We start from the raw sequence: 57,671 nt of genomic DNA, 5'->3' as shown, positions 1-57,671 counted from the left end.
GGACTCGGGAAATAATTCTCCTGAGAATTGATGCTTTCCTGATATTTAAAATCGGTGTCGAGGCTTGAGGATTTGTTGGCAAAAACCAATGCGGTTTTGCTTTGGTCATCGTTTTTCAGAATCATTTCGGATGCCAGAAAAGCGAGTTTGCTGAGATTATCCATCTTGTGAAATTTTGGATAATTCAGTTCTAGAGTTTTGTATGCTTCTTTAGCGAAATCTGAGAAATTTTCGGTTTGGGTTTCAAAAATAATTTGTTCGTTGAGGATTATTTTTGAGCTTTCTATGGTGCAGATATGTGTTTTCTTCATTGAGGATTTTCAAAATTTCAAGGCTTTTTTGTTGGATTTTGATGAGTGTTGAAAATGGCGAAAACCACAATTTCATTTTCTACAATTTCATAGATAATAACAAAAGGGAATTTTTGAATATATGCCTCACGCAAATTTCCCTTCTTCAGAGGAAAGTGCAATGGGTTATTTTGAATTCTAAAGAGATAACCTTCAACCTTTTTTGTGAATTTTTCTCCCAGTCCAATTTGTCGGCTCTCGTACCATAATGCTGATTCAAGCAAATCAGCTTCAGCATTTGGTGATAGGGAAAGGTGATAAGTCATAATTTTTTCATCAATCTTTCTTTAACTTCTTCCCAAGAAGAAGTTTTTAGCTCACCATTTAAATACTTTTTGCGTTCTTCCTCAATTCTGTCATATACATATTCAGGAACTTCGGGATACTCGGTAGCTTCTAATTCGTAATCTTCTTCTTCCTCTTCTTCTGCATCAATGATTGCATTGAAAATACGGAGAATACGCTCATCTGCATCGTCAATATATTCGTGAATTCTTTTTCTGATTTCTAAAGTAGATTCCATTTCCTAAAACTTTAATTCTATCAAAATTACAAAATTATTTTATGCTTTTTGCAAGTTTTTTTTTCAGTAAAATCTAAAAAAGATCTTTGATAAACATTTGTTAAATGAATATTTTATCCATATCCGCTTGTAATTCAGGGAAGATATGGGAGGTTAAGATTTGTCCTTCAGAAACAGGTTTTAGACCTATGTATCTGTTGTCTTTCAGAATAAATATATTAATGGATTTTTCTTCAGGATATACTAACCAATATTCTAAAACACCTGCTTCCTGATAGAGGTCAAATTTTGAATCCATTTCTTTTTTAGAGTTGCCGGGCGATAGAATTTCAATAACTAAATCTGGTGCACCAACGCATTTTTTGCCGTCAGCAATTTTTTGCAAATCACAAATCACACATAGATCTGGCTGCACCACGGTGTAGATTTCGTTTTCTTCAGACGATTTTTTCTTATCAGTAAGTAAAACATCAAGAGGAGCATAAAATACTTTGCAGGATTTATCAAAAAAATAATGGTCGAGAACGCGGTTGATATTTCGTGAAATTTCCTGATGAGATACATTGGGCGCAGGACTCATTTTGAAAATTTTTCCTTTAATCAATTCCACTCTTTCTTTAAATTTCCATAAAATATAATCACTATAAGTGTAAGTTTTTTTTAAATCTAAATCATTAATATCTGTTACAAAATTTTCCATAGAATCAGAATTAGTCAAAACAAATTTAATGATATTTTCTCAATCCTATTCTTAAGGTAATTTCTCCAAAACCACCGCTGCATTACAACCTCCAAAACCCGAGGCGGTTTTCAAAATATATTTAATTTCTGCAGGTTGATTTTCTTTAATAATATTCAAATCCTGCGAAACGCCCATTTCTTCAAAGTTTTTAGATGGAATTAAAGTGTTTCTCAAAGCCGATTCCATAGAAATAATGCTTTCCAATAAACCTGATGCGCCTAGACAATGTCCGTAATAGCCTTTCATACTGTTCAGAGGAACATTTTGCAAATCCATTCGGTTGAAAGCGATGGCTTCCATTTCGTCGTTGTAAAGCGTTGCCGTTCCGTGAGCGGAAATAAAATTGATTCGGTCTGAAGAAACTTTGGCTTCTTTCATTGCATTTTGAATGCTGGCAAACAATCCGTCGCCGGTTCTTGATGGTCCGGAAATGTGGTTGGCATCATTAATTGCTGAGTCGCCCAGAATTTTAAACTTAAATTCTTCGTTCTCATTTAGTTCTGAAGTTATATAAACACTTGCAGTTGCTTCGCCCAGATTAATTCCATTACGGTTTTTGTCGTAAGGTTTGCAAGGTTCACTTCCAATAGCCTGAAAAGAATTGAAACCCGAAATTACAAATTCAGAAATCTCGTCTCCGGCAACGACGAAAGCGTCTTTGTATTTTCCTGCCTGAATCATATTTTTCGCCACAGAAATCACCATCACTCCGGAAACACAAGCGTTTGAAACAACAATCGGTTTGGTTTTAAATCCAAAAAAATCAGCCAGTTTCTGAGCTAATTTTGAAAGATAAACGCCTTCCGGTAAAGTAGTTTCGTTTTTTAATAAACTGATATTTCCTTTAGTCGTTGAAAGAATAAAAGCACTGTCATCTGAAATCGAATGTCTCTCAACTAAAGGTTTCAGACTCAACAAAAACATTTTTTCAAGTCTTGTGAAATCCTGATTGTCGAAGTGCTTATTGAATTCCTCTTCCAATTTCTCGAAATCAATTTTAGAAACAAAGAAAGCTTCGTGATTTTCTATGACCTTATGTAAAGCCACGCCGGATTTTCCTTCCAAAAGTGCGTTCCAGTTTGATTCCAAATCAAAACCCAAAGGCGTGACGCAGCTATAATCTGTAATGTAAATTTCTCTGTTCATTTATGAAATTTTCGATTCATATTTTAAAAAGCCTAAAGCTAATAGCCAATCGCCAACTATAATCCCATTTTATCTTTCCAGATCTGAAAAAACTCGGGATTGTACAGGCATAAATTATTTTCAGAATCCAGAAAAACCTGAATGGTTTCTCCACTGCAAACCAATAGATTTTGCTGATTAAAAATCTCGTATTTATAAATTAGTTTTGCCGAAACAGAATTGATGAAAGTCGTTACAATGTTGAATGTTTCGCCATATTTCAGGGGAAGAAAATGCTCGCACGTACTTTTCACAATCGGTGTTACAAATCCGGCGTTCTGAATATCGAGATAGGTCAAACCGTGCTGTCTTCCGAAAGCTTCTCTTCCGTCTTCAAAATACACGATGTAATGCCCGTGCCAGACGATTCCAAGCGGGTCTGTCTCGTTGAACCGGACGCGTACTTCTTCGGTACAAGTTAAATTTTTAGACTGCATTTTGTTTTGTTTTTAACCACAATGGGCACAAAGGTTTTCACAAAGGTCACCAATTATAATCAAATATATTCTGTTATAAATTCATTTTATTCGACTTTGCCAAAGTTCCAAACTTTGACAAATTTTTAATTCGTGATAGACTTGATATAACGTGAATTTCCCACGGAATCCCTAGCCCTGATGGGAACGGCATCCTTTTTTGTCATTGCGATTGCTGATAAGTTCAATTTTTTGGTTAACGTTGTTCGCAATGACAAAAAAGATATAGTGGACAGCAGGTTCCCGGCTCCTAAAAATCTTTACAGTGTTGAATCAAACACTATTTTGTTTCCTCTCATACAATAAAGAAATGCTGACCATCGCAATATAAAATAAAAATAAGAAAATCAGTTCTTTGGCAATTTCGCCAATGCCGCTGTTTCTCAAAATAATATCGTAGTACGCATTCAGTCCCCAGTTCATCGGGGAAAACTGCGCAATTTTCTGCATAAATTCAGGCATCAGGAAAACCGGAACCCAGATTCCGCCAATCGCCGCCAAAACCACAACCGAAGTCGCTCCAAACGGTGCCGACTGTTCCTGTGTGTCGGAAACGGTTCCAATCAAAACTCCAAATCCAATCGCTGCCAATCCTGCAAAAAGAGTGACAATGAGAAGGTGAAACATTTTTCCTGAAACATCAAACTGAGGTAAATTCATCAAAGGGAAAAGCCAAATTCCCACTGCAACCATCAGCAAAAACTGGATGACGCAAATGATGAGATAGGTGAATGTTTTTCCTAAAATATGAATGTAATACGGCGTCGGGCTCACGCGAACTCTAACGCTCGTTCCCTGACTTTTTTCTTTGACTAAATTAATCGACAACGGCACCACAATAAAGAAAATCGCAAACAGCGCCCACGCAGGAACGTTGTGTTGCACGGAATTCGGCATTACTTCTTCGTTGCCTTTGTTCGGCGTGATTTCTTTAAAGGTAATCAGACTTTTATTTTCAAGGTCTTCTGTTGTTCCGAGTTGGTCCTGGAAGGCTTTGTAGATTTTTTTATTTTCGATTTCAAAAACCATTTTGTTGATGGCATTCATCACAGAATTTTTGAAACCTGCGTTGGTGGCGGGGTCGAAATAGAGATGAATGTCTTTTGCCTTTGAAGCAACGGTTTTTGTCGAAGTTGAATCGGTTTCCAGGCCAAACGAGCTTACGATAGTCTGAACTTTAGAATCGATATTTGAATTTAAATCTTTCGTCAGATTTTTTGGAATGACGATGGCCATCTGATAATCACCCGTAAACACAACTTTCTCAGCCAATTTTTCGTTGTAATCCGTAACGAGTTCAAATGTTTTGCTTGTTTCCAGTTCTTTTTTGATGACTTTAGAAACTTCAGATTTATCATTGTCAATGAAAATAATCGGTATTTTCGAACCTTCCAGATTTTTGAATGTCGAATCCTGAATTAGAGTAATCGTAATAATCAACAGCAACGGCATCAGGAAAATAATGACAATTCCGCCGGAATCTCTCTTCAGTAACTGAATTTCCTTGATGAAACTTCTCCACAATTTATACAACATCTCTCAATTCTTTTCCGGTTAATGAAATGAAAACATCCTCCAGGTTTTCCGCATTGGCAACTCTTTCCACCAATTCTTCAGGAGTCCCTGTCGCGTGGATTTTCCCGTGGTCGATGATGGCGATTTTTGTACAGAATTCCTCAGCCTCAGAAAGGTGATGTGACGTGTAAATGATGCACGTTCCTTTTTTATTTAAATCTAAAAGATAATCAATAATCGCTTTTTTCGACTGAACATCAACGCCAACGGTCGGCTCGTCCAGAAACAAAACTTTCGGGTTGTGAAGTGTTCCGGCAATCAGATTGCAACGGCGTTTCATTCCGCCTGAAAACTGGTCGACTTTTTTGTTGGCAAATTTCGTTAAGCCCATCAATTCCAAAGCTTCATCGATGGCTTTGTGAAGATAACCGTTCTTCAAACCATACAGACTTCCGAAAAACAAAAGGTTTTCTTTCGCTGTCAAAGTCGGGTAGAGCGCATATTCCTGAGGAACAACGCCGATGATTTGTTTGATTTTCGAATTATCTTTTCTAGGCGACAAACCGTTGATGGTAAAACTTCCTGAGGTTGGTTTAATCAAACCTGAAAGCATAGAAATCAAAGTGGTTTTCCCCGCTCCGTTGGGACCGAGAATTCCATAGATTTCGTTTTTATCGATGTTCAAAGAGATATCATTAACCGAAAAATCTTCCGAGTTTTTGTATTTCTTGTAGAGGTTTTTTATTTCGATGATATTCTCCAAACTATATCGCTTTTCTCAATTTCTTGTAAAACGCCTCCTCCAAATCGGCAATATGCAACATCGATTTTGAAAGCTGATTGTAAATATCGCTTTTCGAATTTCTGTTTTTGTAAACTCTTGCAATATCCACAGCAAAGTCTCTCCAAAGGTCACCAATTGCGGTAATTTCTTTAGATAATTCTTTTAATTCTTCATTTTTTAGAATCACTGCCGCTTCCTGTAAAAAAGCGCCGTAAATAAACCTGAATCCGCCACCGCCGGTTCCGATTTCTTCCTGCATTCTAATGAGTTGTCCGAGGTAATGGTTGGTCACTTTTGTTCCTTTTTTTTCCGCCCATTTCGGGATGCTTTTCGCCACCCAACGCATTGCTTTGACTCCGATAATCGGAACTGGAGCCAACATATTTTTGCAGGTGTCCTTTATCCCTCTTTTGATAGCTTCTTCCAGATGAACATTCTCAGGGATGTGTGTCGGGAAATACATATGACCTTTTGGAGCGAGTGCACCTTTGGCATAACGGACTTTTTCAAGTTCGGCTTCGGTCAGAGTGGTTGCGAAATCCATCACAGGGTCGCTGATGAGGAATTTTCCGTCCTCTTTTCCGTAAACCACTAAGTTGTGGGCGTTGAAATGGAATTTATATTCTTCAGGAAAATAAGTCAAGTTAAAAACGCCAACCTGCAAACCTGTCGGGATATTTTGTTCTAAATTTTTCTCCAAAGCAGCTTGCGCTTCCTTCGGATTTGAAAATTTAATTCTTTTGATTTTAATTCCTAACCTTTTTGCGGCTTTACTGAAAATAGCTCCCGGCATTGGTCGGTAACTGAAACCCGGCGCAAAATTCACTTTTAGAAAAGGCAAATACACGAAAAACAATCCCGAACCGATTCCGAAAATCATTGGTTCGCTGAGTTTTAAACCTCTGTTTAGAAGTAAATTGGAGGCAACACCGTTTTCGCAGTGGGCTGTCTGATGGTGTTCGAAATTTATTTTCATTCGTTGTTTCTTTAAAACCCCTTCAGAGTTCAAAACTCTGAAGGGGTTATTTATTTCATTATTTCCCGTCAAAATTTTTCAATTCATCTACCGAAATTCCGAACGTGTCGGCGTATTTTTTCAAAGTAGAATCGCTGAGTTTTTTAAATATAGTCGGTTTTGCGTGTCGTTTGACTGTCCATTGCCACTTTCCGACGTATGCTGCAAGAACCTGCAAATCCATTTTGTTGAGTTCCATAAAATAGATGATTGGGCTCACGACATTATTCGCCACATTTTGTTTGGCTTCTTCAATTCTTTCGTTAATGAGCGCCATAGATTCATCTAAGGCTGCTTTTTTGGCTTCCCAACCGATGCTTTGCGCGGTGGTGTAATTGTTATTTTCATCAGTCACATATAACATTTCGGTCATATTTGCTGACTGCAAATTACTTTCGTCTTGTGGAATGTCTTGTTTTTTCACCCAAAAAATATTGATGTTTATGATAAGTAGATGAAGTTTTTTCTTCTACTTTCTAATTGTTTTTCCAATGCGCTAAAATAATAAAAATGCAGGACATAGGATACTGGAATGTATTGATGATAATTGCCAGTATTTAAGACAAATTTTTAGTAATTCATCTTGATTTGATATTTAATTACATCATAAATACATTGAACTTGTGTCCATCAGGATCTGAGAAAGTAAATCCGTAATAATTGTCACCAAATTCTTTCGGTTCAGATTCTATTTTTCCGCCGGCGTTTTTCACAGAGTCTGCCCAATCATCAACTTCTTCTTTTGTTTCCGCAGATAAAGTGAAAATAATTTCATTGGAATTCGGATTGTTAAAAAATTTGAGATCTGTATTTTTCTCCAAAATATCTTTTAGGAAAAAATGAATCACAAAATTGTTGTCACTAAAGAAAAAGCTGGTCAAATCATTGGAGCGACCATTAGATTTAAATCCTAATGCATTGTAAAACTCTGTGGTACGGTCAAGATTTTCTACAGCAAAGTTTGCCCAAATCATTTTACTTTTCATAAGATATTTTTATTGGATTATTAAGTAACCGAGTGCAAAATCTATTCCCAGCGAGTGTATATTTCATTAAAACATATTACAATATTAAGATTACTGATGATTTAAAGCTGAGAAAAAATTTAATTAAAATAATAACTGCTCCATTGGAGCAAAACGTTTGTAGGAAAAATTAAATGTAATTAAAGGAGAGCTGCGTAGAAGTGGAAGTCTAGACCGGTTATTACAAATGTTCTTCAACTGTAACAAAACTAACCTTTTTCTACACTAATCATTTAATTAAAATGATTTAATCAATTCTACTATGAAGAAAGTTTTTATTTCTCTTTCATTCTTTTTCATGATCAGTGCAATGGCGCAGAAATTTGATACACAAACCGTGACCGACAGTCAGGGTTATACATATGAAACTGTAAAAAATGATCTTGCAGGAGTGAGAGTCTATACTTTAAAAAACGGACTGAAAGTCTATCTCGCAAAGAATGACGATGCTCCCAGAATTCAGACGTATGTGCCTGTAAGAACGGGTTCAAACAATGATCCAGGCGATAATACCGGATTGGCGCATTACCTTGAACACATGGTTTTCAAAGGAACTTCTCATTTGGGAACTCAGGATTGGGCAAAAGAAAAGGTGCTGTTGCAGCAGATTTCTGATCTTTACGAACTGCACAAAGCAGAAAAAGATCCTGAAAAGAAAAAAGTACTTTACAAAAAGATCGATGAAGTTTCTCAGGAAGCTTCAAAGTATGCGATTGCTAATGAATATGATAAAGCAATTTCATCTTTGGGAGCAACAGGAACCAATGCTCATACCTGGTTAGACGAAACAGTTTACAAAAATAATATTCCAGCAAACGAGCTTGAAAAATGGCTGAAAGTTGAAAAAGAACGTTTTTCTGAATTGGTTTTAAGACTTTTCCATACAGAATTGGAAGCGGTTTATGAAGAATTCAACAGAGCTCAGGATAATGACAGTCGATTGGTAAATTATGCTTTAATGGAAGCACTTTTCCCAAAACATCCAAACGGTCAGCAGACTACAATCGGGACTTCGGAACATTTGAAGAGTCCATCAATGGTCGCGATTCACAAGTATTTTGACACATATTATGTGCCTAATAATATGGCGGTAGTTTTAGTAGGAGATTTAGATTTCGACAAAACGATAAAATTAGTTGATCAATATTTCGGGTCGTTCAAATACAAAGAACTTCCGATGAAGAAAATGGTTTCTGAGCAGCCGATGACTCAGGTGGTGACAAGAACTGTAAAAAGTCCTTCTGCACCGAGAATGACGATGGCTTGGAGATCTGATTCTTACGGAACCAAAGATGCGAGATTGGCAAGTATGGTTGGTGAAATTTTAAGCAATAGCGGTGATGCTGGTTTAATTGATTTAAATATTAGCCAAAAGCAAAAAGTATTAAGCGCAGGAGCTTACGAATCTCCTTATAAAACATACGGAGCATTTACATTATATGTGGTTCCTAAAGAAGGACAAAGTTTTGATGAGGCTAAAAAATTATTGTTGGATCAGTTAGATTTAATTAAAAAAGGTCAGTTTCCGGATTGGATGATGAAAGCAATCATCAACGATATGAAAGTACAGCGTATGAAAGGTTGGGAAACTGCAGACGGTCTGGCTACAACGCTGTATAAAGCTTACATCAACGAAAGAACTTGGCAGCAGGAATTGGATGAGATCAATGATTATGAGAAAATCACCAAAGCTGATATTGTAAAATTTGCGAATGAGTTTTTCAAAGACAATTACGTAGTTGTTTATAAAGAAAAAGGAGTCAATGATAAATTGGTACGTGTACAGAATCCGGCGATCACACCAATTAAATTGAACAGAGAAGCGCAGTCGCCTTTCCTTAAAGATATTTTAGGAACAAAAGCAGGAGACATCAAACCTCAGTTTATTGATTACAAAACAGCAATCGCTACTTCTGAAATTAAGGATAAAAGGGTAAGTTTCGTTAAAAACAAATACAATGAAGTTGCTCAGGTCAATTATATTTTCCCTTTCGGGTCAGATAATGACAAAGAATTGAGTCTTGGCGTAAGTGTTCTACAATATCTTGGAACCGATAAATATACTCCTGAACAGCTGAAAGAAGAATTCTACAAATTAGGAATTTCAAACAGCTTCAGAACTTCAAACGACCAAACCATCATTACTTTAAGCGGACTGGAAAGCAATATGAAGAAAGGGGTAGAATTGTTAAACCACTGGATGACCAACGTGAAAGCCGATAAAGCAGTCTACGATCAGACGGTAAAAACAATTCTTGAATCAAGAGAAGTTGCCAAAAAAGACAAAACAAGAATTATGGCTGCACTTTCCAATTATGCGAAATATGGGAAAGATTCAAGAATGACAGATATTATTTCTAAGCAGCGTCTGGAAAGCATCAACGTGAATGAACTAATGTCTAAAATAAAGACCTTAAACCAATATCCTTACGAGATTTTCATTTACGGAGAAGATCAGAAAGGCTTGGAAAAAGCAGTAAAACCATTCATTGCCGATACAAAAATGCAGCCTGCAAAAGCTAAAGTATATGCAGAACCTATGACAGAAGGTAAAGTGTATTTCACAGCTTATGACATGGTGCAGATGGAAATGGCTAAAGTAGCAAAAGCTCAGAATGTTGACCTAGCTAACTTTGGGAAAGTAAACGTATTCAACGAATACTTCGGTCGCGGATTGTCGTCTATCGTTTTCCAGGAGATCAGAGAAAGTAAGTCATTGGCTTATTCGGCTTATGTGTCTTATGCGACTGCTTCTGAAAAAGATCATCCGAATTATGTGACCAACTACATTGGAACTCAGGCCAACAAATTACCTCTTGCTGTAAGCGCAATGAATGATCTGATGGCAGATTTTCCACAAATTCCGGCGCAGTTTGAGAATTCTAAAGGTTCGGCTTTGAAGCAGATTGCATCAAACAGAATCAACAGAACCAATATTTTCTACAATCAACTGGCATTGAAAAAACTGGGCGTTGATTACGATATCAGAAAAGATATCTATGCTGAGATTCAGACATTAAGTCTGCCTCAACTGACAAGCTTTTATAATTCAGGTATCAAACCATTGAAGTACAACACCGCCATCATCGGGAAGAAAGAAAACCTGAATATGGAATCCATAAATAAAATGGGTGAGTTCAAAGAAGTGACCCTTGAAGAAATTTTCGGATATTAGTTTTTTTATTAATATAAATTGTTTGAAGTGAAGCAGAAATGCTTCACTTTTTTTGTTTAGTTTATTGGAAAGGATTAACAAAATAACACTTGTATCATTTTATTTTCATTAAATATTAAATTGCAATAGATTTAATAAAAATTAACATTTTTTTCGCATAATACGATAATAATGTCAAAATATTATTTAATTTTATTCTGTAAAAATGTATTGATATGAAATCACCAAATTACATCTTCAATATACTTTCCATTACATCGTTATTGGGAATCATTAGCTGCAATAAGCCTAAAGATAAAAAAACCACGAATATAGATGCCCAAAAAGCGGTACAGGATTCTTCATTAATCCCTGAATCTAAAATCTCTAACAAACCTTCTTTCGACAGCAATACCGTCGAAGATTCTTTAGCGCTAAAAATAAAAGATTTCATCACTTCACAATATTTAAAACCTGAAGACCTAAAAATAATAGATGCGTCTGCGAGAAAATTTAATCTGTATCAGATAGACTTGAACAATGATGATAAAAAAGAGGTTTTCATCAACTTTTTTACGCCTTATTTCTGCGGTTCAGGAGGTTGTACATTGGTGCTTTTAGATAGCGATTTGAAATTAATCAGTAAATTCACCGTTACCCGAACTCCGATAACTATTGATTCGAAGACGGAAAATGGCTGGAAAGTTCTCTGGATTCAGGATGGAAACGACTGGAAAATTTTGACCAATAAAAGCGGAAAATATCCATCAAATCCATCAATGATCAAACCTACAAAAGAAGTTCCGGAAAGCAATGCCGTGAAAATTTTTGATAACAATACCTCAAAAACATATTCATTCTAAAAATCATTACTATGAAAAAATCAATATTCATGGCACTCTTTTTTGTGCTTTTTTCATTAACTAAATTTTACGGTCAGAAGATTACTGATGGCGCAACGGTAGATGTGAGCGGTTTGGCTGTTACGTTTAATATTCTAAACAAAGAATCTGTCAGTGTCGGTGGAAAAAATTTTGACCGCTATAAAGTTTCTGCAACGGTAACCAACAATAGTGGTAAAAGCATCAATATGAGATTAGCTAATGCTCCTCAAATTGTTATGAATATCGGCTTGGTTGAAGTTAATTGCATTAATGCAACCGGGGCTAAACTGACTTCAAAAAAAATTGATTTAAAGCCAAAACCACACAATCTCAATGTTACATACTGGGCATACAATAAAGACGGGAAATATGAAAGTTCGGTAATTCCTGTGATTGCTGGGTATTATCTTGATCCGGGAGATACCGTAAGTGAAACCGGAATTTTCATTGTTCCACAAGGAGAGGCTCCAGATGTTTCCGTGAGAAAATTGCAGTAGTTTTTAATCTTAAATTATTCAAATGAAAAATTTCCTTTATCTCATCATAGCCTGTTTATCTGCAATTTCGTGCATTCGGGAGGCTCCGCTGAATCCAGAAGCTGATATTGAAGAATTTACAATTGATGCACAATTTCTATCATCATCTACCATCATTGATCAGGCAAACAGTAAAATTTTGATCTATTTGAAACCGGATGCTTATCAAAGTGGAGTTTCGCCTACATTAAAGTTGTCAAAAGGTGCAACGGTAAGTCCGGCTTCCGGAACGCTCATTAATTTTAGTCAGCCGGTTTTCTATACTGTACAGTCAGAATCGGGTGAGAATCAGAAAACCTACGAAATTGAAGTAGTGGAAATAGGAAACTGGACCTTCAACTTTGAAACATGGACGGCCAATTCTACAGATAAATATGAATATCCGCTTGATAATAATGTTCAGCTTTGGTCGTCAGGAAATCCTGGTGCAGCTTTGGCTGGTGTTGCTCAGCAAGCAGATGCATATCCTACAAAATCCACAATCAACGGTTTGAACGGAACTAAAGCTGCAGAAATGCGTACCATTCCCGGAACTACACTTTCAGAGTTTTTAGGGATTAAATTGATTCCGGGATCATTCTTTTTGGGCGACTTTAATTCTAATCAGGCACTTATTAATCCATTGGCTGCCACGGAATTTGGGCAACCTTATTTTGAATTGCCGGATAAATTCACGGGATATTACAAGTATGCACCCGGAACAACTTTTCAGGATCAGAATGGAAATGCAGTATCTGGACAGACTGACAGATTCTCACTGTACGCAGTTTTGTATAACGGGCCAACAAGATTAAACGGAACAAACATTAACACGTCAGACCAAGTAGTAGCAAGAGCTGAACTTCCGAATAATACTTCTCCTACAGCGTTTACACGATTTGAAGTTCCTTTCAACTATATTCCCGGCAAAACTCCGGGGAATAATCTGATGGTTGCTATTGTAGCTTCATCAAGTTATCAAGGTGATCAGTATCGTGGTGCGATTGGCAGCAAATTGACGGTTGACAGTTTAAGGATCATAGCAAAATAATATGAAAAAAATATTTTACCTTACAATAGCTATTGTTATTATGCTGAGTTTTAAATTGAATGCACAGGATTTAAATAAGCAAGACAGTGTCAAGAAATTTCAATTCCGAGTGACGGCGGGTCTCAATGTCGGTGGATTGACGCCAATTCCTTTACCAAATAATATACGGAAGGTCAAAAGTTATAATCCGGACTTCAATCCGTCTATAGGGTTGGAGGGTTTGTATAAATTTCATAAAAAATGGAGTGTTGGGATCAATCCGAGAATCGAATACAAGGGAATGAAAGTAAAAGACAGTGTGCTGTACTTTCATACGATGATTCAAGAGGGAGAAGGTCCTGAAGCGGCTTCATTTGAAGGTGACTTTACAGGAACTAATTATACAGAAGCCAAGAATCTATATCTCGGAACTCCTGTCTTTGTGCAGTTTACTCCAGGAAAAAAATGGCATTACAGGTTGGGAGGATATTTTGCATTTCTTTTAAAGTCCGAATTTCAGGGAAATGTTTCAGACGGCTACATCAGAAATGGAGGTTCTAAAGGTGAGAAAGTAACGATTTCATCCGCAACTTTTGACTTTTCAGACAAAATAAAAAAGTTTGATTATGGTCTGTATGCCGGTGTCAAAAGAGATATTTGCGAAAGATTTTCTCTTGATCTGAGCCTGCAATGGGGATTGGGATCTGCTTTTCCGTCCTCCTTTACCGGTATAAGTTTCCCAATGCATAATATTTTTGCCCAGATTGGTGGCGGATATAGATTTTAAAATGAGAGATTTTAATAAAACTATAAAGGAATTCAATTTTTTATATGTTATGGCGTCTTATTCAATTTATCTAACCATCATATCCAAATGCTAAGAGAATTATTCCGACCAGAGGAATTGCCAAGATTAAATACATCAAGTAGCTCACAAAACTTCTCAGGAATACTTTCTTCAAAATCATTTTATTAAAAAATTGTTTATTCGTCCAAAAAATCAGAATAAAATCAATCAAGAAAAGAATGTTAGTAATAATATTAAAACCAGACTTGTCCTTTACAAAGTATAAAACTGGTAGAAACAGAATGTGAACACCCAGTCTTTGAGAAGTTTTAAATGCTTCAAAAATTATGAATTCATAAAAATTATAACCTGTTTTTTTAAACATGATATAGGTAGTCAATGCATACATAGGAATGGTGGCAACAACGAACCAGTAGTAATGCTCGAAAATCTTTTCTAATATAAGACCTGAAGATTCGTCTATTGCAGATCTATTATTTAAATCTAATAAATGATAAATTAAAGCATAAATCGTTGCAAGGATGATCACCATAGAAATAGGCCTGAAATGATTGACTCGTTTTCCTTCGATGTAATCATGAATGATATAACCGGGTTTTTCAAACAGCTTTTTTAAAGAATATCCAATTCCTTTATCATAGTGCAAAAGCCCATGTTGGATATCCTCCCATAGAAATTCATGATTGATTCGCTTGGTTTTCGCCGACTGTCCGCATTGATTGCAGTAGTTTCCCTCAAATGAGTTTCCGCAGTTTTTACATATAGTCATAGAATGATTTTAATTTTCTAATAAATTTAAATAACCGGAAATACTTTTTAGTAGATATAAAACTACTATTTATTTTTTTTAATTTTATTAAAATTAAGATTGAATTGCATAGAAATCTAATTTTTCATTCAAAAATCTGATTATTGTTATTGCATACATATTGTTTGTGCATTATTGACGCAAAATTTAAAATTATTCAACCATGAGAAACAGATTATTTGGTTTTTTGATATGTGTCGTATCTTCATCATTTTGCAAAGCGCAAGACAGCCTTTCTCTAGATACAAATTCTCAATCATCAGTTCAGGAAGCAAAAGCTAATTTGCAGACATCATTTTTCCGGAGAGAATGGGTGAAGAAGTCTACGGCTCCGGTTCTGTTTTTCACAGCTTCAGCTGCAACATGGGGTGAGAGAAAAAATATTCGGGAGATCAGAAACCGATATATTCCCACTTTCAAAGTAGGATATGATAATTATCTTCAATATGCGCCGACTGCTGCAGTTTACGGATTGAAACTGGCAGGAGTAAAAGGTCGGAATAATATCGGAAGAGCTACACTTTCTTACGCTGCAAGTATAGGAATCATGGGGCTTCTTGTAAATTCGTTAAAATACACTGCAAAAGTTGAACGTCCCGACGGATCCAGCAAAAACTCATTCCCTTCAGGTCATACCTCTATGGCATTTACTAATGCAAGTTTCCTGCATAAAGAATACGGTTTGGTCAATTCTGCGTACAGTATCGGAGGTTATAGCGCGGCTGCAATTACAGGATTAGGGAGAAATTTAAATAATCGACATTGGATCTCAGACGTTCTCGCGGGAGCGGGGATCGGGATTATTTCTACAGAATTAGGATATTTTTTTATTGATAAAATTTATAAAAATAAAGGTGATAACTTAGGAATGTTGGCTGGTATTGAAGGAAACGGAAACCCGTCTTTTCTTTCATTAAAATTGGGAACCGCTCTCTCGACGACGAATTTTCTGAAAGAATCTGAGTTGAGCGATAAAAAAGAAGTCGGTTTTGAAACAGGAATTGAAGGCGCTTATTTTTTCTCTAAAAATTGGGGAATCGGCGGAGATTTCAGTTTCAGCAGCTTCCCTGTAAAGCCGGTGGAATTTCCGCTTGATGAAGAATTGGGAAATTTTGATGTGACGACAGAATCTCTGGGGTTTCTCAATTTTGGAATCGGACCTTATTATTCTCATGAATTTTCAGAAAAACTGCAATTAACATTAAAAGCCACCGCCGGATATTCTTCACCCGCAAGTGGAAAAGTAATTGTTAAAAGCGAGCTTTTCGATTTGCCGAATAACGAATTTCAGGTCGCAGAATACAAACCATCCAGCAGTTTCCGATGGAATAGTGGAGCTGCTTTAACTTATAAATTTAATCCTGAATTGGGTATCACTTTATACGCAGATTATAATCAGACTCAATCAACAATCACGTATCATTTTAATGAAATTCTACAAAATGATGACGATCTAAGTGATGATCTTAATGATGATTATGCAAAAGAGAAAATTAATTATGTGTCGATAGGACTTAAATTATCAGCATATTTTTAAATAAATAAAAGTTGCTCAGTGATGGATAGCTTTGTTTGTTTTCGGTTGTATTTAAAACTACTAAACACTCGCTTTCATAAGATTGACGCTCATCAATTCAAACTCAACCTCATGATCTTGAAGTTTGGGATTACTGATTTTTTTAAAATTAAGTCTTTCTAAAAGTTTAACAGCCGGATGATTATCTCGATCTGTTATTGCCCAAATTCGTTTAAGCCCCATTTCCTTAATTCCAAAATCGCTTGCTAATGATAATGCTTGTGTCATATAACCCTTTCCTTTTGAGTGAGAAAGTAGAACGCAACCCAATTCTCCACCTTCATTTTCAAATCCTTGATAATAACCACAAGTTCCTAGAATCTGATTGGTAATCTTATCTGCAATTCCCCAATGAATAGAATTTCCATTAATATAATCTTGGTCTATTTTATCTTGCATTTCAATTGCTGTCTCTACTGTTGTCGCCTTTACTGCATCGTAATAAGATATTTCCAAAAGATCATTCATATCTGCAGATCTGATACTTCTAAGCAATATTTTTTCGTTTGAGAGTGTAGGGAAAGTAGAATAGGGTGGGGTTTTCATTGGGTTTTCTTTATAATTTTGTAAAGAATAATTAATTGTATTTGTACGAATTACTTTCTCCTTTTATACTTTAAATGAACCAATAAATAAACCTCATCTTTATCTATGTCTTTGCACCAGGTACGTTCAGTCACCAAAGCATTTTCATAAAGATAAAGATCTTCCATGTTGTTGACGTATTCTAATCTTTCAGAAGTTTTATATTTAAAAAATGAAATCAGATTCACCTCATCTCCAATTGCAGGTGCAACAGGAAATTCTACAGAGTTTTCAAACTCAAATTCTATATCGTAGGAATAAAATCTTACTTTAACGCTCATAACTTTATTTTGATCAAATATAAACTTAAATTATCTAGTCGCTGCGTCAATTCGAGTATTTTCGAAGAAAAATGTATCAAGAATCCGTGAACAAAAAACAACCTATCAAAAATTTTCGATACGATTTTTTCAAGATCGACGGTGTAATAAGGTAGAAGTATAGCTTAACAAAAAAGCCAACTCAAAAAGTCAGCTTATATATTTTAAAACAAAAAATTGTTTACGATTTCAATTCCTGAATAAATAGACTAATCTCCGTCCGAATCAACAATTCATCATCCAAAAAAGTTTCGCAGAAAATTTGGCAGATGTTTTCGTATTGAGAAATCAAGGAAGCTTTAGAGATGATTTTATCGCCAACTTTCGGTAAAGCGAAAATCTCAATCTTTTTGATATTGGTGATAAAACCGATGACTTTAGTATTTGACTCAGGATTTGCGAAAAAACTTTGCCCGAGAATGGAGGATGAGGTTTGCGCAGAATGTTCGATAAGACCAGCTTCTACAAATTGATCGTTCTGAACGAAGATATTGTCTGAAGTAATTTCAAAAGAAGTAATCACCTTCTCCGGAGTAAGCTCAAGAATATAATCTGCCATCAACATCGGTTCACGATGAGGTAAAAAATGGTGAATGTTGATGATGTTTTCTTCTTTTAACTCCATTTAAATTTTCTTCTAAAAAAAACTTTAATTATACATTTCGTCACTTCGGGTAGATTTTAAAAAAATCATATTGAAAAGTTTATTTGCTAAAGTTCTCAATGTAAATTCTTGCAGAATTTTACTCGAACTGACGAATTGTTTTTAATTTATTTTACAACAGTTTTCATTTGCGATTTTGCAATTACGGTGTCATTTATTTTAGTGATAATTTCCACTAAAGTTACGCCCAACATTTCATTTAATATGGTAGCTTCAGTTATCAATTGATCACCAACTTTTGGTAAAGCATTTGCTTCAAAAGATTTAATGGCACCAATGTAACCTGTTGGAGCATCTTTCCCTAAAAGAAAATACTTATAACCGGTATGAAGAGCTACACTTTGAGCCTGATGTTCGATCAATCCCGAAGCTTGAAAAATTCCTTCATGTACAAATATATTGTCTTCTTTGATCGTGAATCCTGAGATTACATGGCTTTCAGAATATTCTGAAACTTCACCTACCATCACAAAAGGAAATTTTTGCGGAATCAGGCTCTCTACAAAACTCTGATCAGAATTGGGTAATGTAAATTCCATTAGCAAACCGTTAGTAAAGCACAAGAATAAGCGAATCTTCCACTTTCCGGAACACAAAGAAGAATTTTTTCTCCCTTTTTCAGTTTTCCTGAATTCATAAGCTGCTCAACTGCAATAAATATAGATCCTGCTCCGATGTTTCCGACTTCCGAAAGATTATAAAACCATTTTTCCCAAGGGAAATCAAGTCCTACATTTGCAAATTCTTCTTTCAGACCTTCTTTGAAATATCCGGAAGAAATATGTGCCAAAACATGGTCAACAGTTTCAGGATCAAGCTGATGTTTGTCGAAAGATGATCTCAGACTTTCTGCTCCCTTTACCAAAATGTATTTATCTAAAATTTTAGTATCTTGTTTTAAAGCAAAAATAGATTGATTCAACCATTCTTCAGCAGGATATTCTGCCCATGATTTTAAGCTTCCGTCTTCCTGCTTTTCACAACCCGAATACATACAGGCTTCAATTTCGTGAGCGTAAGAATAAAAATCGATCCAGTCTATTTTTAAAGAAACTTCATTTTCTCTTGGTTTGGTTTCCAGTAAAAATGCTCCGGCTCCGTCAGAAAGCATCCATCTTAAAAATTCTCTTTTAAAAGCTACGATTGGTCTTTCTTCCAGAAGTTTGAGGTTTTCAGCTTCGTGATTGAATTTATCTGCGGTCATCCATGCAGACATTCTTTCAGAACCTACACAGACTGCATTTTCTTTGATCCCTGCTTTGATGTTTAAGAAACCATAGTTCAATGCATTCATTCCTGAATTACAGAGTCCTGTTGAGGTATTGATCTCTACAGACTTTCCGATATTCAGTTCGCCATGTACCATTGATGCGTGAGAAGGCTGGATCTGATCTGCAGAAGTTGTTCCGCAAGACAGTAGTTCCATATCTTCTTTTTTAAAATTCTCATCAAACAGTCCTTCAATAGCTTTTGCTGTGATCTGAGCGTTGGTATGCGTAGATTTTCCGTTTTTATCTAAAGCGTAATATCTTGTTTTGATTTTATTGTTCCTTAGAATTAAAGCTCTCGCTTTAGAAGGTGTATTATTTACTAAGCCAAGATAGCTTTCCATTTCGTCATTCGAAACCGGCTCATTCGGCAAGTATGTTGAAGCTTTTGTTATAAATACGTCGTGCATTCTATTTTAAATTAATTCCTTGTAAATATTCTTTTTGTTTCTGTCTTTTAGACCACAAAAGGGGTGCTAATAATATATGAAAAACCAACACAATTGGTGAAATGATCCAAATTGCTGCCATCAAATATACCTTAAAGAATTTTATCAGCAATGGGCGTTTTTCTTTTTTCTTCATAATCAGATTACTCCATACCGTAAAGATTTTATTGCCTACTTTCTCTACCCGTACCAAAAAAGGTCTGATTTCTACGGCTCCGTTTTTCACCAAATCAGGCTGAAGATTTGCAAAATCATTGTTTTCAAAATGATTTTCAATAATCTTTCCGTATTTACCCGCTCCATTGATTTCTTCATCAGAAACTCCTGCGGCAGGAAGCAATCCCGACTTTTCTTTTTGTCCGGTTGTTAACCAACGCAGAATCGTTAAAACACTGGTGTAATTATCGTGTCTGTCTACCAAAGCAATATTTCCAACTAATTTGGCGTTCAGATTTTTTAAATATACTTTTAATTTTTCCTGAGAAAGCATCCACATATTTCGGGTACCTGAAACCGTAACAATTGGAGTGTCTTTTAATAAACCTTCAGCATAACTGCTTTTCAGAAAAGAAATAATAGGGATTGACGGAGTCAGATACCAAACCTGATATCCGAAAAGGATGAGGTCATATTTTTTGTTTAGCACATTTTCCGGTGGCGGAAGAATCTCGCTCGGAATCTGCAAATAAGATTCTGGAAAAGTATTGAAAAAAACATCACTCGACCAAGGGAAAGGAAAATCCTCTTTCAGCTGAATGTTGTAGTAAGTGACTAAATATTCGTCTTTTTTATCTTCAAACGGCTGGGCAATATTTTTCATAATATCCTCCAGCTGACCCGTCTGTGTATAATAGAGAACAAGTACGTTTTTCTGCATTAATATTCTTTATGGATTACAAAAATATGCTTTTAAAATTTATTATTCGTGTCTGAATACTCTTATTGATTCAGAAGTGAACACTAAGTTAAATGAAGAGTTTGTAAAAACAATATTTTCTGTGTTCACAAAAATAACAGTTTTCGGAAGTTGGGGGATTTCTTTTATATTAAATTTAGCATCAGAGACCAAAAGAAAATCAATGTCTTTGGTGATTTCAGAGGTGTTTTTGATGTAATTTATCTTTCTTGTTTTAACGATATAATTATTTTCTGCGATCTGTCTTTTCTCTTCACTTTTAATAAAACTGAAAACTCTTCTTCCGGCTTGTTGGAGCGTCAGAAGAATGTCTTTCTGTCCAAAATCATCTGCGATATGCAGGATATTTGCATCTTTTGGAATATGCTGATTCAGTTCAAAATAAACCGATTTGTTTTTATTAAAATCCTGCTTAACTTCTTTTACAACTTCGGTTTCCTTGTAGAGATAAGTTAAAAATAATTTCTTTTTAAAATAATTTTCGTCTTCAATCTCATTTCTAAGCTTAGAAAATTCATTTCTGAAATAATAATTGATGTTTTTAGCACGCTCTTTATAAGTCGTTCCAAATGACAAATCATTTTTGCTAATTCTTTCGCCAACTTTTACGATAATATCGCCATCGTAAATAATGAAATCACCTTTAGGCAAAACTTCAGAATTTCCGTGTATGTATAATGGTAAAATGTCTAAACCAAATTCTTCGGCTAAGTAAAAAGCACCTTTATGAAAACGTTTCACGTCATTCGTGTAAGATCTTTCTGCTTCAGGGAAAACGACTAATGAATATCCCTGGTCGATTTTTTCCTTTAACTTTTCTTTTCCATTTTCGATACCTTGAGAAACCGGATAAAATCCCAAAGCTTTTACCAGTTTACCGAAAACAGGAGAATCATAAACCCAATCATTCACGAGATACACAATTTTGTGGGTTGCCATCGCAATCGCCAAAGTATCAAGAAACGAAGTGTGATTGGCAATAATAATTGCAGGTTTACTAAAATCTTCGTTGGGATTGGTGATCACTTTCTTTTTCACAAAAGGATTTCCGTACAATACAGACGTTAAAAATTTAGCTAAAATCAATTTAATAATCTCTAACGTTTTTCCTTTTGAATTTTTTACGAAAATACTTCCAATTACCGAAAATATTAATCCACCCAAACCATAATAAATAAAGAGAATCACAGAATGTAAAAACAATCTGAAAGTAATTGGAGAAAGTCCTTTTTTAGTTCTGTTAATAATTAAAAATCTAAACCAAAACGGATATAAAGTTGAGGTAATAATGATTACCGAAAGCATTCCGATCAAAGCGACTAAAGCTAATGAATGTAAAGCCGGATGTTTTGCGAAAATTAAAGAACCGATAGAGAGAATTGTTGTGAAAACCGCCAGAATAATTGAAATTCGGTATGTTGGAAGTTCGTTTTTCCCGGTTGTATGTTCTTTTTGCATGGCCTGTGTCAGGAAAATACTGAAATCGTCACCAACTCCGAAAACCAACGTACAAACAACTGTGCTGAAAATATTTAATTCTAATCCTAAGAAATATAAAATTCCCGCCGTAACAACTCCAGTCAAGATAATCGGAAACATTGTAAGCATTGTTAATTCAAAATTTCTGAAGAAGACAATGATTGTTAAAAGAATTGCCAGTAATGAATAATTGATGAGCGTGTTGAAATCTCTTTTCAGCAAACCTAAAAAGTTCTCGTTCATCTGTTGACGGTCGATGGCAATAGCGTCGTGCTTTTTTTCAACGTCTTTGATGAAAGCATCTCTTTTCTTTTCATCTACTTTTACCACATTCGAAACGGTGTAAAAACCATTTTCCTGACTCAGAAATTCTGAGATTTGAAGCGCTTTTATTTTTTCGTAATCTTTGAGACTTAAAGTGGAGTAGGTTTTATTTAAATTTTCATTGAACTGGTCAAAAGCCGAACTGTTGAAACCGAATTTGTTCCCATTCGAAACCAATTCGGAAATTGTGGAGTTCTTCTTATTCTCGTTCCAGAAATTTTGCCAGATTGCTACTTTTTTTTGCTGGTCTTCTTTAGATAAAACAACATTCCCAAGCGAATTATAGCTTAAAATTTTGCCTTCTTTTTTTTCTTTTTCCAAAAACTGGCTCAAGTCTGAATTTCTTGCTAAAGCTTCTTCTTCAGAATTTCCGTAAGAAATCGTGTAAATTGATTTTGAAGTAATGTCTGACAATTTTTCAAGCTTGGCTTCACTTATTTTTAAATCTTTCGGAATGTAATTCAAATCGCCAATATCTTCATTAAAACCAACGTGTCTGAAACCAAACAAACATGCAATGATGATCAAAGAGCAGCCAATAATCAAAGGTTTATTTTTCTCGTAAGGATAATGCCCGATTTTGTCAATGAAGTTGGTGCTTACTTTACCTGATTTCTCTTTTGGATGATACAATTGCGGAACGATGATCAATGCCGAAACCGAAGAAAACAAAACCGTAATTGAGGCAAAAAGTCCCAGATCTTTCAACGCTTCAGAACGCACAAAAACCAGACATAAAAATGAAACCGCCGTGGTTGCACTACTCAGGATAATCGGTTGGGTGATTTCTTTGTAAAGCTCCTCAATATTGTTATTGTGTTTGTAATGCGTGAGAATGTGAAGGGCATAGTCAATTGTGATTCCAATTAAAATTGCACCTACGCTTAGTGAAATGGCTGAAATCTTATCTTTAATAAAATACAAAACCATCAATGCTAGTAAAACAGAGAATAAAGTCGGCAGAAAAACGATAATCGGGGTGAAAAAATTCCTGAAATAGTACATCAGCAAAATCAATAAAACCGTCATCGAAATAATGACCGTATTTTGAATGTCTTTCTTGATTTGCTGAGCGTTTGCAACCGCAATTACTGGTGAGCCAAAATAGCTCAGTTCGGTTTTACCTTTGAATTCTTTGTTGATGTTGTCTTTTATTTCATTGAGTCGATTGACAAAAGCTTCATTGTTTTTGGTGTCGTTGCTTTTGTTTTTCGGTTCAATGAAAAGCAGAAGGTTTTTTCCGTCTTTGGTCACGACGTAATTGTCTTCGAGTTTAAAATCTTTGCTGATGTTTAAAGCATTCAGTTTTTTAATTCCAAGAAAAGTAATTCCCAAAGGGTCTTTTTTAATGAAATCTTTCGTTACCAAGCTCGTTGGTGAGACCAGAGATACATAATTGTTCTCAACCTGTTTGGCAATGCTGTCTTTTTGTAGTTTTCTTTCAATTTCTTTGTAATCGTTTTCGTCTAAAAACAAAGGGAGATTCTGATTGACAAAATCAAACGTTTCTGAAATCTCATTATCATTTACTTTTCCCTGAATTGAGCCAATATATTTCTGTAAAGGTTTTGTTTTTTCCAAAAATTGATCAGCTGTTTCAGATAACTGGAAATTGTCGTCTTTCGATTTTTTTTCGATGATGACAATAATTTTGTCTGAAAAATTAAGTTGTTTGAGAACTTTCGCAGTCAGATCAGATTTTTCGCTTTTCGGAATAATTTGATTGATATCTTCTTCAAAATTGATTTTAGAGGCAAAAAATAGACACATTGTTGCTAAACCCAAAGCTACAGCAATAGATAAAACTCTGTTTTTGGCAATCAGATAGTATAAAAAGATGAAAAAGCGATGCATGAGTTTCAGAAAATCAAGTTTGCAAATTTAATTTTTTTATTAAGTAGTTTTAAAACATTTGTGATAAGTTTTCGCTGAAAATCAATAAAATATTCTATTTAAAATGAAAAAATCTTTTACTTTTGCAAAAGTTCCCTTGATGCTGACCAATATTTTTTAAACACAAAATCATTCTTAATCGGGAAACAACCAAGTATGTTGAGAAATTTTGATGAAAAATTAAACGGATTTCTGTTTATAGTAATACTTCCGATTTTGTTGTTTGCAATGTCTTATTATGGGTTCGAATCTTCCTATACGAGATTTAAAACATCAGAAAGACCTCCTGATTTTCTATTTTCGTCCGTATATTCTTACAGGGTGATTCCCAATCAGCTTAGTGTTTATATGACAGATTTTATGGAATATATGATGAGTAATCATCTTTCTTCTTTTAAAAATCTTATTCTCAAAAACGGGACACCTTTTTATCATGGTCTTTTTCTGATGAATCTTTTTTTTCTGATTTTAAATGCTGTCATATTAAATGTGATTATAAAATTTATTCCGGTTTCTTTGATTGCAAATGTTAATGTAAAAAGATTAATCCATCTTTTGCTAATGTTTTTTATTATTATAACCCAATATACTCCTTCCAATTGTGATATGATCGCTTTGTGTTGCTATCTCACCGGAGTTTTGCTAACGCTGAAATATATTCATTCAAAAAAAGAAATATTCTTTTACGGATTGGTTATTTTAGTTGCTGCCTCAACGTTTGTACGAGAAACAGCGTGTCTTAATATTGCTTTTTTTGCAGCGGTTTTTTTTAATATCTATGAGTTGAAGCGAAAGAATCTTAAGTTTATTTGGAAGGTAATACCTTTGATTTTGGCGTTTTTGCTTCCTTATATGGGATTAAGAGTTGTACTAAATCATGATGAAACTACCTTCGTTGAGGGATTTTATATAATTCAGAATTTTACAAGCCCATTTAATCTTGCGGGATTTGTTTTTTCTGTAATTGCACTTTACTTTATGTTTAAACTATGTGAAAATGATGAAAGCAGAATGGTTTTTAAAAAGTATTTATTTTTTTCGTTGCCATATCTTTTCATGATTACTCTAGTTGGGCTTTTTTGGGAGGTCAGGCTTTTTTTACCTCTTATACTTACGGGAGCTATTGTGGCTAGTCATGATTTCAAAAACCTTATCATCAAGCCATGAGTTTATTACATCCTTATTATATATTTGCCATGATATATATGCTTTTTTTTAGCATACAAGAGGTTTTTGGTAATAAAGTAGAAAAAAAATGGTTTTGGTTTCTTGCAATTTATTTAGTAATCATTGCAGGACTTCGTGATAATGTAGGTCCGGATTACGGAAGTTATAAAATGATTTATATCTATTCCGGGACGAAGGAGTATATAAATATTTTTTTGAAAGCGCTTCATTTAGAAGGTTCGGAAAATGTTGATCTCGAATGGCTGTATGCTTTGATCAATAAAGTTTTACTGAATGTTTTTAATGCGCCTTATTATGTTCTCACGCTTGTAATTGCCATATTTGCGATTTTCTTCAAAGTGGAGTATACTGATGATAACACTTTTTATCCGTTTACTTTTACATTATTTATGTTTATTCCAAACTTTTTTATTGGGGAAAGTGGGCAGATCAGGCAAAACTTAGGAACTTTTATTGTCTATTTTGCAATACGTTTTATCAAAGAACGTAAACTTCTTCTATATCTTTTTTGGATGTTTATTGCGTCCGGGATACATAATGTCTGTTATCTTTTTATACCGATGTACTGGTTGGTACGTTTTCCGATGAACAGAATGATGATGTTGATTTTAATTATTTCATCAATTTTTGCTTCTCCATTCGAGGTTTACAGGATTTTCGGTGATTTCTTAACCAATATGGCTTCGGAGAGTATGCTGGTAGAAGGTTTTAATGGTTATATGGATGAATCCGTTCAAAGGTTAAACGGGGGTTTTGGTATACCAGAAGCAATGATGATGATCCTTACATTCTTTCTTTTTGTATTCGATGATAAAATGATGGAGAAATATCCGTATTACGAGTACCACAAAGTTTATGCTGTGTTGGGTATTTGTATGTATTTCATCTTCCGGAACAATCCTATTTTTTCATCAAGAATGGCAGGAGCTTTTATTGGCTTTTCATATATCATTATTCCAAATGCAATGTATGTGGTTTCGTCAAATACAAAAAGAGGGATTTATACTTTCATTATTGCTCTCGTACTTTTTAATTTTATTGTTTTTGCAAGTTTTAAAAACATTATCGGTGGTAGATTCACAATTGATCTCTACAAAAATTACATTTTACCTTAAATTTTAGTCACAATTTTTAGGTTTTTTTATATCAAAAATCTTTCTTTTCCATTCACTTTTAATTTTTTTTAAATATTAAGAAAAATTGACTTTACGCATAGAATATTATTCTTAGAATATTGTACTTTTGTCGCAAATCAATAAAATGAATTTTTTGTTAAAATTGAACAAGGTTTAATTATTTGTCAATATAACTATTTTATATTTTAGTTATATTTAAAATAAATCAATTATTGTTTGGTTTGGTTTAAAATTTGAAAACTGTTTGAAAGCATCATTTGTATAAATATGAAAAGTAAAATGTGTAAGAATCTAATAGCAATATTTTGCTTAGTTTCTTTAAATGTGTATTCTAAAAACAATTTAGAAAGAGAGAAAGATTTTATTAAAACTAAAGAAGGAATTTACAGCTTCACAAAAAAAGATACTTTAGTTAAAATCTCTGCAAACGAATCAGCATCTGAACAATCACGAACAGCAGCTCCGGTTCTCGACTGGACAAAAGCACCCAACAGTTATATTTTTGACCCTGCGCAAAATGGCGAAGGATTGTATATTCCTGTAAAAAAAGCTTATGAAATGTGGCGCAGTTACAAATATCTGGCAAGTGCAGGAGCGATAAAAGGTAAAGTAAGCGCGGATGTTCTTTGGGAAGATGTTCCGGGTCTTATTAAGTCCGGATCTAATTATAGCCTTGAAGTAGTAGATTCCGGAGAGAGCGGGAAAATTAAAGTCATGATCAATAAAGCTAAAAAAGGGAATGCTGTTGTGGCTTTCAGGCTTAATGGTGAGATTTTCTGGTCTTGGCATATTTGGGTGACAGATGATCCGACCAATGGGTCAACCTATAAGAGTTTTGCAGGTGTTAGAAGAGAGAGAAGTAATGGTGTAATAGAAAATATTCCTGATGCCGACTGGAAATGGATGGACAGAAATTTGGGAGCCATTACCAATACCAACACAGGCGGAGAATGGAACAGAAGTGGTGGACTTCTTTATCAATGGGGAAGAAAAGATCCTATTCCACCATTAGTCATGAAAGGTGATGATTTTTATGAAGTTTCAGGGTCAATCGGAAGAGTAAGACATAGAGGCGCTAAAAATTTTACCAATGCAGTCAATTTTGATGTTTTGAGAAAATTTGTACTGCTTTCAAATGCAACTTTAGATAATAATCTTCAGCTTTCAGTAAAAAATCCGCTGAGTTTAATTTATGTGAATAAAGATGACAATTCAGGACTGGCTTACTATAATAACAATCCGAACCTGATGGTCAACTGGTTTGGAAGATCTCCAGGTGTTGCTGACAGTAAATTAACCGAACTGAATCTTTGGTCGGATAATTCAAAAGGATTATTACCAACGAATTACAATTTTTTTAGCAGTAATGCACCATATCGTAATAAATCGCCTTTTGATCCGTGTCCGAATGGGTGGAGAATTCCTTCGATGTTGGTGCCAAATTTAGCTTCAGGTTCTTATATTGACGATATCAGAATTGATTATTCGCCTTTCGGAGTACAGACAACTTTAGGTAAAAGTGCTTTCGAATCCAACGGATATCATATTATTAAACCAAATGACACCAATGTTCCTGCATTTATGACTGGTTTTAAATTATATCAAAATGTTGGTTTTGATCTGTCAAATGCAGGAGGCTACAATATGGGAGTTTTTCCAGGAACAGGCTTGATTGCAATTGATGCGCAAGGAGGACAATATACAGATCAGCATCATGTAGCTTTATGGACGGCCACTTTGACACGATTTTTTGACACAACTCCTGCGATAAGTGCAAGAGCTTTATTTATGGTTCCCGACAGATACCAGAATGATACACCAGATGCCGCAAATCCTACAATTAAAGGAAGGTATTGGTATAAACCGACCTCAACTGCCGAAACTTCAGATGCAAACGGTTGCAGATGTATTAAAGATCCTTTATATGTAGTTAACGGATATGATTTCCCAACACAATATTTAAATGCAAATACGGAATATGTTGAAGGTCTAAACAATCCAAATACATATCAAATCGTAAAATCTGCAACATCTTCCACACTTGAAATTCCCGTTACAAAAGCTTTCTCAGTTCAGAGTCAGCTTCTGAATAATCCTGATATTTTAAATCCTGCTAACTTCAGCGATCTTAAAGCGAATGTTTTATGGTCTACTAATACAGGTTTAATTAATGCCGTTACGGTAACAAATCCTTCTCCAGGTTCGGTTTCTGGACTTGCTAATTCTAAAATTGTTGTAGCCTTGAACCCCAATCAGAGCGGGAATGCAGTAATAACTTTGCATAACGGAAGTATTTCAAATCCTGTGTATTGGTCATGGCATGTTTGGGTGACAGATACAGCAGTAGGATCATATAATTATGCAACCGAAATACCGAACGCGGCTGCCTCAAATTACATAAATTATACTTCTCGAGGTGATATTTTAAAAACCGAATTTATGGATAGAAATCTGGGAGCAACTGATGCGTTTCCTGTGATTGCAAATCCTCTTTCGCCTACCGTTGCAGAATACGAAAAAATCAGAGCTTCTACAGGTTTACAATATCAATGGGGAAGAAAAGATCCTATTCCGTCATTTCAGTTTGCAGACAATCGTGCACCATACGATATATTTTTAGGAAATGTAAATACAAACGGCGCGGTTGCTTATACTACATTGACTCCAGCTGTTTATAATAATTTGTCGGGATCTTACATCATTCCGTACGATACTTACACGAATGGTTCTAATGCAAATGTTTTAACTACAGATAAAACGTCAGAAAAAATAGCTAAAGTATTATCTTATTCTGTTAAAAATCCACTGGTTTACATGATTCCCAGCAGTTTTGCCCCATACAATTCAGTCGTTCCTAATTATACAAATGGAACAGACTGGTTGATCAATGAGCCAAACGTTGCAGCAGACAGATGGGGAAGAGGTGGTAAAAAATCTCCCTTTGATCCTTGTCCGGAAGGTTGGAGAATTCCAGATCTTACAGGGGTAGCAATTATCACAAACCGGGATTATGGAATTTCGCCGTGGTATAAAAAAGATAAAAAGGTAGCAACCGGCTACAGTATTATTAATGATTTTACAGGAGTAAGAGTTCAGAATTCAACTGCTTCAACCATCGGATATACATTTAATGATGCAAGTTATTCTATTGGAAATTATCCAAATTCGGGATCTCGTGGATTTAGAAGTGTAATATCTAATCAAACTGCGCAGGGAACATTTGATGTAAATAATTTTCAATATCCGGGAGTTTGGACGGCTGCTTTAAATTCAAATTATCTTGGAAGACCAATCAATCTGCTTTTTAACGCATCTTCAAATGCGTTGATTGCTTTTCATGATAATAATGATCCTTATTTTGGAATGAATTGCCGTTGTGTAAAAGTAAAATATGACCAGAACGGGAACGAGGCAGGTCCTATTCCTGCAATTCCTGTAACGCCGGGTGCGACTGTAAAAGCTTCAAACGTTTTTACAGAAAAAGAGATTTCTCAGATTGCAAAAGAAAACAAAATTACATTGTTCCCCAATCCTGTGAAGGATGTATTGTATGTAAGAGCCAATGACGTAAAAGATTATTACTATCAGATTTACAATGCTTCCGGTCAATTGGTGAAATCTGGCAAGTTTGAAAATACTCAGACAGATGTTTCTTCATTGGTTTCAGGAGTTTATCTGATTAGAGTAAATAATTCTGAGACCGTTGTGAAAATCATTAAAAGATAAAGTATTCAATGAAAATATAAAAATCATAAAATGAAACAAATAGTTGATCTATTTTGTTTCTTTTTTTTATCAAATTAAAATAATTACAAGTATTATGAGTAGCAAGAACTCATACCTTATCTAAAATGTAAAACACTCCTAAAGATAAAATCTATTATAGTATGGATTTTTAGATTTAATCATTTATTTCAATAATATAAATGAGAACTAAATTGATTAGTAATCAGCAATACAAAGATATTTTCTTATAAAATTTTATTTACTTTTAAATGTAAATCAGCATTTAATATTTTGTCAGAAATGACCTTTTTAAAATATATATTGTAATAAATTCACTTTTTACCTTGATAATTATTACAATAAAATAACGTTGTAAAAATTCATATAATAAAAAAGCTTTACTTTTGCAAAAATTTAGAGGATGTCGAAAAATTTAGTAATCGTCGAGTCTCCGGCAAAAGCAAAAACTATTCAGAAATATTTAGGGAAGGATTTCGAAGTCAAATCGAGCTTCGGACACATCCGTGATCTTCCAAAAAAAGGAATGGGAATTGACCTCGCCACCTTCAGTCCGGATTACGAAGTTTCCGCCGATAAAAAGAAATTGGTAACAGAATTAAAGTCTGCCGTAAAGAAAGCCGAAATGGTTTGGCTTGCTTCCGATGAGGACCGTGAAGGTGAAGCTATCGCATGGCATTTGGCAGATGAATTAAAACTGAAACCTGAAAACAGAAAAAGAATCGTCTTTCACGAGATCACCAAAAATGCTATTCTTAAGGCAATAGAAAATCCACGAGATATTGATCAGAACTTAGTTAACGCACAACAGGCAAGAAGAGTTCTAGACAGAATTGTAGGTTTCGAAATGTCTCCGGTACTTTGGAAAAAAGTAAAACCGGGATTGTCTGCAGGAAGAGTGCAGTCGGTTGCAGTAAGATTAGTAGTTGAAAGAGAAAAGGAAATTCGTCAGTTTACACCAAAAGCAAGTTTCAAACTGGACGGGGTTTTCTTAAATAGAGCAGATCAGGAAATCGGTGCCAAACTTAAGAAAGATTTCGATAAAGAGGAGGATGCAGAAAAATTCTTAGAATTAGCAAGAACGACAGAATTTAAAGTTCTGAATGTTGAAACCAAACCCGGAACACGTTCTGCTTCTGCACCATTTACTACGTCTACATTGCAGCAGGAAGCTTCTTCCAGATTAGGTTATAATGTGACCAATACCATGCGTCTCGCTCAGAGATTATACGAAGAAGGTTTTATTACCTATATGAGAACCGACTCGGTAAACCTTTCTCAGGAAGCGATTGACGGTGCCAAAAATCAAATTACAACAGAATACGGAGCAGAATATTCAGCTCCAAGAAAATATACCACCAAATCGGCTTCGGCACAGGAAGCTCACGAAGCGATTCGTCCAACAGATTTTTCTGTAAAATCGATTGGTGATGTTCAGTTGAGTAAATTATATCAGTTAATTTATAGAAGAACATTGGCTTCTCAAATGGCGAATGCTAAAATTGAGAAAACCGTAATCGAAATTGGAAATGCAAAACTTCCACAGCATTTTGAAGCGCAAGGAGAAGTAATCATCTTTGATGGTTTCCTAAAAGCTTATGGAATTGTAAAAACTGAAGACGAAGACGAGGAAAATAACGAAAAACTATTGCCGAAAGTTACAGTAGGTGAAGTTTTAGACTATAAAAAAATTACCGCTACAGAAAAATTCACAAGACCGGCAGCAAGATTTACCGAAGCAATGTTGGTGAAAAAACTTGAAGAATTGGGAATTGGTCGTCCATCAACGTATGCGCCGACGATTCAGACGATTCAAAACCGTGAGTATGTAGATAAAAAAGAACTGGAACCACAGACTCGTGAAGTGGTGAAAATTTCTTTAGCAAAAGATAAAATCAAAAAAGAAGTTCTTGAAGAAAAATTCGGGGGCGACAAAAATAAATTTATTCCTACCGATATTGGTGAGGTGGTGAATGATTTCCTGACCAATAATTTTGCTGAGATTCTAGATTATGGTTTCACGGCGAAAGTGGAGGAAAGCTTTGATCACATTGCAAGCGGAGATCAGAAGTGGAAAGAAATGATGACCGATTTCTACTCAAAATTCCATCCAAGAATTGAAGATGTAGAAGAAAATGCAGACCGTGCGAACGGAGAACGTCTTTTAGGAGTTGATCCAAAATCAGGGAAAAACATTTACGCAAGAATCGGAAGATTCGGACCAATGATTCAGATCGGAGAACAAGATGATGAAGAAAAGCCAATTTTCGCATCGTTAATGGCCGGCCAAAACATTGCAACCATCGCTTTAGAGGATGCTTTGGAATTGTTTAAATTACCTTTTGAATTAAAAGATTTTGAAGATCAGTCAGTAACAATTGGTGTCGGAAGATTCGGGCCTTATGTGAAATGGGGCGAAACTTACATTAGTATTCCAAAAGGCGAAGATCCGCTTTCTATCGATCAAAATCGTGCGGAAGAAATTATTGCTGAAAAGAAATTAGCCGACGCACCTATCGCCAACTTCAAGGGTGAACCAATTACCAAAGGAACCGGGAGATTCGGGCCTTTCATCAAATATCAAAGCATTTTTATCAATGTTCCGAAGCGATATGATTTTGACAACCTTTCGCAAAGCGATATTAATGAACTGGTAGAAGCTAAATTAGAAAAAGAAGCCAACCGATACATCCAGCAGTGGGAAAAAGAGAAAATCTCTCTTGAAAACGGAAGATGGGGGCCTTTCATCAAATTTGGAAAAGCCATGTTCAAAATTCCAAAGAAAAAGGATGACACCAAATATGAATCTGATGAGCTGAAAGAAGTCTCTCTTGATGAGGTTAAAAAATGGATCACTGCACAGGATCCTAAAGCTTTTGCCGAGAAAAAGAAACCTGCAGCGAAAAAGCCAGCCGCCAAAAAAGCTACTACAGCGAAGAAAGCTCCGGCTAAGAAACCAGCTGCTAAGAAATAATTAGTTTTAAACTTAAATATTAACCCCTTTTGATGATTTCAAAAGGGGTTTTGTTTATTGTGGAATTTAACTATTTCTATGCCAATGTTTAAAGACTCGAAAGCGGTTGTTTAATCTATTTTTACTAAAGAATTTGATCTTTCTTTTGCTCCCATACTTAAAAGGTAGTCAACTATGTCATCATTTTCTCCTTGTTTAGCTGCTTCCAATGGAGAAATTCCATTGTGTCCAATTTGTTGATGTCAATGCCTTCTTCTAGTAATCGTTTAACTTGATCAATGTAACCATAGTAACACATTTCAAGTAATTCCGATATTTTATCTCCGCTTTCCAATTTTATTTTTCGTTTTTACTGTTCAATTTCTGATAGCGCAGATTTTGTAATGCTAGCTCTTTTATTTTTTTAGCATATGACTGAAGTCACGGGTTACCTATAGCTTTTATTCGCTCAGCTCGGATTTTGTTAATTCTTTTTCTGAATAATATAAATTCTAAAGTTGTAAAAAAACAGATAGATTATTGAAAAATAACAAGATTTCTGAATATAGTAACCGTGTTATTGTATAAAATGCTGTCGGTGAATATGTTAATCATTATAAAAATTACACATAATAATGGTATTCCTAAAAATGTTAATAACGACAGAAAAAAATTATTTCTAATTTTAGCTATTAGATTTAGAAAAATTGCAAACGAACAAAAAGCCATTGCGATGAGATATATCAATGAATAAGCTAAGTTTAACAGGATATATCAAATTTGTAAAAACCATTCAAGAAAATTTCCATCAACTTGATTTGTCTCTGCAATTACTACTCTATAAGCAACGAATAACGTCATACTTATTAACTTTTATAAGCCAAAACTTAAATATAATCCTTTTCATTTCTTGTAAATAATAGTTTTATTTGAAGTCAAATCAATTTTCATCTTTCAACTTTCAGAATTTAAACTATATTTCATAACATTCTGTCATTTCTTCATTATTTCCAGTAGAAAGAACAGAAAAGACAATAAATTCATTTTTACCTCCTAAAATTTTCCCTCTCATTTCAAAGTTCTCAAATTTACATGATATAGTTCCTTTGTCGGTTTCCGAAAATGTACCATGAACGTCTTTATCATAAGCTTTGTCATCATACCGAGAATCGTCAACAATCTTAATCGTTTTGATAACCTTATTGTTTTCTTTTAAAAAGCGTAGATGAACTCTATAAATGTAGCCATCAAAATTACCTCCTGCAATCCAATTTACTCTGGCATTTAAAGCGCCTAGATAATTATGATCGTATTTTAATTTTTCAATTTCCATAATATTTATGATTTAAGAAGAATGCATCCATTTTTAAATAGATACTTTCTTGAGAATTTTTAAATTTTGAACAACATTTTTATGATGGTAGCAAAAAATGTATTTATCTAAACAAAATATGAGGATTTTGTGAATCTTGTTTTGCTATTAGATTCAAATATAACAATAATCCTCAGTTTGTCAGTCCAGACAAAAATACTAATCTTTTCGGCTGCGCGAGCTTCCCACTCGCACCAGCGAAGGATTTGGCTTTAAGTTTCCACTTTATTCTCGTCAAAACAGTCGATATTTAAACATATTTCACTATTTCCAAGTCTTAACATTTCTTTGGGATGAAATTCCATATTGCATTGATGTTTGTATTCGTAAACGAGCCAAAAAAGGATGTCACTTTTTTCTATATCAAGTTTTTTGAGTGCAACAAAATTTGGCTCAAGAATATCTAAGAACATATTAATAAAATCGATTGGCTTATCTTTTTCCTTTTGAGTTAGCTGATAAGTCCAAGTCTCAAATTCTTCGTGCTTTGATTCGTCAAAAACTATAGGTTTTACTCCCAAAAGATTAGTAATCTTTTTATATGTTTCTTTGTTTTTACAGTTTATATGTAAGTTATAGTATTTCATTTGTAGTTTTTATTCGCAAATTTGGCGCATGTCGTAAAACGTTCCGACGCTTGGCGAGGTTGCGAACTTCGGAACTGAATTCTTTCGGCTAAGATAAAATTTCATGCGAAATGTAAACGTGAATTTACCACAAAATTCGCAATCTTGTCAAACGGCTGTTGTGTGACGTAGATTTATTTTCTTTTAATAAGTACTTTTACTCTCTCAAAAACAAATTCCGCCTTTTTGTCAATAACAATCATATCAAAATCATTACTTCCTTCAATAAAATCGCCTTCTTTTTTAGTTTCTGAATAGACTTTTTGGAGATATTTGTCACGCTTTTTTAACCATTCCAATTGTTCCGTTTTTAAACTTGATTGTTCTTCAACGCTGAGTTTTAACCTTAGTTTCATATAAACAACATTAAGTAAGCTGTCGGCTTTTTTGTAATATTCAACAGAGCAACCTTTCATATTATCTCCTTTATCTAAACAATTTTGATAAGAGGTTTCAATTTTTTCAATTGTTTTTAGTGTTTGTGAATTACAATTAAAGGAAAGTATAATAATGATTATAGTTATTGATTTTTGTATCATAAATTTTTTTTGGTTTTGCGTATTTTTGGTTCTATGTCAGACAACATCTTTATCAGCACAACAACGTTTCGTTTATCCGCCTAAAAGTGCAAGGATTAGCGAAAGTTTTGTTGGATGTTATTAATAATTCAAATATAATAATTATCCATAAACACCCAATCCATCTAAAAGCGATCACAAACTACCTTTTATTGATGAGTGCTGAAATTCAAAGATATCAAAGTGTTGTAAAGTACTGAAAATTAATAAATTGTACTTGATTGCCTCTTCGGACTGCTTGATTACCTCTTCGAAGTGGTTGATTGTCTCAACGGAATGGTTGAACGCTTCTTCGTAACGGTTGAATGCATTAACGAAACACCTGAACGTTGCAACAAACCCGTTGATTGTCTCAAGTGAACGCTTGAACACTATCTCTGAGCGCTTGAAGCTTTCACCAAAACAGTTGAGCATTCTAACGTAATACTTTAGCGACCGAACAGATTTGAATTCTTTTTTTATGTAAGTTGACTAATTATAAATCCGCAAAATAAGAAGAAGCTTATGATAAAATTGTATGGCAACAGTGAAAAACATTATTTGACCTTCTGTATTTTAATATTTTTCATCCATTTGACAGCATTTTTCATAGGCGTTTCATCGTCCGAGAATGCCGTATTATGACCTAATTCCGGAAATAATTTATACTCATAGCGTTTGCCTTTGGATTTTAACGTATTGAGATGTTCAATAGATAAATTTACGGGTACCTGAATGTCTTTCCCTCCAAAAATCCATAGTCCCGGAACTGATAATTTTGACAGAACATCGATTGGATCTGTGTCAATAAATTCGTATTTGTCGGGGTCGGTCATGGTATGTTTGCGGGCATCTTCTTCTGTGTGAGTATCCCAAAATTTTGAGTTTCCGTTGGTGTAAAACTGAAACCTAAGTTGCTCTTTCACGGTTATTAACGCTCCACTGAATATAGTCATAAATTTTACTTTACTGTTTTTTTCTGCAGTCAGCGGAATAATCCATCCGGCTTGGCTTGCTCCAATTAAGCCTATCGATATTTGATTGTTTGATAAATATTTAGATAATACATTCACCGCGGCACTCGCATCCAGAGATAAAAGATTAAGATTGGCAGCGTCCACATTATTGGTTCCTACTTCGGGTCCGGCATAGATACCGCCAGATTCTCCGACCCCACGTTTGTCGTAAGTTAAAACAGCAATCCCATTTTTAGCCAGAAGAGTTGCAAATTCTGTCATCCTTTTTTCCTGCCCGGAACCATGAACCATTACAACTGCCGCAGAAATATGATCAGGCTTAAAAATTGTTCCGGCTAGGGAATCTCCTTCGCTTAGGAATTTTATGTTCTTGGTGGTGAAGTCTGGAGGAATTGCTAAGATGCGAGTGACTGTAGTAAAAAGGAATAATATCAGCAGGAGATTTGTGCATAATTGTTTTGTGTTTAGAGTATTTTTAATAACAGGTAATTTTTTTATGGTTTTCATTGTCATTTTTAGTTTATTCGGTCTTGATTGGTATAGTAAAGTTTTGCGATGATGTTTGTGGAATTGCAATCCACTTTTTTTTAAGGGGAAATTTGTTTTCTCTTATTATTCAACCAAATATAATCATTTTCCTATCCATCGAAAAACGTTTGTCAACCATTCTTTTCTTATTAAAATCTGATCATACATTTAAATCGTATGTTATTTAAAACCATAAATAACTATGCTTCGTTTCATTCTCATTATCATCCTTTTCATCCTTTCTCTTGTAAATTTCTTTCCTGTACCAAGCCAAAGTACATGGTATGGAGGTATTGCAATACCGGAGTTTCCCTGGGTTTTCATGTTGGTTTCATTGATTTTATTGATTTGGAGTTGGTATTCCAAAAAATTAAGAACGGTTTCAATGATCATAAGTATAATAACTTTTGTGATACTCACTTCACCGATTGTACGAGCATATAATGTGGGAAGCCATTTGAGTGAAGACCTTGAAAATTCGTTTGGAGTGAAAGATTCTGATATGAAAGGTTTTCATCAGGGGAAACCATATAGTTTTTTTCAAATGTTTACAGGAAACGGAGCGAAAAAGATTCCCTTTAAAACGTATCATTTTGCAAAACCTTCAGGCGTTGATCTTACTTTGAATTTTACTCCTTCAGCAATTCCCGGTGTTCGTCCGTGTCTCATCGTTGTACATGGTGGTTCATGGAAACGAGGAGATAACAGTGAAATAGCTGCAGCCAATAATTATTTTGCCAATGCAGGTTATCAGGTAGCAACCATTAATTACAGATTGGCTCCCAAATTTCCCAGTCCGGCTCAACAGGAAGATTTGCATTCTGCATTCACATGGATACGTCAACATGCAACTGAATTGAAAGTCGATACCACTAATTTTGTTCTAATGGGAAGATCTGCAGGCGCATCAATTGTATTAACGATGGCTTATACAGGAAAAGAAAACGGAGTGAAAGGTGTTGCCGCATTTTACGGAGCTATCAATATGCCGTGGAGTTATAAAAATCCTGACAATCCTTTAATCATGGATTCAAGAGAAGTGCAGCGGGATTTTTTAGGAGGCACTCCAGAAGAAGTTCCCGAAAGATATATTGCAGAATCACCTTTATTTCACATCAACTCAAAAACAACTCCGACTTTGCTTGCGCATGGTTCTCTTGATGCACACGTTTGGCATATTCAAAGTGAAATGATGAAAAAAGAATTGGATAAACATCACGTGAAAAACTATTTGCTCACGATTCCGTGGGGAACTCATGGTTTTGAGTATAATTTGAATGGTCCTGCAGGACAATTGTCAATGTATTCGGTAGAAAGATTTTTTTATTCTGTGACGCAGATGAAAAAATAGTGTTACTGGTTCTAAGCATTTCTGACTATGCAAACGTTGCTATTTTCAACCTGAAAAATTAACGCCGTCTTACCATGGATCATTATAAAAAGTTATAATTAGCCATGATGATAGAAGAAAAATTGATGGTAATTGATAAAGATAAAATGAGTAGTAGAATTACATCCTTTTGTGGTGTGTGTGATTTCACTGAAAATATTAGAGAAGAAAAAAAGAAAAAATAGAATGGTAATAACAACCTAAAGTCAAGAACGTCAATTCTTGTTGTTAAATAAGAATATATTGTTAATCCCAAAAAGGTTAAGGAAGAACTTAGGCAGAACATAATCATTTTATTGTTGTAACCACTTATCAAACTTTTCCGGATTAAATAACACCATACTATTAAAAGTAGTGTACTGATAACATAGGCAGTCTGCCATTCAAAATTTATGAAACCTAAAAGATGATCTTGCCTTCCATGAAAAAATGGGTTTAGATTAAATAGAATAAATGACAATGACAATCTAATGTTAAACTTACCTCCAAAATCTGGTGCTGATCTGATTCCCATAAATTCGCCTGTATTGTATTTATTCAGCAATAAATAGATGAATACTAAAATAGATCCGCTTAAAAAAATAATTACATAATCTTTGGCTTTTTCTTTACTCTTTTTAAAGAACAAATACAGACAAAAAGGCATAATGGATGCTAAAATAAAAATTGAACTATATTTTGTAATTGCCATTATAAGTAAAAGAAATATATTGAGTGCAATCAATTTTTTATCCCTTTGACCTTGACTCGTTAGTAATTGATAATTTACTACCATATACATGATGAATAAAGGAACCATTATAATCTCACTCCAGGCCCATGGTGCAATTTTAAAGAATGAAGTGAAGCTCAACAGACAGAAAAATTCTTTCCAAAAAAAATTGTAATATTTTACTATAAGGAAAGAGAGACCAAACGCAAAAATGGTTAACGCTTTATAGGAAATTAGGTAATTGTTAAATACTAAATTGGTAATTCTAAGAAGGATTGGATAAAATATAGGATAAAGAGAATCAGATACTATTGGTAATTTTTCAGCAAAGCTAAAATAAAATTGGGAATCATGGCTACAGTAATCTTTTACATTCCATTGAACTAATAGAGATAATAGTAAAAATAGTGGGGATAAATAAAATAATAAATCTGTTTTTTTATTGTACATTTTTTTTCTGTAATGTGTCTATTAGCGAAATAAACATTTACTCATCCACTACATCAGTAGAGTTTACTAAATTTTGTTTCAAGTAATTATTTAATCAAATATAAAAAAATATCATGAGATGTACTATTGATCATCAACATTGGCAGATTGTTTTATATTGATTTAAAGCTTACAGCAAAACCGTAGACTGCAGGACACTATTTCACTGCTTTTCTTCTATATTAGCTGAAAATCATATACAATGAGCCAGTCAGAATACACACGAAAAGATTTTTTAAAAATTTCTGGTTTAGGAATGATGGCGGTAATTTTGGGCTCATCATTTACGAATGCATTAAATTTTTCAGACAAACCTTATTTCAATTTAAAGCCCATCGGAAGAAAATTTTCGTTGGAAGGCTATTACATTTGGTGCAGTTCGCCAATTTGGGGTGAAGACGGAAAAGTTCATCTTTTTTATTCCCGATGGAAAAAAGAAAAAGGAATGGGAGGCTGGCTCAACGGTTCTGAGATATGCCGAGCAGAAGCCAATTCGCCATTTGACGAATTTCAGCATAAACAAGTGATTCTCACTCCGAGAGGTGGTGAATTTTGGGATGCAACAACCTGTCACAATCCGCTAATTAAAAAAGTGGACGATCAGTATTACCTTTTCTTCATGGGAAATTCCAACGGAAAAACAAATACCAAAAGAATCGGATTGGCGACTTCAAAAAGTCTTGACGGAGAATGGATAAGACCGGATCAACCATTGCTTCTTCCGGGGAAAGAAGGTTCTTGGGACGATCATTGTACCACAAATCCCGCTTTTGTAAAAGGAAATGACGGCAAATTTTGGCTGTTTTACAAATCCTGGAACACTAAAGAGTATGAAACTCAAAAAGGACCAATCAGAGGAAACAGAAAATACGGTTTGGCAAAAGCAGATTCTCCAATGGGACCTTATAAAAAAGTTTCTGAAAATCCTGTGATCGATTTTTCTTCTTTGCCTAATAATGCGCAGTTGGAAGATGCATTTGTCTGGAAACAAAACGGAAAATTTCATATGGTTGCTCGTGATATGGGATTTTATAATCACGAATATGGTTTGCATTTAACGACAAAAGATGGACTTAAATGGACGAAACCTGAAATCGCTTATCTTGAAATGAAGCATTATATTCAGGAACCTGAACCAGCAAAACATTTAAAGCGATTCGGAAGATTAGAACGCCCAATGATTTTGATGAGTAAAGATGGGAAAAGACCTCAGTTCTTAATTGGTGCAACGCAAGGCGGAGCGTTTGAAACTTCTACAGCTTTTGTGTTTGAGATTTTGAGGGGTTAAAAGAGTAATTCTAAAATACTCGTACAAGCCGTTAAACTATTAATTGACGGTTTTTTGCTTTAATGAATATTACAACAAGTCTAAGTTTATAGGGTTTTTTGTATGTTTGCTGAAATATATTTGATGAAAGAATACTACACCTTGTTTTTATTATTATTTGTATGTTTTTGTTTTTCTCAAAAAGTTGAATATCCTGAAGCAAAAGATGGATATAAAAAAGTAGATATTGAATTGCCTTCAAAAATTGATAATAAAGATTTTAAGATAGAAATATTTCTAGTTTCAAATATGAAATTGTATGATTGTGAGAATGCTAGCTTAAATGCAAAACTTGAAACGAAATTCTTAGTTCCACCAGCAAGATATGCTTACTATGAACTAAGCAATCCCAACATAGAAATATTAAGTTTTAAAAATGGCAATTGTTCTAATAAGAAGATTGATAAAAAAGTATATAACTTTCCAAAGATAGAAGAATATAGGTCAGTAATACCGTACACTTTCTATATTCCAAAAAATATGGATATTGAATATAGAATTTGGAAGGTTGAACCTAAATATATTGAAGTAAAGTAATTAAGAGTGATTATACAATGAATTTTGAAGATTTTATCATTTCCCCAAGAAATTTCAGGACAGAAAACTGGCAGATTGGCGATCAGATTACCAAAGAAATAAAAGAAGACAGCATTGTTTTGCTTTTCGTTTCCGATTACAGAGGTGCAAAAGGTGATGCAGAGGTGCAGGATTTTACGGCAATCAGAAAAGAATTTTATCAGCTTTCAAAACTGGATTTTGAAATTCCGATAGTTGATCTGGGAGATTTGGTTTCAGGGAAATCGGTGGAAGATTCGCATTATATTTTGCAGGAAGTTTTGTCGGCTTGTCATTCAAAAAGAGCCATTCCTGTGATTATTGGAGGTTCTAATGATTTTGCTTTTTCATTATTTTCAGGACTAAATTTTCATCAGCAAAATATTAATTATACTCAGATCAGTAATATTATTTCATTAAAACAGGGCGAAGGAATTGACGAGCATACTTTTTTAAGCAAAATTTTAAGTTCAAAAAATTTCTCAATCAAAAATTATCATCATTTAGGGTATCAGAAACATCTGAATGAGGCTGATTCTGTGAAACTGATCAAAGAAGTTGAGTTTGACATCATTCGTTTGGCTGAAATGATGAATTCAACAGAACGAACCGAACCTTTTTTCAGAAAAGCCGATCTGGTAACGGTAAATTGTGATGCTATCGAAAGTTTCAGTGATGCTTTTTCAATGAATCCGCAAGTGAACGGTTTAAACAGAAGAGAAATCTGTGCTTACATGAAAGAAATCGGATTAAGTGAAAATCTGAAATCTGTAGGGATTTTTAATTATAATATTTACTCTGAAAATCAGCTCAATCATCAGCTTTTGGCACAAATGATCTGGTATCTGATTGAGGGAATCAACATTCAGCAATCGCATCCTAAGGAAAGATATTACGAAATGTTTTACGTCTTGATAGAAGACCGACAATATGCTTTCAAACGTGATACATTCAGTAATCTCTGGTATTTTGGGGATGATGAAAATATAGAAAACTGTATCCCGTGCTCAAGAAAAGATTTTGATGAAGCTAAAAAAGGCTGGCTGAGCGCAAGATTTACAAAAAGCTAAACGATGACAAACGTTCCCTCCAAAATTTCTATCGTCGTTCCGGTTTATAATGTCGAAAATTATTTGGCTAAATGTCTTGATTCTCTGGTCAATCAGACATATCAAAATATTGAAATTTTGGTGGTCAATGACGGAAGTAAAGATGATTCAGAAAAAATAATTCAAAATTACGCTCAGAGATTTCCTGATAAGATCAAAGCTTTCAATAAGGATAATGGCGGATTGAGCGATGCAAGGAACTTTGGAATAGACAGAGCTACCGGAGAATATTTAGGATTTGTTGACAGTGACGATTTTGTTACAACAACCATGTTTGAGGAAATGCTAAATTTAGCCTTAAAACATGATGCAGAAATGGTCATCTGTAACATTCAAAAGGTTGATGAAATTGGAAATGTGACTCAAAAACTGACGCAGATTCCCAATATGCCTGAGAAAATTGATCTTAATGAGAATTTTTCTGTCTTTTCGGATTTAAGTTATTTTGCATGTAACAAATTATTTAAGAAAGAACTTTTTAAAAATAAAAGATTTAAAAAAGGAATTCATTTTGAAGATATTCAGTTGATTCCGCAGCTTTTACTGGAATGCAGGGTTTTGACGCAGACGCAGAATTATCACTATCAATATCTTGAGAGAACAGATTCAATTTCGAAAAGTCATACAGAAAAAGGTCTGGATATATTGAGAGCGGTGGAAGATGTTGAAGTTTTTTTTAAAACTTCAGCTTATGCATCAAAGAAAAAAGAGCTGAAAAATTTCCAGATTTTAGAGGGCGTTTATACTTTTTTGGCCTATTTGGCTTTTGTAAAAAATGAAGCTGTTTTTTACGAAATGTCACGTAATCTCAAGATTTTTATGAAAGAACGGAATATTAATTTTAAAGATATATTGGTTTACAGTCGTTTTGATAAGAATTATCTTTTATCTTTGCCCCTGAAAAAAAAAATCTTTTATCTGCTGTTCTTTGCCGGACAGGAAAAACTGATAAGAAAATTAATTTAAACACAAATGGAAAGCAAATTGTTGGTCTGTTTTTAACTTGCTGACAATGATTTCGTTAAGACTTTAAGGACAACTAAGCCCGTGAAGTACTTAAAATAGAAAAAAATGAAGAATTTTGAATTGTTCTTGAATAACTCCGGAATTTCTATTTTTTACGTAAGAATAGGTCTGGGATTTTTGTTCTCTTTTTTTATCACATTTTTCTCGATTCCCACGATTACAAAAATCTCCAGAAGAAAAAATCTGATGGATGAGCCGGGAGTGAGAAGTTCGCATATGCGGAAAATTCCCAATCTTGGCGGTATCGCTATTTTTTATTCTATCGGTATCTGCACCTCGGTTTTTGCCTACGAACTTTTTGATTTATATAAATTTCTCTTTGCTTCATTGATTGTCCTGCTTTACGTAGGTGTGATGGATGATATTGTAGTGATGAGAGCTTACAAAAAGCTGGTTGCTCAGATTGTTGTTTCTGTTTTTATCGTTATCGGTTCAGACATCAGAATCAGAAATCTTTTCGGAATTTGCGGAATTTATGAGGTTAATTATCTTGTGAGTGTAATTTTTACAATTATTACCTTCATTATTTTAATCAATGCATTCAATCTTATTGACGGAATTGATGGCTTAGCGGGAGGATATTCTTTGATTTGCAGCGCACTTTTCGGAATCAGCTATTATCGTTTAGGACCGTATAATTTTCCTCTTGTTATCTTTTCAGTAATTATTATTGGATCGGTATTGGCATTTCTTTACTATAATTTATCCAAATTCCGAGCCGCGAAAATCTTCATGGGAGACACCGGTTCTATGCTTTTGGGTTTTTTACTGGCATTTACCTGTATTTGTTTTATAGACATTTTTATAGACAGACAGTTGCCCTATGTTCCAAGATATCATTTGCAGTCTGCTCCGGTAATTGCTGTGGCTATTTTGATTCTACCTATTGTGGATACTCTGAACGTTATTATTGTAAGACTGTGGAACAAAAAATCTCCTTTTCTGGCAGATAAAAATCACATTCACCATAAACTTTTAAAACTTGACCTTACTCACAGGAGATCAAGTTTCTATATTATAACTTATTATCTTTTTATTGTTGCCGTTGCCTACGGTTTAAGACATACTGATGTCAATCTTTTGTTGATAATTGTTTTATCACTTGGATTTTTAGGAGCTTATCTCCCGGATTTTATCTATATGCTTAGAAACAATAAATTAAAAAGTAATAATTAAATTTCTATTTTTGCAAACTACATTTAATTTACGATGAAAATCCATAAGTATTTATTATTTTTAATTTTACCCTTTTTCCTGACTTCTTGCATCACAACCAAGGATGTTAAATACATGCAGCCTAGTGAGAGTCTTGTCATCAATGAAGAGGGTTTGATTCCTTACAATATTCCCGTTTACAGAATTACCAAAAACGATATGTTAACCCTTAATATTGTGACAACTCCAAAAGGGGATGCTGCTCAATTTTATTCAAGTCTAAATGCTTCAGGATCAACGGGTGGCGGAAGTGTCTCTGTTGCAGGGGGCGGGACGAGTGTCGGTGGAACAGGTGGAAATGCATATCTCTATACGAATGGGTTAAAAGTCGATTCTAATGGGGATATTTATGTTTTTGGAATAGGTTACCTTAAGGCTGAAGGAAAAACTATTGAGGATTTGGCTAAAGAAATTCAACAAAAAGTAAATGAAAATTTTCAGGAAGGAAAATCTGAAGTAAGGTTGAATATAGACGGTATCACTTATTATATCTTAGGAGATATAGAAACAGTTGGTATTACAGGGGAAAAAAAAGCACATAAAAATACACTAACACTTACAGAAGCAATATCCATAAATGGAGGCTTAAACAGAACGGTAGATCGAAAAAATATTGTTGTTCACAGGAAACTTCCGGAAGGTATTAAAGTGGCAAAAATAGATCTTACTCGTGAAGACGTAATGAATTCACCTTATTATTACGTTCAAAATGGAGATGAAATACTTCTTACCACACAGAGAAGAGCTCTTAACGGTTTTGGAAAAGATCCTATACAAACACTTATAAGTGGAGTTACTGTAATTACTACCGCGTTATCAATTTACCTACTTCTTAAAAACCTTTAATTATGATTCCAGGAAAAGATGCTACGGTAGATAAAAACGCTGTTCAGAAAGAAAAGTTTGGGTCTTTCTCTTTATTCGATATTGAACACTTTTTAAGAAGGCTTTTAAAAAATTGGTATTGGTTTGTTTTAATGCTTTTCATTGGTTATGGTGTTTCATGGTTTTATGGTAAATATTATGCTCAGAATATTTATTCGTCAAATCTTTCTTTAAGTATATCAAACAGTACGGCTAGTTACTTCACTCCCAATCAGTCGATTAATTTCATTTGGGGACAAGGAGGAAATCAGGACGGAGTTTATCTGAAAAAGATGCTTTTGTCAAGATCTCACAATGAATTTTTAGTAAAAGAACTTAATCTTTTTGTCAATTATCAGACAAAAGGTCTTATCAAATCAACTTATCTTGATAAGGATGATTCGCCGGTTTTCTTAGATGTTGACAGAAAGCATATGCAGCAGATCAATTACCCTATTACCCTGATTCCTAAAGGAGGCGGTTCTTATGAAGTGGTTTTGCCCGAAGAAGGTGAGTCTACGAATCTGTACTCTTATGAATTTGAAGGATTCCAAAGTATTAACAGCTTTGCGAGACCTGCGAATAAGATCATTAAAGTCAATGAATGGTATACATCTCCAAATCTGAGATTTAGGTTGGTTCCAAATCCTGTAGCTACAAAAATTAAACTTGAAAACATTATCGTAAATCTTACCACTGTAAATGATGCCGTAAATGGAATTATCGGAACTGTAGGAGTAGATTTCGATAAAGAAATCAATACGATTATGATTATTTCTAAGACAGGATTTAATCTTAACAGTACAGTTAATTTCTTAAATAAATCTGTTAATGAGCTGCAGAAAAAAAGATTTATCGACAAAAACACTGTCGATAAAAATACTGAAGACTATTTGAAGGAAAGTCTGGCAGGAATACGGAAAAAATTAGATTCCAGTGGTTCTGTTCTTAATTATCTGAAAACTTCTGAGAAACTTTATGATATAGACAACCGTGATGAAAAATCATTAAAGGAAATAAAAGATTTAGAAGCTAGAAAAGCTGAAATTCTCAGCAAAATGACTTCACTTAATAATATCAGAAATAGTGTAGAGACACAAAGTTTTGATAAAATGATCAGCAGTTCTGCTGCCGGATTTGAAGACGGTCTTTTTTCTGCCTCAGTTTCGGAATTGAAAGCATTATATCTAAAAAGAAGAGAACTTGCGTCAATCTACACCCCGAATTCTGAACCGATGAAAGAGATCAACAGATTGATCAATGATGCAAAACAGAACTCAACAGGATCTTTACGAAATATTTATACTGTATATACCGATCAGCTCAATAAGATTGATCAGCAGGTTGCCGAAGCCAATTCCGAATTATCTACTTACCCTGAAAAGCAGCGAAAGTATTTGGATGCGGAACGAGGATATAATATGATTGAAGCTACCTACAACAGTCTTCTTACCAGACAAAACGAAAGTAAAATGAGATTGGCTACCAATCAGCCGGATATCAGTGTTATTGACCCTGCTAAAAATTTGGGTCAGGGACCAATCGGACCCAACGTAAAAGGTACGAAGATGGCAATCATCGGAGGTTTGTTGGCGTTACCATTCGTTTTTATTTTGATTGGTGGACTTTTAGACAGTAAAATCAGAAATATAAAAGAGCTTTTAGCTGTTACCAAAATACCTTTACTCGGAGTTATCGGTAACAATACCAACGAAAATATGCTTACTGTTTTGGATCATCCTAAATCTTCCGTTTCAGAAGCTTTCCGAGGGATAAGAGCCAATATGAGATTTTTGGCTAGTGAAGATGGTAAAAGTAAAGTGATTTTGATTACATCTTCTGTCGGTGGTGAGGGTAAAACCTATGTTTCCATTAACTTGGCATCTGTTTTAGGTTTAAGTGACAAAAAAACCATCTTACTTGGGATGGATCTAAGAAAGCCCAAGATTTTCGGAGATTTCAATATTGACAATAAAAATGGGATCTCAAATTATTTAACGGGTGAAGTGACTATCGACCAGATTATTAATAAAACAAAGATTCCAAATCTGGATGTGGCAACATCGGGCCCTATTCCTCCAAATCCATCAGAACTCTTGATGAGTGATAAAAACCTGAAGTTGATTGAAGAGCTTAAAACACGATACGATTTTATTATTATCGATTCACCGCCTGTAGGATTGGTTGCGGATTCTTATGATTTAATGAAATATTCTGATGCCAATTTATATATTGTTCGTCATGAATATACGGAAAAGTATATGCTTAAAATGATCACAGAGAAATATCATAATGATGAGATCAAGCATTTAGGAATTGTTTATAATGACTATATTGTGAAGCAAGGTTACGGTTATGGATACGGTTATGGATACGGTTATGGGTATGGTTACGGCTATGGATACTTTGATGAAGACAAAAATTATAAAGAACCTTTCCTTATTAAAATAAGAAATTTTGTAAAAGCATATTTAGACAGAAAAAATTAATGATAATAAACCCTCATCTGATGAGGGTTTGCTCTTATAAGAAAGATTCATTCTGTTAAAAAAAGAATAATTTTGCCAGTTTGTCGTTTACTTTATAATAAATTGTGTTTTTTTATTTATTTTTAACGAAACATTAAGGTTATCATTAATACAAAAATGTTTTATATTTGCAAAAATTAATTTTTAAAATAACCATAAATCCATATTCTTCTATGAATAAAAAATTATTGTTTAGCTTTCTTACCCTCTTAGGTACAATGGTAAGTGTAAATGCACAAAGAAATGAATTGGGAATTCGTCTTGGCATGAGTAATTTAGTAGGCGATATAGGGAATACCAATTACATTCTGCAGCAGCCATTGGATTTGAATAGAGCTTCAGATTGGGGAGTTCCTTTTTATGGTGGTTTGTTATATAGATTTAATTTTAATCCTCATCAGACTGTAAGATTAGATTTAGGTTATAATCAGGTTCAGTTTAGTGACAAAGCTGCAAAGGAAGAATATAGAAGAAACAGAAACTCATACGGAAAAAACAATGTATACGAGGCAAGCGTAGTTTTCGAATACAATTTATTTCCGGTAAACAATGAGCAACTAAGTATGGTGAGTCCATATATTTTTGCCGGAATTGGAGGTTTGATGTTTGATGCTCCAAAAGCTACATTAAACCATGATTTCAGAAGAAATGCTGATGGTGTGGCACAGGCTCCTATCAATGAACTGGATTTTGTGACTACTACAGAATATTCACTTGGTAGAAAAACCGTAGCTCATATTCCTTTTGGAGTTGGTTTAAAGTATAAGTTCAACCACGGTTGGGCAATTTTTGCAGAAGCTACATTCAGACTTGCTTTGACAGATCAGTTAGATCATAGCAAAGTACTTGCGAAAGATGTTATATCAAATTATAACTCAGATATTTTAAATCCTTCCACTGGCGGATCGCTTTTACAGACAGGAGATTATTTTGCTGTTTCTAAAGAAAGAGAAGCTGCTTTTATCGGAAGCAGAAATATTGGAGACCTGGAATCAAGAGATTGGATGAATACCTTTAGTTTAGGATTGACCTATTCTTTCGGAAGACCACCATGTTATTGTGATTAATTAATTATGTCGTTGATTAAAGAAAAAATAAATTCCGAGAATTTACCGCAGCACGTAGCCATCATCATGGATGGTAATGGAAGATGGGCTAAGTCTCGTGGAGAAGAAAGAACATTTGGTCATAAAAACGCCATTGATGCTGTAAGAAATGCTATTAATGCATGTAATGAAGTTAATATTCCTTATCTCACATTATATACATTTTCCTCAGAAAACTGGAAGCGTCCTACTGATGAAGTAAACACATTGATGAGTTTGCTTACCGAAACATTGCTTTTGGAAGCAGAAGAGATTTTCAGCAAAGGGTTGAGAATGCATGTGATCGGAAATTTAGAAAAATTACCAACATTAGTAAAAGAGCAGCTTTTAAAAGTTGTGGAGCTTACAAAAGAAAACACAAAAGGAAATTTGGTTTTGGCAATCAGTTACGGTTCGCAAAACGAAATTCTTAATGCCGTTAAAAATATCAGCGCCGACGTAAAAGAAGGCAAAGTTGATGTAGAAAATATTGATGAAAAATTATTTGAGAATTATCTCTATACAAAAGATTTTCCACCTGTAGATTTGTTGATTAGAACCAGTGGCGAAATAAGGATAAGCAATTTCCTGCTTTGGCAGATTGCTTATGCAGAGCTACAGTTTCTCAATGTTCTGTGGCCGGATTTCACAAAAGACATCTTTTTCCAGTGTATTGTCGATTATCAAAACAAGGAAAGAAGATATGGTCTTACAGGCGAACAGATACAAATCCAGTAAATTTAGAAAAGAAAGATTACGATAAAATGAAGTTTAGACTATTACCCATCATTATGTTTGCTGCTTCTGCACATTTTTATGGACAGGTGACGCCACAAGACAGCACAGCGGTAAATGCAACCTCTGTTCTTGCGGAAAATCAAACAGGAACTTACACTCTGAAAGACATTGTTGTTGATGGGGTAAAAAAATATACACCGGCTCAGATTCTAAGATTTACGGGTCTTACAAAAGGAGAGGAGGTAGATATTCCGGGACAGAAAATCAGTGGTGCCATCAAAAAACTTTGGGACACACAATCTTTCTCTGAAGTAGAAGTATACATTCAAAGTATTGAAGGTAAAACAGTAGTTTTAAAATTTTATCTTGAAGATTTAAAGGATCTCGGTGAAGTAAAATTCGTCGGAAAAGGGATTGGTAAATCTAAAAATGAAAAATTAGCTAAAGATAACAACCTGAAACCAGGTACAAAGATCACTCAGAATCTTATCTCAAGCCTAAAAACAAATATTCCGAAGGATTATGTGAAAAAAGGTTTTGCTGATGCAAAAATCAGCATCGAAGATAAAGTAAATGCAGGTGATCCTAATTTGGTTGACTGGACGATCAATGTCGACAAAGGCAGAAGAGTAAAGATCAGTCATATCGAGTTTGAAGGTAACCAAAGCGTTACTGATGCAAAATTGAGAAAGAAGGCATTCAAAGAAACCAAGCAGAAGAGATTCGGAATTGGTGGTATTTTGAAGTCATCTAAATTCATTGAAGAAAAATATCAAGAAGATAAGCAAAGCCTTATCAGTTATTATAACTCTTTAGGATACAGAGACGCACAAATTGTTTCTGATTCTGTTTGGAGAAATAAGAAAAATAATTACGAGATTAACGTTAAGCTGAGCGAAGGAAAGCAGTATTACATTGGTGATATTAGTTTTACCGGAAACACGGTTTATTCTACAGAATATCTTCAGAGAATCTTAGGATACAAAAAAGGAGATATTTACGATGCAGTAGGATTCAACAAAAAAGTTGGTGAAGACGGAGGTAAAGAAGATGATTCAGATATCAAATCGATATACATGAATAACGGTTACCTTTTCTCAAATGTTACACCGGTTGAAAAATCTGTAAATGGTGATAACATCAACTTGGAAATCAGAATCAACGAAGGTGAGCAAGCTACGTGGAACAGAGTAACTTGGGAAGGAAACACAACGACTCATGACCACGTTATTCTAAGAGCTTTAAGAACTAAGCCGGGAGAATTATTCAAGAAAACTGAAATCAAGAGAACTTATTTTGATTTAGCGGGAATGTCTTTCTTCGATCCACAGCAGATTGGGCAGGAAATTAATCCTAACCAACAAGATAATACTGTTGATATCAATTGGAAATTAGTAGAAAAAGGATCTTCTCAGGTTCAGTTACAGGCAGGTTACGGTGGTAACAGCTTTATTGGGACTTTAGGATTGACGTTTAACAACTTCTCTCTTAAGAACTTTCTTAAATTTAAAGATTTCAGACCGGTTCCTCAAGGTGATGGACAAACATTGTCAATTACTGCGCAGGCGGGACAGTATTTCCAGAATTATGGTGTATCATTTGTTGAGCCGTGGTTGTTTGGAACAAAACCAACTGCACTTTCTGTAAGTTTAAATAACTCAAGAGTTAATTACAGTCAGGTAAGCGGTCCGGATCAGAGATTGAATATTTTCTCTGCAACTGTCGGGTTAAACAGATTGTTGAAATGGCCGGATGATTATTTCTCATTATATACAGGAATTCAGTTCCAGAAATATAACTTCAGTAACTATCCGTTCGAATTTGGAGATACTACTGAATTATACGGAAATGCAAATAACTTAAGTTTAAATGTAGGTTTGAGCAGAAACTCTGCAGGTATTGATCCGATTTTCCCGACAACAGGTTCAAATATTGAATTGTCAGGTAAATTTACACCGCCATATTCATTGTTTAGTAATAAAGACTATTCAACAATGGCTCCTACAGACAAATATAAGTGGATGGAATTCTACAAAATCAAATTCAAAGCTGACGTTTATAACGAGGTTGTAGGTAAATTGGTTTTAAGATCTTCTGCTGAAATGGGATTCATGGATGGGTACAACAAAGAGTTGGGAGCGCCGCCATTTGAAAGATTCTATGTAGGAGGTACAGGACTTTTCGGAGGTAGATTTGATGGTAGAGAATTAATTCCTTTGAGAGGTTACGAAAATGCTTCTACTTACGGTGGTACTGTTGATGATATTACTCAGAAAGGTGGAGGTACTATTTACAACAGATTTACGTTAGAATTAAGATATCCGATTTCAATGAACCAGACTGCCAAAATTTACGCCCTTACTTTTGCTGAAGGAGGTAACGTTTGGAACTCTTGGAGCAAATACAACCCTTTCCAGTTGAAAAGATCAGTTGGTGTGGGTGTAAGAGTATACATGGGTGCATTTGGTTTGATTGGATTTGATTTCGCATACGGATTTGACAAAACTATTCTTGGAACAGAACCGTCAGGAACGAAGACTCACTTCTTAATGAACCAATCTTTATAACGCAATGAAGAATTTTAAAACACTTTTCACTTTTACATTATTATTGCTTTTCGGTTTCGGCAACGCACAAAAAATTGGTGTGGTTGATACAAATTACATTTTAAATATGATGCCTCAATATAAAGAGGCAGAAGCAAGACTAAATTCTCAGATTGATACTTGGGAGCAGGAGCTTCAGAGTATGCAGGCTGAGTATGATAAAAAAAGATCTGCTTTTGAAAACGAAAAAGTTCTTTTAGTAGGAGATCAGTTAAAGCTGAGAGAAAAGGAAGTTTTGGATTTAGATAAAAACATCAAAACCACGACAAGTTTAAGATTCGGAAAAACCGGAGAGATTCATCAATTGAGAGCAAACTTGGTAGAGCCATTTCAGGATCAGATTTATGCAGCGATCAGAACGATGGTTCAGAAGAATGGTTTAGGTATAGTTCTTGATAAAAGCAACGATATTAATGTGATTTCACTTGAAAAAAGATATGACTATACAGACAAAGTATTGGATATTTTACTAAAAGGAACAACAGAAAAAGAAAAAAAAACTAATAAAAAATAATAAAAGTTATTTTTCGGAATTAACTTTTACTTAAATTTAAAATCTAAAAACAAATTAATTATTTATTACCCGTTATGAAAAAATTAAGTGTATTATTTGCAGCAGCGATGATGGTTGTGTCTGTAGGTATGGCAAAAGCTCAGAAAATTGCTACTTTGGATGTCGCAGGTATTCTTAATGCTATGCCAGAAAAGAAGAAAGCTGATACAGAAATTACAACATTTGTAAATGCAAAACAAGCTGAAATGAAGAAAAAAGCTGAAGCTGCACAAACAAAGTATGCTCTTTATACTAAAGAAGCTCCTACAAAAACAGAAGCTGAAAACAAAGCAAGAGGAGAAGAAATGCAGAAACTTCAGGAAGAGATGGCTCAGATGGAAGACAAAATGAGAAAAGATGCTACTGCAAAGCAGGATCTACTTTTCGAACCTATCGAGAAAAAATTGATGGATGTTGTAACTAAAGTTGCTAAAGCAAACGGTTATGATTACATTATGGATGCTAACTCTACAGGTCTTGTTTACAAAGCAGGTCCGGATGCTACTCCAGCTGTAAAAAAAGAATTAGGTCTTTAATAGTAAATATTATAAAGATTTATAAAAACTACCACTTCTATTAGGAGTGGTTTTTTTATTTTTGCGCTATGGAAAAAGAAGTTTCAACCACGGTAAAAGTTAGATTCAGCGACTGCGATCCGATCGGGCATTTAAATAATGTTAAATATCTCGACTATATGTTCAATGCAAGAGAAGATCATGTAGAAGAATTTTATGGTTTTACTTACGAAGAATATACCAAAAAAACTGGCTGCACTTGGATTGCCATTCAAAATGAAATTGCTTATTTGAGAGAAGTAAGATATAATACGCAGGTTGTTATCAGCAGCAAAACTATAGAAATACAGGATCGAACTGCAAAGGTTGAAATTTTAATGAAAAGTCTTGATGAGAAAACTGTACATGCTGTTTTGTGGGTAACGGTAATTTATTTCAATATTAAAACCAGAAAATCTGAAGTTCATCCTCAAGACATAAAAGATAGTTTCCACAAATTCTTTGTAGATTTAGAGCAGAAGGATTTTCAGCCGAGAGTTAAATTTTTAAGATCGCAAAACGCGAAAAATTCGTAGTTAATGAAAAAAATAGCAGTAATAGGAAGCAATGGTCAGTTAGGAAATTGTATCAGAAAATTAGCTACCGATTTTGAATTGGATTATGAATTTATTTTCACAGATTCACAAACTTTAGACATCACCAATGAAGATCAGATAAAAGAATTTTTCTCTGAACATAAGCCAGAGTTCTGCATCAATGCTTCAGCATATACCGCAGTGGATCTTGCTGAGCAGGAAAAAGAAAAGGCATTTGCTGTAAATGCTTATGGTGTAGAAAATCTTGCATCAGCATGTTCCGAGAATAAAACTATTTTCATTCATGTCTCTACTGATTATGTATTTGATGGCGAAACCAACTTAGATTATTCCGAAGATGATTTCACAAACCCAATTGGTGTTTATGGTGAATCTAAAAGAGCAGGAGAAGAGCTGGCTTTAGAAGCCAATCCTCAAACAATTATTCTCAGGACATCATGGCTATACTCCGAATTCAATAAGAATTTTGTGAAAACAATGCTGAATTTATTCTCACAAAAAGAAGAACTTGGAATTGTTGGTGATCAGTTTGGTCAACCCACTAATGCAAATGACCTTGCAGAAGCTATTATGGAAATTATTGAGAACCCGAAAAAGACTTTCGGAATTTTCCATTTCTCAAATTATCCGGAAACTACTTGGTTTGAATTTGCAAAAAAGATCGCAGAATTTTCAAAATCGTCCGTAAAATTAAATTCGCTGACGACAGAACAATATCCAACTCCTGCAAAAAGACCGAAGCGAAGTACAATGTGTCTTGATAAAATTGAAGAAGTTTATAAGATAGATCCAAAACATTGGGAAAACAGTTTGGAAGAATGTGTAATTATACTTTCCAAATAACATGAAGTGTATGAAAAATCTTATTACTGCAATTGTTGTTTTGTCTGTGCAATTTATTTTTGGACAAAACGTATATCTGACGAAGGTTGAAAAAACGAATGTTAACACAGACAAATTTTTTTATCATATAAATGAAGAAATCAGCGGCGCAGAATATCTTGGTGAGATTGAAGTTCAGGGATATTCAAAAGATGATGCAGCAGTTTTCTCTCAGATTTATAAAAAAGCAAAAGAAGTCGGTGCAAATGCATTTTCAGTAAACCCTTTTGAAAGTATTGACGGTAAAGCGCAAAAATTTGATGTAGCCCATTATAAATTAAAACTATATTATTTGCCAGCGGATAAATTTTCAAATGAAGATGGGAATTTATATCTATTTGCTTCTTCCGCAAAAGATCAGAAAATAAGTATTAATAGACAAGATTATATTTTGTCGCCACGCAGTTACTTTAAAATACCTTTGGTTAGTGGTGAAGTTTATACAATTTCAACTAAAAAACTTTTAGGTTCGACTATCAAAATTCAGAAAAATGCAAAAAACGCTGATCAATATTATCAAATTTCTTCAGCCCGTTTAGGAAACAGCAGTCAGAATGATGGAACGCTCCATTTAAAATCTGGTGATATTGTAGGTTTAGAAAAATCCTTTGCTGAATTTTTAACCATAATATATCAGGAAACCAAATAATTTTTACTCAATTAAACTCAATTCTGCAATAAAGCCTCTGAAATTTTCAGGGGCATTTTTATTTAAAGGAATATTATAACAAGACGATTTTCTCTCAGGAGCTTAATCCCGCTCTCCACTATATCTTTTTTGGCTGCCCGCTGCTTTGCATCGGCCATCAAAAAAAGGATGCCGTTTCGATCGGGGCTATCGGATTTGTCTGCAGATTACGATTTGCCACAAAGAGTATGATTCATCCAAGTTTTCAGTCAGCTAAATTTACCATTATTAGACTTCAATAAATTTTTTCACTCTGGTTCACTTATAATTATCGTCATAAATTGCTTCGAGGCATAAACGTTTGTACACCAACCGTATATTTTGTAATACCGAAACTCTGTAGGAGTTCCGCATTGTAATAGTCTATTCGCAATATTCATCGATTTCGTGGGAGTATAAAAGTGAGTATAATATTTTTAATAATCACCCCACAATATCCGTCAAACTCCGGGGAGCAATATCTGTGTAGGCAATAATACTCCTTCCAAACAAACAGCTCCGTAGGAGCGCCATGTTTACAGCCTCTATGAATTCCACAAAAATTAAGAGCTCCTTGCGATCGATATGTTTGTAGAATAATTGATTCCACCGGAAGTCAAGTTCCGTAGGAGCAATATCTGTGTAGACAATAATACTTCTTCCAGACATGGCACTCAATAGGAGCGTATGTTTGTAGAAAATATTTATAGTTGGAAAAGAGAGCTCCGTAGGAGCGGCATCGTTGCGGATGTGTATTAAACAGAAATTTCAAAACCATGATACCTTCATCAAAAAAAAACAATCCCGGCCTTACAAGGTTAAAAAAACGTATATTTTGATTTGAAACTTCCTCATTCCGGTACTCCGATTTACGAAAGCCTTTCTACTACATAATCTCATCCGCGAAGGCCTTTGCGAAAATTTATTAAACGTTAAAACACCATTTCACGTGGCATCCGACTGCAAAAAACCCATTCTGCAAAACCCCAGCCTTGTAAACTCCCGCCACAATAGATCACCAACTCACATCTTTCAACCCAAGCCCTACAACGCCCCAACCCTCCAACCCTAAAACTCTCCAACTCTCGAACTCTCGAACCTCCCCATGAATTACCCAACCTCAGTTTAAATTTTTGTTTCAGGTTATCAGTGCTTTAGGATTGAATATGAATTTAAATTAAACATTATGTTAAATATATTTGGAAGTAGAGGAGTAAACGTACTACTTTTGCCCCACTGAAAAACGGAAGTTTGAGGTAGCGCAGAAGAGCCTTTAGATGGGCAGGAACAAAAAACTCTGAATAGAATTAACTTAAAAAATCCAATAAATTTTGTGTAAATAAAATTTGTGGGAATAAAAAAAGTTTTTATCTTTGCAGTCCCGATACTGGGAGCGCAGGAGTGGATAGATTAGGTGTTGAGATAAGAGATTAGGGTCATCAAAA

The 57,671-nt window shown here is 34.5% G+C and carries 50 protein-coding genes (1 of these 50 running past the window's edge); 26 read left to right on the top strand and 24 right to left on the bottom strand.

What is annotated here, in order from left to right; all coding sequences use genetic code 11:
• The 11 genes from NZ698_RS08400 to NZ698_RS08350 form a co-directional block, all read right to left on the bottom strand.
• Positions 1 to 311, bottom strand: the 5' portion of a protein-coding gene (locus NZ698_RS08400; RefSeq protein ID WP_263002663.1) for a 3-oxoacyl-ACP synthase. Its footprint begins 229 nt before the window's first position; only the first 311 of its 540 coding nucleotides appear in the window; it begins with the start codon at positions 309 to 311; the stop codon falls past the left edge of the window.
• Between the two features lie 17 nt (positions 312 to 328).
• Entirely contained in the window at positions 329 to 616 is a 288-nt protein-coding gene (locus tag NZ698_RS08395) for a type II toxin-antitoxin system RelE/ParE family toxin (protein ID WP_263002662.1), read from the bottom strand.
• Positions 613 to 873, bottom strand: a complete 261-nt coding sequence (locus NZ698_RS08390; RefSeq protein ID WP_263002661.1) for a hypothetical protein — start codon at positions 871 to 873, stop codon at positions 613 to 615. The genes NZ698_RS08395 and NZ698_RS08390 overlap by 4 nt, the downstream gene beginning before the upstream one ends.
• A gap of 100 nt (positions 874 to 973) precedes the next feature.
• A complete protein-coding gene (locus tag NZ698_RS08385) occupies positions 974 to 1,573 on the bottom strand; it encodes a Uma2 family endonuclease (RefSeq protein WP_263002660.1) in 600 nt (199 codons plus the stop codon).
• A gap of 51 nt (positions 1,574 to 1,624) precedes the next feature.
• The gene (locus NZ698_RS08380; RefSeq protein WP_263002659.1) at positions 1,625 to 2,761 is read right to left on the bottom strand and encodes a beta-ketoacyl synthase N-terminal-like domain-containing protein; all 1,137 of its coding nucleotides are present in this window, start codon (positions 2,759 to 2,761) and stop codon (positions 1,625 to 1,627) included.
• A gap of 56 nt (positions 2,762 to 2,817) precedes the next feature.
• On the bottom strand, positions 2,818 to 3,237 hold the full coding sequence (locus tag NZ698_RS08375) for an acyl-CoA thioesterase (protein WP_263002658.1): 420 nt from the start codon (positions 3,235 to 3,237) through the stop codon (positions 2,818 to 2,820).
• Positions 3,238 to 3,549: 312 nt separating this feature from the next.
• Positions 3,550 to 4,812, bottom strand: a complete 1,263-nt coding sequence (locus tag NZ698_RS08370) for an ABC transporter permease (RefSeq protein WP_263002657.1) — start codon at positions 4,810 to 4,812, stop codon at positions 3,550 to 3,552.
• A complete protein-coding gene (locus NZ698_RS08365) occupies positions 4,802 to 5,554 on the bottom strand; it encodes an ABC transporter ATP-binding protein (protein WP_263002656.1) in 753 nt (250 codons plus the stop codon). Before NZ698_RS08365 ends, NZ698_RS08370 begins: the two co-directional genes overlap by 11 nt.
• Before the next feature lies 1 nt (position 5,555).
• Positions 5,556 to 6,551, bottom strand: a complete 996-nt coding sequence (darH, locus tag NZ698_RS08360) for a BtrH-related acyltransferase DarH (protein ID WP_263002655.1) — start codon at positions 6,549 to 6,551, stop codon at positions 5,556 to 5,558.
• 58 nt (positions 6,552 to 6,609) lie between these two features.
• Entirely contained in the window at positions 6,610 to 7,014 is a 405-nt protein-coding gene (gene DarG / locus NZ698_RS08355) for a flexirubin biosynthesis protein DarG (protein WP_263002654.1), read from the bottom strand.
• A gap of 175 nt (positions 7,015 to 7,189) precedes the next feature.
• Positions 7,190 to 7,576: a VOC family protein gene (locus tag NZ698_RS08350; protein ID WP_263002653.1), complete on the bottom strand. Its 387-nt coding sequence runs from the start codon at positions 7,574 to 7,576 to the stop codon at positions 7,190 to 7,192.
• A 301-nt stretch (positions 7,577 to 7,877) separates the two neighbouring features.
• Here NZ698_RS08350 and NZ698_RS08345 point away from each other — a divergent pair, with 301 nt between their 5' ends.
• From NZ698_RS08345 to NZ698_RS08325, 5 genes are all read left to right on the top strand, one after another.
• Positions 7,878 to 10,790 (top strand): M16 family metallopeptidase, encoded by a 2,913-nt coding sequence (locus tag NZ698_RS08345; protein WP_263002652.1) that lies wholly within the window; start codon positions 7,878 to 7,880, stop codon positions 10,788 to 10,790.
• A gap of 215 nt (positions 10,791 to 11,005) precedes the next feature.
• The gene (locus NZ698_RS08340; RefSeq protein WP_263002651.1) at positions 11,006 to 11,632 is read left to right on the top strand and encodes a COG3650 family protein; all 627 of its coding nucleotides are present in this window, start codon (positions 11,006 to 11,008) and stop codon (positions 11,630 to 11,632) included.
• Between the two features lie 11 nt (positions 11,633 to 11,643).
• Complete coding sequence (locus tag NZ698_RS08335) at positions 11,644 to 12,150, top strand: hypothetical protein (protein ID WP_263002650.1); 507 nt, start codon at positions 11,644 to 11,646, stop codon at positions 12,148 to 12,150.
• Between the two features lie 22 nt (positions 12,151 to 12,172).
• Complete coding sequence (locus NZ698_RS08330) at positions 12,173 to 13,219, top strand: PCMD domain-containing protein (RefSeq protein ID WP_263002649.1); 1,047 nt, start codon at positions 12,173 to 12,175, stop codon at positions 13,217 to 13,219.
• A gap of 1 nt (position 13,220) precedes the next feature.
• Entirely contained in the window at positions 13,221 to 13,985 is a 765-nt protein-coding gene (locus NZ698_RS08325) for a porin family protein (protein WP_263002648.1), read from the top strand.
• Positions 13,986 to 14,055: 70 nt separating this feature from the next.
• On the opposite strand, the gene NZ698_RS08320 is transcribed toward NZ698_RS08325, so the two are convergent.
• Positions 14,056 to 14,775, bottom strand: a complete 720-nt coding sequence (locus tag NZ698_RS08320) for a DUF3667 domain-containing protein (RefSeq protein WP_263002647.1) — start codon at positions 14,773 to 14,775, stop codon at positions 14,056 to 14,058.
• A gap of 202 nt (positions 14,776 to 14,977) precedes the next feature.
• On the opposite strand from NZ698_RS08320, the gene NZ698_RS08315 reads away from it, so the two are divergent.
• Positions 14,978 to 16,351 carry a phosphatase PAP2 family protein gene (locus tag NZ698_RS08315; protein ID WP_263002646.1) on the top strand — a complete coding sequence of 458 codons (1,374 nt, stop codon included), beginning with the start codon at positions 14,978 to 14,980 and terminating at the stop codon, positions 16,349 to 16,351.
• Between the two features lie 60 nt (positions 16,352 to 16,411).
• On the opposite strand, the gene NZ698_RS08310 is transcribed toward NZ698_RS08315, so the two are convergent.
• From NZ698_RS08310 to NZ698_RS08280, 7 genes are all read right to left on the bottom strand, one after another.
• Positions 16,412 to 16,936, bottom strand: a complete 525-nt coding sequence (locus NZ698_RS08310) for a GNAT family N-acetyltransferase (RefSeq protein WP_263002645.1) — start codon at positions 16,934 to 16,936, stop codon at positions 16,412 to 16,414.
• A 50-nt stretch (positions 16,937 to 16,986) separates the two neighbouring features.
• The gene (locus NZ698_RS08305; RefSeq protein WP_263002644.1) at positions 16,987 to 17,256 is read right to left on the bottom strand and encodes a hypothetical protein; all 270 of its coding nucleotides are present in this window, start codon (positions 17,254 to 17,256) and stop codon (positions 16,987 to 16,989) included.
• A 220-nt stretch (positions 17,257 to 17,476) separates the two neighbouring features.
• Positions 17,477 to 17,920, bottom strand: coding sequence for a hotdog family protein (locus NZ698_RS08300; protein WP_263002643.1), 444 nt, complete (start codon positions 17,918 to 17,920; stop codon positions 17,477 to 17,479).
• Between the two features lie 146 nt (positions 17,921 to 18,066).
• A complete protein-coding gene (locus NZ698_RS08295; RefSeq protein WP_263002642.1) occupies positions 18,067 to 18,498 on the bottom strand; it encodes a hotdog family protein in 432 nt (143 codons plus the stop codon).
• Positions 18,498 to 19,637, bottom strand: coding sequence for a dialkylresorcinol biosynthesis protein DarB (gene darB / locus NZ698_RS08290; protein ID WP_263002641.1), 1,140 nt, complete (start codon positions 19,635 to 19,637; stop codon positions 18,498 to 18,500). Before darB ends, NZ698_RS08295 begins: the two co-directional genes overlap by 1 nt.
• 1 nt (position 19,638) lies before the next feature.
• Positions 19,639 to 20,553 carry a dialkylrecorsinol condensing enzyme DarA gene (locus tag NZ698_RS08285; RefSeq protein ID WP_263002640.1) on the bottom strand — a complete coding sequence of 305 codons (915 nt, stop codon included), beginning with the start codon at positions 20,551 to 20,553 and terminating at the stop codon, positions 19,639 to 19,641.
• Positions 20,554 to 20,595: 42 nt separating this feature from the next.
• On the bottom strand, positions 20,596 to 24,249 hold the full coding sequence (locus tag NZ698_RS08280) for an MMPL family transporter (protein WP_263002639.1): 3,654 nt from the start codon (positions 24,247 to 24,249) through the stop codon (positions 20,596 to 20,598).
• 195 nt (positions 24,250 to 24,444) lie between these two features.
• Between NZ698_RS08280 and NZ698_RS08275 the strand changes: the two genes are divergently transcribed.
• From NZ698_RS08275 to topA, 4 genes are all read left to right on the top strand, one after another.
• Entirely contained in the window at positions 24,445 to 25,455 is a 1,011-nt protein-coding gene (locus tag NZ698_RS08275; RefSeq protein ID WP_263002638.1) for a hypothetical protein, read from the top strand.
• Positions 25,452 to 26,591 carry an EpsG family protein gene (locus tag NZ698_RS08270; RefSeq protein WP_263002637.1) on the top strand — a complete coding sequence of 380 codons (1,140 nt, stop codon included), beginning with the start codon at positions 25,452 to 25,454 and terminating at the stop codon, positions 26,589 to 26,591. Before NZ698_RS08275 ends, NZ698_RS08270 begins: the two co-directional genes overlap by 4 nt.
• Positions 26,592 to 26,936: 345 nt before the next feature.
• Complete coding sequence (locus NZ698_RS19520) at positions 26,937 to 30,338, top strand: T9SS type A sorting domain-containing protein (RefSeq protein ID WP_263002636.1); 3,402 nt, start codon at positions 26,937 to 26,939, stop codon at positions 30,336 to 30,338.
• A gap of 421 nt (positions 30,339 to 30,759) precedes the next feature.
• The gene (topA, locus tag NZ698_RS08260; RefSeq protein WP_263002635.1) at positions 30,760 to 33,330 is read left to right on the top strand and encodes a type I DNA topoisomerase; all 2,571 of its coding nucleotides are present in this window, start codon (positions 30,760 to 30,762) and stop codon (positions 33,328 to 33,330) included.
• Positions 33,331 to 34,282: 952 nt separating this feature from the next.
• Here topA and NZ698_RS08255 read toward each other — a convergent pair.
• The 4 genes from NZ698_RS08255 to NZ698_RS08240 all read right to left on the bottom strand — a co-directional run bounded on the left by NZ698_RS08255 (position 34,283) and on the right by NZ698_RS08240 (position 37,354).
• Entirely contained in the window at positions 34,283 to 34,642 is a 360-nt protein-coding gene (locus NZ698_RS08255; protein WP_263002634.1) for a hypothetical protein, read from the bottom strand.
• A 251-nt stretch (positions 34,643 to 34,893) separates the two neighbouring features.
• The gene (locus tag NZ698_RS08250) at positions 34,894 to 35,268 is read right to left on the bottom strand and encodes a hypothetical protein (protein ID WP_263002633.1); all 375 of its coding nucleotides are present in this window, start codon (positions 35,266 to 35,268) and stop codon (positions 34,894 to 34,896) included.
• A gap of 173 nt (positions 35,269 to 35,441) precedes the next feature.
• Complete coding sequence (locus NZ698_RS08245) at positions 35,442 to 35,846, bottom strand: lysozyme inhibitor LprI family protein (protein ID WP_263002632.1); 405 nt, start codon at positions 35,844 to 35,846, stop codon at positions 35,442 to 35,444.
• A 575-nt stretch (positions 35,847 to 36,421) separates the two neighbouring features.
• Entirely contained in the window at positions 36,422 to 37,354 is a 933-nt protein-coding gene (locus tag NZ698_RS08240; RefSeq protein ID WP_263002631.1) for an alpha/beta hydrolase family protein, read from the bottom strand.
• A gap of 217 nt (positions 37,355 to 37,571) precedes the next feature.
• Here NZ698_RS08240 and NZ698_RS08235 point away from each other — a divergent pair, with 217 nt between their 5' ends.
• The gene (locus tag NZ698_RS08235) at positions 37,572 to 38,720 is read left to right on the top strand and encodes an alpha/beta hydrolase (protein WP_263002630.1); all 1,149 of its coding nucleotides are present in this window, start codon (positions 37,572 to 37,574) and stop codon (positions 38,718 to 38,720) included.
• Positions 38,721 to 38,802: 82 nt separating this feature from the next.
• Here the strand turns inward: NZ698_RS08235 and NZ698_RS08230 are convergent, their stop codons facing one another.
• Positions 38,803 to 39,921, bottom strand: coding sequence for a hypothetical protein (locus tag NZ698_RS08230; RefSeq protein WP_263002629.1), 1,119 nt, complete (start codon positions 39,919 to 39,921; stop codon positions 38,803 to 38,805).
• Between the two features lie 241 nt (positions 39,922 to 40,162).
• Here NZ698_RS08230 and NZ698_RS08225 point away from each other — a divergent pair, with 241 nt between their 5' ends.
• From NZ698_RS08225 to NZ698_RS08155, 15 genes are all read left to right on the top strand, one after another.
• On the top strand, positions 40,163 to 41,248 hold the full coding sequence (locus NZ698_RS08225) for a glycoside hydrolase family protein (protein ID WP_263002628.1): 1,086 nt from the start codon (positions 40,163 to 40,165) through the stop codon (positions 41,246 to 41,248).
• A gap of 123 nt (positions 41,249 to 41,371) precedes the next feature.
• Entirely contained in the window at positions 41,372 to 41,824 is a 453-nt protein-coding gene (locus tag NZ698_RS08220; protein ID WP_263002627.1) for an ecotin family protein, read from the top strand.
• A 17-nt stretch (positions 41,825 to 41,841) separates the two neighbouring features.
• Positions 41,842 to 42,912 (top strand): formimidoylglutamase, encoded by a 1,071-nt coding sequence (locus NZ698_RS08215; RefSeq protein ID WP_263002626.1) that lies wholly within the window; start codon positions 41,842 to 41,844, stop codon positions 42,910 to 42,912.
• Between the two features lie 3 nt (positions 42,913 to 42,915).
• A complete protein-coding gene (locus NZ698_RS08210; protein WP_263002625.1) occupies positions 42,916 to 43,917 on the top strand; it encodes a glycosyltransferase family 2 protein in 1,002 nt (333 codons plus the stop codon).
• Between the two features lie 105 nt (positions 43,918 to 44,022).
• Entirely contained in the window at positions 44,023 to 45,153 is a 1,131-nt protein-coding gene (locus tag NZ698_RS08205) for a glycosyltransferase family 4 protein (RefSeq protein WP_263002624.1), read from the top strand.
• Between the two features lie 33 nt (positions 45,154 to 45,186).
• The gene (locus NZ698_RS08200; protein ID WP_263002623.1) at positions 45,187 to 46,038 is read left to right on the top strand and encodes a polysaccharide biosynthesis/export family protein; all 852 of its coding nucleotides are present in this window, start codon (positions 45,187 to 45,189) and stop codon (positions 46,036 to 46,038) included.
• Positions 46,039 to 46,040: 2 nt separating this feature from the next.
• Positions 46,041 to 48,545 (top strand): exopolysaccharide transport family protein, encoded by a 2,505-nt coding sequence (locus NZ698_RS08195; protein ID WP_263002622.1) that lies wholly within the window; start codon positions 46,041 to 46,043, stop codon positions 48,543 to 48,545.
• 212 nt (positions 48,546 to 48,757) lie between these two features.
• Positions 48,758 to 49,651: a DUF6089 family protein gene (locus NZ698_RS08190; RefSeq protein ID WP_263002621.1), complete on the top strand. Its 894-nt coding sequence runs from the start codon at positions 48,758 to 48,760 to the stop codon at positions 49,649 to 49,651.
• 6 nt (positions 49,652 to 49,657) lie between these two features.
• Positions 49,658 to 50,407, top strand: coding sequence for an undecaprenyl pyrophosphate synthase (gene uppS, locus NZ698_RS08185; protein ID WP_263002620.1), 750 nt, complete (start codon positions 49,658 to 49,660; stop codon positions 50,405 to 50,407).
• A 26-nt stretch (positions 50,408 to 50,433) separates the two neighbouring features.
• Positions 50,434 to 52,974, top strand: coding sequence for an outer membrane protein assembly factor BamA (gene bamA / locus NZ698_RS08180; protein ID WP_263002619.1), 2,541 nt, complete (start codon positions 50,434 to 50,436; stop codon positions 52,972 to 52,974).
• A 4-nt stretch (positions 52,975 to 52,978) separates the two neighbouring features.
• Positions 52,979 to 53,527, top strand: a complete 549-nt coding sequence (locus NZ698_RS08175; protein ID WP_263002618.1) for an OmpH/Skp family outer membrane protein — start codon at positions 52,979 to 52,981, stop codon at positions 53,525 to 53,527.
• A 74-nt stretch (positions 53,528 to 53,601) separates the two neighbouring features.
• Positions 53,602 to 54,102 carry an OmpH/Skp family outer membrane protein gene (locus NZ698_RS08170; RefSeq protein WP_263002617.1) on the top strand — a complete coding sequence of 167 codons (501 nt, stop codon included), beginning with the start codon at positions 53,602 to 53,604 and terminating at the stop codon, positions 54,100 to 54,102.
• Positions 54,103 to 54,170: 68 nt separating this feature from the next.
• Positions 54,171 to 54,656, top strand: coding sequence for an acyl-CoA thioesterase (locus tag NZ698_RS08165; RefSeq protein ID WP_263002616.1), 486 nt, complete (start codon positions 54,171 to 54,173; stop codon positions 54,654 to 54,656).
• A gap of 3 nt (positions 54,657 to 54,659) precedes the next feature.
• On the top strand, positions 54,660 to 55,520 hold the full coding sequence (gene rfbD / locus NZ698_RS08160) for a dTDP-4-dehydrorhamnose reductase (RefSeq protein ID WP_263002615.1): 861 nt from the start codon (positions 54,660 to 54,662) through the stop codon (positions 55,518 to 55,520).
• 10 nt (positions 55,521 to 55,530) lie between these two features.
• The gene (locus tag NZ698_RS08155; protein ID WP_263002614.1) at positions 55,531 to 56,208 is read left to right on the top strand and encodes a hypothetical protein; all 678 of its coding nucleotides are present in this window, start codon (positions 55,531 to 55,533) and stop codon (positions 56,206 to 56,208) included.
• Positions 56,209 to 57,671 lie beyond the last annotated feature (1,463 nt).

This window comes from Chryseobacterium edaphi, from assembly GCF_025628985.1.
Taxonomy (GTDB): Bacteria; Bacteroidota; Bacteroidia; order Flavobacteriales; family Weeksellaceae; genus Chryseobacterium; species Chryseobacterium edaphi.
Note: the sequence above shows the minus strand (reverse complement) of the source record. Positions and strands in the feature narration are given on the sequence as shown.

Excerpts from the sequence above, each read along its gene's own strand:
- NZ698_RS08395 (WP_263002662.1), bottom strand. The coding sequence starts at position 616 with ATGACTTATCACCTTTCCCTATCACCAAATGCTGAAGCTGATTTGCTT.
- NZ698_RS08390 (WP_263002661.1), bottom strand. The coding sequence starts at position 873 with ATGGAATCTACTTTAGAAATCAGAAAAAGAATTCACGAATATATTGAC.
- NZ698_RS08385 (WP_263002660.1), bottom strand. The coding sequence starts at position 1,573 with ATGGAAAATTTTGTAACAGATATTAATGATTTAGATTTAAAAAAAACT.
- NZ698_RS08380 (WP_263002659.1), bottom strand. The coding sequence starts at position 2,761 with ATGAACAGAGAAATTTACATTACAGATTATAGCTGCGTCACGCCTTTG.
- NZ698_RS08375 (WP_263002658.1), bottom strand. The coding sequence starts at position 3,237 with ATGCAGTCTAAAAATTTAACTTGTACCGAAGAAGTACGCGTCCGGTTC.
- NZ698_RS08370 (WP_263002657.1), bottom strand. The coding sequence starts at position 4,812 with ATGTTGTATAAATTGTGGAGAAGTTTCATCAAGGAAATTCAGTTACTG.
- darH (WP_263002655.1), bottom strand. The coding sequence starts at position 6,551 with ATGAAAATAAATTTCGAACACCATCAGACAGCCCACTGCGAAAACGGT.
- NZ698_RS08350 (WP_263002653.1), bottom strand. The coding sequence starts at position 7,576 with ATGAAAAGTAAAATGATTTGGGCAAACTTTGCTGTAGAAAATCTTGAC.
- NZ698_RS08345 (WP_263002652.1), top strand. The coding sequence starts at position 7,878 with ATGAAGAAAGTTTTTATTTCTCTTTCATTCTTTTTCATGATCAGTGCA.
- NZ698_RS08340 (WP_263002651.1), top strand. The coding sequence starts at position 11,006 with ATGAAATCACCAAATTACATCTTCAATATACTTTCCATTACATCGTTA.
- NZ698_RS08335 (WP_263002650.1), top strand. The coding sequence starts at position 11,644 with ATGAAAAAATCAATATTCATGGCACTCTTTTTTGTGCTTTTTTCATTA.
- NZ698_RS08330 (WP_263002649.1), top strand. The coding sequence starts at position 12,173 with ATGAAAAATTTCCTTTATCTCATCATAGCCTGTTTATCTGCAATTTCG.
- NZ698_RS08325 (WP_263002648.1), top strand. The coding sequence starts at position 13,221 with ATGAAAAAAATATTTTACCTTACAATAGCTATTGTTATTATGCTGAGT.
- NZ698_RS08320 (WP_263002647.1), bottom strand. The coding sequence starts at position 14,775 with ATGACTATATGTAAAAACTGCGGAAACTCATTTGAGGGAAACTACTGC.
- NZ698_RS08315 (WP_263002646.1), top strand. The coding sequence starts at position 14,978 with ATGAGAAACAGATTATTTGGTTTTTTGATATGTGTCGTATCTTCATCA.
- NZ698_RS08310 (WP_263002645.1), bottom strand. The coding sequence starts at position 16,936 with ATGAAAACCCCACCCTATTCTACTTTCCCTACACTCTCAAACGAAAAA.
- NZ698_RS08305 (WP_263002644.1), bottom strand. The coding sequence starts at position 17,256 with ATGAGCGTTAAAGTAAGATTTTATTCCTACGATATAGAATTTGAGTTT.
- NZ698_RS08300 (WP_263002643.1), bottom strand. The coding sequence starts at position 17,920 with ATGGAGTTAAAAGAAGAAAACATCATCAACATTCACCATTTTTTACCT.
- NZ698_RS08295 (WP_263002642.1), bottom strand. The coding sequence starts at position 18,498 with ATGGAATTTACATTACCCAATTCTGATCAGAGTTTTGTAGAGAGCCTG.
- darB (WP_263002641.1), bottom strand. The coding sequence starts at position 19,637 with ATGCACGACGTATTTATAACAAAAGCTTCAACATACTTGCCGAATGAG.
- NZ698_RS08285 (WP_263002640.1), bottom strand. The coding sequence starts at position 20,553 with ATGCAGAAAAACGTACTTGTTCTCTATTATACACAGACGGGTCAGCTG.
- NZ698_RS08280 (WP_263002639.1), bottom strand. The coding sequence starts at position 24,249 with ATGCATCGCTTTTTCATCTTTTTATACTATCTGATTGCCAAAAACAGA.
- NZ698_RS08275 (WP_263002638.1), top strand. The coding sequence starts at position 24,445 with ATGTTGAGAAATTTTGATGAAAAATTAAACGGATTTCTGTTTATAGTA.
- NZ698_RS08270 (WP_263002637.1), top strand. The coding sequence starts at position 25,452 with ATGAGTTTATTACATCCTTATTATATATTTGCCATGATATATATGCTT.
- topA (WP_263002635.1), top strand. The coding sequence starts at position 30,760 with ATGTCGAAAAATTTAGTAATCGTCGAGTCTCCGGCAAAAGCAAAAACT.
- NZ698_RS08255 (WP_263002634.1), bottom strand. The coding sequence starts at position 34,642 with ATGGAAATTGAAAAATTAAAATACGATCATAATTATCTAGGCGCTTTA.
- NZ698_RS08250 (WP_263002633.1), bottom strand. The coding sequence starts at position 35,268 with ATGAAATACTATAACTTACATATAAACTGTAAAAACAAAGAAACATAT.
- NZ698_RS08245 (WP_263002632.1), bottom strand. The coding sequence starts at position 35,846 with ATGATACAAAAATCAATAACTATAATCATTATTATACTTTCCTTTAAT.
- NZ698_RS08240 (WP_263002631.1), bottom strand. The coding sequence starts at position 37,354 with ATGACAATGAAAACCATAAAAAAATTACCTGTTATTAAAAATACTCTA.
- NZ698_RS08235 (WP_263002630.1), top strand. The coding sequence starts at position 37,572 with ATGCTTCGTTTCATTCTCATTATCATCCTTTTCATCCTTTCTCTTGTA.
- NZ698_RS08230 (WP_263002629.1), bottom strand. The coding sequence starts at position 39,921 with ATGTACAATAAAAAAACAGATTTATTATTTTATTTATCCCCACTATTT.
- NZ698_RS08225 (WP_263002628.1), top strand. The coding sequence starts at position 40,163 with ATGAGCCAGTCAGAATACACACGAAAAGATTTTTTAAAAATTTCTGGT.
- NZ698_RS08220 (WP_263002627.1), top strand. The coding sequence starts at position 41,372 with ATGAAAGAATACTACACCTTGTTTTTATTATTATTTGTATGTTTTTGT.
- NZ698_RS08215 (WP_263002626.1), top strand. The coding sequence starts at position 41,842 with ATGAATTTTGAAGATTTTATCATTTCCCCAAGAAATTTCAGGACAGAA.
- NZ698_RS08210 (WP_263002625.1), top strand. The coding sequence starts at position 42,916 with ATGACAAACGTTCCCTCCAAAATTTCTATCGTCGTTCCGGTTTATAAT.
- NZ698_RS08205 (WP_263002624.1), top strand. The coding sequence starts at position 44,023 with ATGAAGAATTTTGAATTGTTCTTGAATAACTCCGGAATTTCTATTTTT.
- NZ698_RS08200 (WP_263002623.1), top strand. The coding sequence starts at position 45,187 with ATGAAAATCCATAAGTATTTATTATTTTTAATTTTACCCTTTTTCCTG.
- NZ698_RS08195 (WP_263002622.1), top strand. The coding sequence starts at position 46,041 with ATGATTCCAGGAAAAGATGCTACGGTAGATAAAAACGCTGTTCAGAAA.
- NZ698_RS08190 (WP_263002621.1), top strand. The coding sequence starts at position 48,758 with ATGAATAAAAAATTATTGTTTAGCTTTCTTACCCTCTTAGGTACAATG.
- uppS (WP_263002620.1), top strand. The coding sequence starts at position 49,658 with ATGTCGTTGATTAAAGAAAAAATAAATTCCGAGAATTTACCGCAGCAC.
- bamA (WP_263002619.1), top strand. The coding sequence starts at position 50,434 with ATGAAGTTTAGACTATTACCCATCATTATGTTTGCTGCTTCTGCACAT.
- NZ698_RS08175 (WP_263002618.1), top strand. The coding sequence starts at position 52,979 with ATGAAGAATTTTAAAACACTTTTCACTTTTACATTATTATTGCTTTTC.
- NZ698_RS08170 (WP_263002617.1), top strand. The coding sequence starts at position 53,602 with ATGAAAAAATTAAGTGTATTATTTGCAGCAGCGATGATGGTTGTGTCT.
- NZ698_RS08165 (WP_263002616.1), top strand. The coding sequence starts at position 54,171 with ATGGAAAAAGAAGTTTCAACCACGGTAAAAGTTAGATTCAGCGACTGC.
- rfbD (WP_263002615.1), top strand. The coding sequence starts at position 54,660 with ATGAAAAAAATAGCAGTAATAGGAAGCAATGGTCAGTTAGGAAATTGT.
- NZ698_RS08155 (WP_263002614.1), top strand. The coding sequence starts at position 55,531 with ATGAAAAATCTTATTACTGCAATTGTTGTTTTGTCTGTGCAATTTATT.